Origin of the sequence: Bradyrhizobium acaciae (assembly GCF_020889785.1) — a bacterium.
Taxonomy (GTDB): Bacteria; Pseudomonadota; Alphaproteobacteria; order Rhizobiales; family Xanthobacteraceae; genus Bradyrhizobium; species Bradyrhizobium acaciae.
This window is the reverse complement of sequence record NZ_JACMYK010000027.1, coordinates 1-54702: the sequence shown is the minus strand read 5'-3', so window position 1 is coordinate 54702 and position 54702 is coordinate 1. Positions and strand designations below refer to the sequence as shown.

57 protein-coding genes, 1 tRNA gene, 1 pseudogene and 1 riboswitch (1 of these 60 only partly in view) are annotated in these 54702 nt (G+C 64.1%); of the genes and pseudogenes, 23 read left to right on the top strand and 36 right to left on the bottom strand.

Annotated features, from left to right (window positions below):
- Positions 1-1731, top strand: partial view of an alkaline phosphatase family protein gene (locus H8A92_RS14125; RefSeq protein ID WP_229196382.1) — the 3' portion only. The gene continues 111 nt to the left of window position 1, outside the view; 1731 of the gene's 1842 nt are visible here — the last part of the coding sequence; its start codon lies beyond the left edge, outside the window; its stop codon occupies positions 1729-1731.
- A 61-nt stretch (positions 1732-1792) separates the two neighbouring features.
- Here H8A92_RS14125 and H8A92_RS14120 read toward each other — a convergent pair whose 3' ends face one another.
- Positions 1793-2374 carry a hypothetical protein gene (locus tag H8A92_RS14120; RefSeq protein ID WP_163159924.1) on the bottom strand — a complete coding sequence of 194 codons (582 nt, stop codon included), beginning with the start codon at positions 2372-2374 and terminating at the stop codon, positions 1793-1795.
- Between the two features lie 388 nt (positions 2375-2762).
- On the opposite strand from H8A92_RS14120, the gene H8A92_RS14115 reads away from it, so the two are divergent.
- Positions 2763-3422, top strand: coding sequence for a peroxiredoxin (locus H8A92_RS14115; protein ID WP_163159923.1), 660 nt, complete (start codon positions 2763-2765; stop codon positions 3420-3422).
- Between the two features lie 21 nt (positions 3423-3443).
- A complete protein-coding gene (locus H8A92_RS14110) occupies positions 3444-4907 on the top strand; it encodes a cryptochrome/photolyase family protein (protein ID WP_229196381.1) in 1464 nt (487 codons plus the stop codon).
- Here H8A92_RS14110 and H8A92_RS14105 read toward each other — a convergent pair.
- From H8A92_RS14105 to H8A92_RS14090, 4 genes are all read right to left on the bottom strand, one after another.
- Complete coding sequence (locus H8A92_RS14105) at positions 4904-5776, bottom strand: DMT family transporter (RefSeq protein WP_229196380.1); 873 nt, start codon at positions 5774-5776, stop codon at positions 4904-4906. The genes H8A92_RS14110 and H8A92_RS14105 overlap by 4 nt on opposite strands.
- A 272-nt stretch (positions 5777-6048) precedes the next feature.
- On the bottom strand, positions 6049-6216 hold the full coding sequence (locus H8A92_RS14100; protein WP_229196379.1) for a hypothetical protein: 168 nt from the start codon (positions 6214-6216) through the stop codon (positions 6049-6051).
- A complete protein-coding gene (locus H8A92_RS14095) occupies positions 6213-6779 on the bottom strand; it encodes a cytochrome b (RefSeq protein WP_229196378.1) in 567 nt (188 codons plus the stop codon). Before H8A92_RS14095 ends, H8A92_RS14100 begins: the two co-directional genes overlap by 4 nt.
- A 211-nt stretch (positions 6780-6990) precedes the next feature.
- A complete protein-coding gene (locus H8A92_RS14090; protein ID WP_229196377.1) occupies positions 6991-8556 on the bottom strand; it encodes a winged helix-turn-helix domain-containing tetratricopeptide repeat protein in 1566 nt (521 codons plus the stop codon).
- A gap of 103 nt (positions 8557-8659) precedes the next feature.
- Between H8A92_RS14090 and H8A92_RS14085 the strand changes: the two genes are divergently transcribed.
- Positions 8660-9868: an acyl-CoA dehydrogenase family protein gene (locus H8A92_RS14085; protein WP_229196376.1), complete on the top strand. Its 1209-nt coding sequence runs from the start codon at positions 8660-8662 to the stop codon at positions 9866-9868.
- A 29-nt stretch (positions 9869-9897) separates the two neighbouring features.
- Positions 9898-10800 carry a GNAT family N-acetyltransferase gene (locus H8A92_RS14080; RefSeq protein WP_229196375.1) on the top strand — a complete coding sequence of 301 codons (903 nt, stop codon included), beginning with the start codon at positions 9898-9900 and terminating at the stop codon, positions 10798-10800.
- A gap of 36 nt (positions 10801-10836) precedes the next feature.
- On the opposite strand, the gene H8A92_RS14075 is transcribed toward H8A92_RS14080, so the two are convergent.
- Positions 10837-11211 carry a hypothetical protein gene (locus H8A92_RS14075; RefSeq protein WP_229196374.1) on the bottom strand — a complete coding sequence of 125 codons (375 nt, stop codon included), beginning with the start codon at positions 11209-11211 and terminating at the stop codon, positions 10837-10839.
- Positions 11212-11541: 330 nt separating this feature from the next.
- Between H8A92_RS14075 and H8A92_RS40815 the strand changes: the two genes are divergently transcribed.
- A complete protein-coding gene (locus H8A92_RS40815; RefSeq protein WP_274613372.1) occupies positions 11542-11673 on the top strand; it encodes a hypothetical protein in 132 nt (43 codons plus the stop codon).
- A 25-nt stretch (positions 11674-11698) separates the two neighbouring features.
- Here the strand turns inward: H8A92_RS40815 and H8A92_RS40810 are convergent, their stop codons facing one another.
- Positions 11699-11821 carry a hypothetical protein gene (locus H8A92_RS40810; protein WP_274613371.1) on the bottom strand — a complete coding sequence of 41 codons (123 nt, stop codon included), beginning with the start codon at positions 11819-11821 and terminating at the stop codon, positions 11699-11701.
- 233 nt (positions 11822-12054) lie between these two features.
- Here H8A92_RS40810 and H8A92_RS14070 point away from each other — a divergent pair, with 233 nt between their 5' ends.
- The gene (locus tag H8A92_RS14070) at positions 12055-14325 is read left to right on the top strand and encodes a cation:proton antiporter domain-containing protein (RefSeq protein ID WP_229196373.1); all 2271 of its coding nucleotides are present in this window, start codon (positions 12055-12057) and stop codon (positions 14323-14325) included.
- Positions 14326-14352: 27 nt separating this feature from the next.
- On the opposite strand, the gene H8A92_RS14065 is transcribed toward H8A92_RS14070, so the two are convergent.
- Positions 14353-14799 (bottom strand): hypothetical protein, encoded by a 447-nt coding sequence (locus tag H8A92_RS14065; RefSeq protein WP_163153405.1) that lies wholly within the window; start codon positions 14797-14799, stop codon positions 14353-14355.
- 222 nt (positions 14800-15021) lie between these two features.
- Here H8A92_RS14065 and H8A92_RS14060 point away from each other — a divergent pair, with 222 nt between their 5' ends.
- Together H8A92_RS14060 and H8A92_RS14055 are read left to right on the top strand one after the other, a co-directional pair.
- A complete protein-coding gene (locus H8A92_RS14060; protein ID WP_229196372.1) occupies positions 15022-15306 on the top strand; it encodes a hypothetical protein in 285 nt (94 codons plus the stop codon).
- Positions 15307-15383: 77 nt separating this feature from the next.
- Positions 15384-15460, top strand: a tRNA-Arg gene (locus H8A92_RS14055).
- A gap of 291 nt (positions 15461-15751) precedes the next feature.
- On the opposite strand, the gene H8A92_RS14050 is transcribed toward H8A92_RS14055, so the two are convergent.
- Positions 15752-16762: a helix-turn-helix domain-containing protein gene (locus H8A92_RS14050; protein WP_229196371.1), complete on the bottom strand. Its 1011-nt coding sequence runs from the start codon at positions 16760-16762 to the stop codon at positions 15752-15754.
- Positions 16763-16918: 156 nt separating this feature from the next.
- Here H8A92_RS14050 and H8A92_RS14045 point away from each other — a divergent pair, with 156 nt between their 5' ends.
- Positions 16919-18064 (top strand): alkane 1-monooxygenase, encoded by a 1146-nt coding sequence (locus H8A92_RS14045; RefSeq protein WP_229196370.1) that lies wholly within the window; start codon positions 16919-16921, stop codon positions 18062-18064.
- 81 nt (positions 18065-18145) lie between these two features.
- On the opposite strand, the gene H8A92_RS14040 is transcribed toward H8A92_RS14045, so the two are convergent.
- Together H8A92_RS14040 and H8A92_RS14035 are read right to left on the bottom strand one after the other, a co-directional pair.
- Positions 18146-18517 carry an SANT/Myb-like DNA-binding domain-containing protein gene (locus tag H8A92_RS14040; RefSeq protein WP_163153389.1) on the bottom strand — a complete coding sequence of 124 codons (372 nt, stop codon included), beginning with the start codon at positions 18515-18517 and terminating at the stop codon, positions 18146-18148.
- Positions 18518-18664: 147 nt separating this feature from the next.
- A complete protein-coding gene (locus tag H8A92_RS14035; protein WP_229196369.1) occupies positions 18665-18958 on the bottom strand; it encodes a hypothetical protein in 294 nt (97 codons plus the stop codon).
- Positions 18959-19123: 165 nt separating this feature from the next.
- On the opposite strand from H8A92_RS14035, the gene H8A92_RS40805 reads away from it, so the two are divergent.
- Entirely contained in the window at positions 19124-19249 is a 126-nt protein-coding gene (locus H8A92_RS40805; protein ID WP_274613369.1) for a hypothetical protein, read from the top strand.
- A 97-nt stretch (positions 19250-19346) separates the two neighbouring features.
- Here the strand turns inward: H8A92_RS40805 and H8A92_RS14030 are convergent, their stop codons facing one another.
- Together H8A92_RS14030 and H8A92_RS14025 are read right to left on the bottom strand one after the other, a co-directional pair.
- The gene (locus H8A92_RS14030; protein ID WP_229196368.1) at positions 19347-19697 is read right to left on the bottom strand and encodes a MaoC/PaaZ C-terminal domain-containing protein; all 351 of its coding nucleotides are present in this window, start codon (positions 19695-19697) and stop codon (positions 19347-19349) included.
- A 155-nt stretch (positions 19698-19852) separates the two neighbouring features.
- Entirely contained in the window at positions 19853-20716 is an 864-nt protein-coding gene (locus H8A92_RS14025) for a bifunctional 5,10-methylenetetrahydrofolate dehydrogenase/5,10-methenyltetrahydrofolate cyclohydrolase (RefSeq protein ID WP_229196367.1), read from the bottom strand.
- Positions 20717-20731: 15 nt separating this feature from the next.
- Positions 20732-20811: riboswitch (ZMP/ZTP riboswitch) on the bottom strand.
- Positions 20812-21014: 203 nt separating this feature from the next.
- Here H8A92_RS14025 and H8A92_RS14020 point away from each other — a divergent pair.
- Complete coding sequence (locus H8A92_RS14020) at positions 21015-21425, top strand: hypothetical protein (protein ID WP_229196366.1); 411 nt, start codon at positions 21015-21017, stop codon at positions 21423-21425.
- A gap of 104 nt (positions 21426-21529) precedes the next feature.
- Here H8A92_RS14020 and H8A92_RS14015 read toward each other — a convergent pair whose 3' ends face one another.
- Positions 21530-22060, bottom strand: coding sequence for a hypothetical protein (locus H8A92_RS14015; protein ID WP_229196365.1), 531 nt, complete (start codon positions 22058-22060; stop codon positions 21530-21532).
- Between the two features lie 217 nt (positions 22061-22277).
- Complete coding sequence (locus tag H8A92_RS14010; RefSeq protein WP_229196364.1) at positions 22278-22889, bottom strand: hypothetical protein; 612 nt, start codon at positions 22887-22889, stop codon at positions 22278-22280.
- A 264-nt stretch (positions 22890-23153) separates the two neighbouring features.
- Here H8A92_RS14010 and H8A92_RS14005 point away from each other — a divergent pair, with 264 nt between their 5' ends.
- Positions 23154-23537, top strand: coding sequence for a VOC family protein (locus H8A92_RS14005; protein WP_229196363.1), 384 nt, complete (start codon positions 23154-23156; stop codon positions 23535-23537).
- A 15-nt stretch (positions 23538-23552) separates the two neighbouring features.
- Here H8A92_RS14005 and H8A92_RS14000 read toward each other — a convergent pair whose 3' ends face one another.
- Positions 23553-23909 (bottom strand): hypothetical protein, encoded by a 357-nt coding sequence (locus H8A92_RS14000; RefSeq protein ID WP_194461358.1) that lies wholly within the window; start codon positions 23907-23909, stop codon positions 23553-23555.
- A 323-nt stretch (positions 23910-24232) separates the two neighbouring features.
- Between H8A92_RS14000 and H8A92_RS13995 the strand changes: the two genes are divergently transcribed.
- The gene (locus H8A92_RS13995; protein WP_026192881.1) at positions 24233-24583 is read left to right on the top strand and encodes a GrlR family regulatory protein; all 351 of its coding nucleotides are present in this window, start codon (positions 24233-24235) and stop codon (positions 24581-24583) included.
- A gap of 159 nt (positions 24584-24742) precedes the next feature.
- Here H8A92_RS13995 and H8A92_RS13990 read toward each other — a convergent pair.
- Together H8A92_RS13990 and H8A92_RS13985 are read right to left on the bottom strand one after the other, a co-directional pair.
- Positions 24743-25291, bottom strand: a pseudogene (locus H8A92_RS13990) (SMP-30/gluconolactonase/LRE family protein); the annotation flags it as partial.
- Between the two features lie 16 nt (positions 25292-25307).
- Positions 25308-25517, bottom strand: a complete 210-nt coding sequence (locus tag H8A92_RS13985) for a hypothetical protein (protein ID WP_163153373.1) — start codon at positions 25515-25517, stop codon at positions 25308-25310.
- 354 nt (positions 25518-25871) lie between these two features.
- Here H8A92_RS13985 and glsA point away from each other — a divergent pair, with 354 nt between their 5' ends.
- From glsA to H8A92_RS13965, 4 genes are all read left to right on the top strand, one after another.
- Positions 25872-26867: a glutaminase A gene (glsA, locus tag H8A92_RS13980; RefSeq protein ID WP_229196362.1), complete on the top strand. Its 996-nt coding sequence runs from the start codon at positions 25872-25874 to the stop codon at positions 26865-26867.
- A gap of 69 nt (positions 26868-26936) precedes the next feature.
- Positions 26937-28589: an MFS transporter gene (locus tag H8A92_RS13975; RefSeq protein ID WP_229196361.1), complete on the top strand. Its 1653-nt coding sequence runs from the start codon at positions 26937-26939 to the stop codon at positions 28587-28589.
- A gap of 24 nt (positions 28590-28613) precedes the next feature.
- Positions 28614-29177: an HdeD family acid-resistance protein gene (locus H8A92_RS13970; protein ID WP_229196360.1), complete on the top strand. Its 564-nt coding sequence runs from the start codon at positions 28614-28616 to the stop codon at positions 29175-29177.
- A 99-nt stretch (positions 29178-29276) separates the two neighbouring features.
- Complete coding sequence (locus H8A92_RS13965; protein WP_229196359.1) at positions 29277-30647, top strand: metal-dependent hydrolase family protein; 1371 nt, start codon at positions 29277-29279, stop codon at positions 30645-30647.
- 49 nt (positions 30648-30696) lie between these two features.
- Here the strand turns inward: H8A92_RS13965 and H8A92_RS13960 are convergent, their stop codons facing one another.
- From H8A92_RS13960 to H8A92_RS13920, 9 genes are all read right to left on the bottom strand, one after another.
- Positions 30697-33378: a PAS domain S-box protein gene (locus tag H8A92_RS13960; RefSeq protein ID WP_229196358.1), complete on the bottom strand. Its 2682-nt coding sequence runs from the start codon at positions 33376-33378 to the stop codon at positions 30697-30699.
- A gap of 290 nt (positions 33379-33668) precedes the next feature.
- Entirely contained in the window at positions 33669-34574 is a 906-nt protein-coding gene (locus H8A92_RS13955) for a DMT family transporter (RefSeq protein ID WP_229196357.1), read from the bottom strand.
- Positions 34575-34777: 203 nt separating this feature from the next.
- Entirely contained in the window at positions 34778-35578 is an 801-nt protein-coding gene (locus H8A92_RS13950; RefSeq protein WP_229196356.1) for an NUDIX hydrolase, read from the bottom strand.
- Between the two features lie 3 nt (positions 35579-35581).
- Positions 35582-36538 (bottom strand): dihydrodipicolinate synthase family protein, encoded by a 957-nt coding sequence (locus H8A92_RS13945; protein ID WP_229196355.1) that lies wholly within the window; start codon positions 36536-36538, stop codon positions 35582-35584.
- Between the two features lie 145 nt (positions 36539-36683).
- Positions 36684-37565, bottom strand: coding sequence for an SDR family oxidoreductase (locus H8A92_RS13940; RefSeq protein ID WP_229186831.1), 882 nt, complete (start codon positions 37563-37565; stop codon positions 36684-36686).
- A 78-nt stretch (positions 37566-37643) separates the two neighbouring features.
- On the bottom strand, positions 37644-38504 hold the full coding sequence (locus H8A92_RS13935; protein ID WP_229196354.1) for a MaoC family dehydratase: 861 nt from the start codon (positions 38502-38504) through the stop codon (positions 37644-37646).
- Between the two features lie 200 nt (positions 38505-38704).
- On the bottom strand, positions 38705-39094 hold the full coding sequence (locus H8A92_RS13930; RefSeq protein WP_229196353.1) for a Zn-ribbon domain-containing OB-fold protein: 390 nt from the start codon (positions 39092-39094) through the stop codon (positions 38705-38707).
- Positions 39094-40251, bottom strand: a complete 1158-nt coding sequence (locus H8A92_RS13925; protein ID WP_163153354.1) for a thiolase domain-containing protein — start codon at positions 40249-40251, stop codon at positions 39094-39096. The genes H8A92_RS13930 and H8A92_RS13925 overlap by 1 nt, the downstream gene beginning before the upstream one ends.
- A gap of 267 nt (positions 40252-40518) precedes the next feature.
- Positions 40519-44013 carry an indolepyruvate ferredoxin oxidoreductase family protein gene (locus H8A92_RS13920; RefSeq protein ID WP_229196352.1) on the bottom strand — a complete coding sequence of 1165 codons (3495 nt, stop codon included), beginning with the start codon at positions 44011-44013 and terminating at the stop codon, positions 40519-40521.
- Positions 44014-44256: 243 nt separating this feature from the next.
- On the opposite strand from H8A92_RS13920, the gene H8A92_RS13915 reads away from it, so the two are divergent.
- Complete coding sequence (locus H8A92_RS13915; protein WP_229196351.1) at positions 44257-45483, top strand: cytochrome c; 1227 nt, start codon at positions 44257-44259, stop codon at positions 45481-45483.
- Between the two features lie 44 nt (positions 45484-45527).
- Here H8A92_RS13915 and H8A92_RS13910 read toward each other — a convergent pair whose 3' ends face one another.
- Positions 45528-46169, bottom strand: a complete 642-nt coding sequence (locus H8A92_RS13910; protein WP_229196350.1) for a trimeric intracellular cation channel family protein — start codon at positions 46167-46169, stop codon at positions 45528-45530.
- A 147-nt stretch (positions 46170-46316) separates the two neighbouring features.
- Here H8A92_RS13910 and H8A92_RS13905 point away from each other — a divergent pair, with 147 nt between their 5' ends.
- Entirely contained in the window at positions 46317-46757 is a 441-nt protein-coding gene (locus tag H8A92_RS13905) for a hypothetical protein (RefSeq protein ID WP_229196349.1), read from the top strand.
- 66 nt (positions 46758-46823) lie between these two features.
- On the opposite strand, the gene H8A92_RS13900 is transcribed toward H8A92_RS13905, so the two are convergent.
- The 3 genes from H8A92_RS13900 to H8A92_RS13890 are packed head-to-tail and all read right to left on the bottom strand — an operon-like array spanning position 46824 to position 48388.
- A complete protein-coding gene (locus tag H8A92_RS13900; RefSeq protein WP_229196348.1) occupies positions 46824-47642 on the bottom strand; it encodes an isocitrate lyase/PEP mutase family protein in 819 nt (272 codons plus the stop codon).
- Between the two features lie 56 nt (positions 47643-47698).
- The gene (locus tag H8A92_RS13895) at positions 47699-48049 is read right to left on the bottom strand and encodes an antibiotic biosynthesis monooxygenase family protein (RefSeq protein WP_229196347.1); all 351 of its coding nucleotides are present in this window, start codon (positions 48047-48049) and stop codon (positions 47699-47701) included.
- A 30-nt stretch (positions 48050-48079) separates the two neighbouring features.
- On the bottom strand, positions 48080-48388 hold the full coding sequence (locus H8A92_RS13890) for an NIPSNAP family protein (protein ID WP_229196346.1): 309 nt from the start codon (positions 48386-48388) through the stop codon (positions 48080-48082).
- A gap of 158 nt (positions 48389-48546) precedes the next feature.
- On the opposite strand from H8A92_RS13890, the gene H8A92_RS13885 reads away from it, so the two are divergent.
- Complete coding sequence (locus tag H8A92_RS13885; RefSeq protein ID WP_229196345.1) at positions 48547-49242, top strand: ArsR/SmtB family transcription factor; 696 nt, start codon at positions 48547-48549, stop codon at positions 49240-49242.
- A 315-nt stretch (positions 49243-49557) separates the two neighbouring features.
- Entirely contained in the window at positions 49558-49827 is a 270-nt protein-coding gene (locus H8A92_RS13880) for a GCG_CRPN prefix-to-repeats domain-containing protein (RefSeq protein WP_229196344.1), read from the top strand.
- Between the two features lie 70 nt (positions 49828-49897).
- Here the strand turns inward: H8A92_RS13880 and H8A92_RS13875 are convergent, their stop codons facing one another.
- On the bottom strand, positions 49898-50230 hold the full coding sequence (locus tag H8A92_RS13875) for a twin-arginine translocation signal domain-containing protein (RefSeq protein WP_229196343.1): 333 nt from the start codon (positions 50228-50230) through the stop codon (positions 49898-49900).
- 255 nt (positions 50231-50485) lie between these two features.
- Here H8A92_RS13875 and H8A92_RS13870 point away from each other — a divergent pair, with 255 nt between their 5' ends.
- Positions 50486-50836, top strand: coding sequence for a cupin domain-containing protein (locus H8A92_RS13870; protein ID WP_229196342.1), 351 nt, complete (start codon positions 50486-50488; stop codon positions 50834-50836).
- Between the two features lie 723 nt (positions 50837-51559).
- Here the strand turns inward: H8A92_RS13870 and H8A92_RS13865 are convergent.
- The 4 genes from H8A92_RS13865 to H8A92_RS13850 all read right to left on the bottom strand — a co-directional run.
- On the bottom strand, positions 51560-51907 hold the full coding sequence (locus tag H8A92_RS13865) for a hypothetical protein (protein ID WP_229196341.1): 348 nt from the start codon (positions 51905-51907) through the stop codon (positions 51560-51562).
- Between the two features lie 42 nt (positions 51908-51949).
- Positions 51950-53125: an HD domain-containing protein gene (locus tag H8A92_RS13860; RefSeq protein WP_229196340.1), complete on the bottom strand. Its 1176-nt coding sequence runs from the start codon at positions 53123-53125 to the stop codon at positions 51950-51952.
- Between the two features lie 100 nt (positions 53126-53225).
- A complete protein-coding gene (locus H8A92_RS13855) occupies positions 53226-53744 on the bottom strand; it encodes a hypothetical protein (RefSeq protein WP_229196339.1) in 519 nt (172 codons plus the stop codon).
- Positions 53745-53848: 104 nt separating this feature from the next.
- On the bottom strand, positions 53849-54702 hold an 854-nt coding region (locus tag H8A92_RS13850), incomplete at its 5' end, for an acyl-CoA carboxylase subunit beta (RefSeq protein ID WP_274613365.1).

Here is a 54702-nt window from a genome sequence, read left to right as displayed (position 1 = left end):
CTGCGCGGCGGAATCGTGACGCCGGAGACCGCGCCTGCGATGGCCGACGTCCGCGACAAGGGCGTCCACTTCAAGAATTCGCATTCGTTGTTCCCGACCTTCACGATGGCCAACAGCTCGGCGCTGTCGACCGGCCATTATCTCGGCGACACCGGCACCTTCTCCAACACCATCTATACCGGCTACACCTCGGCGCCGGCCGGCGACACCGTGGTGCCGTTCATCGAGAACGACGCCGTGCTCGCCGATATCGACGATCATTTCAACGGCGATTACCTCAACGAGGAAACGCTGCTGAAGATGGCCCGCGGCCAGGGTTTCAGCACCGCCGCCATCGGCAAGGTCGGCCCGACCCTGCTGTTCGACCACACCGATCGCGGCAAGAACACGATCGTGATCGACGATTCCACCGGCGGCAAGACTGGCGTGCCGCTCTCCGACGAGATGAAAGACGCGCTGAACAAGGCCGGCTTGCCGCTCGCCACCCCGAGCCGCGGCGAGAATGCCAAGGCCGGCGACGCCAAGACGCCCGGCACCATTGTCGCCAACGTCGCGCAGCAGGCCTACATGGCTGACGTCGCGACGAAGGTGGTGCTGCCGATGTTCAAGGCGCGCAACAAGCCGTTCGTGCTGGTGTTCTGGTCGCGCGATCCGGACGGCAGCCAGCACAATACCGGCGACAGCCTCAACACCATCACGCCCGGCATCAACGGCCCGACCTCGCTGGCCGGCATCAAGAATGCCGACAACAACCTCGCCCAGCTCCGCAAGGCGCTCGACGAGCTCGGGCTGTCCGCCAACACCAACATCATGATCTCCTCCGACCACGGCTTCTCGACGATCTCGAAGGAGAGCAAGACCAGCCCCTCAGCCAAGATCGCCTACGACGACACGCCGAAGGATTTCCTGCCGATGGGCTTCCTGGCGATCGATCTGGCCAAGGCGCTGAACCTGCCGCTGTTCGATCCGAATGACAAGAACGCCAAGGTCGCCGACAACGCCCACCCGAAGGCCGGCAACGGCGTGCTCGGCCAGGACCCCACCAAGCCTGACGTCGTGATCGCGACCAATGGCGGCTCGGATCTGATCTATCTGCCGAACCGCGACAAGAAGCTCGCCGACCGCGTCATCAAGGCGCTGCTCGAGCAGGACTATGTCAGCGGCCTCTTTGTCGACGACAAGCTCGGCAACTTCCCCGGCACGCTGCCGATGTCGAACCTCAATCTGAAGGGCAAGGCGGTGACGCCGAACCCGTCGATCGTGGTCAACTTCCGCTCCTGGTCGAGCGGCTGCGCTATCCCGACCAACTGCTCGGTGCAGGTCGCCGACACCGTGCTGCGCCAGGGCCAAGGCATGCATGGCAGCTTCAGCCGCGGCGACACCTACAACTTCACCGCGGCGATCGGCCCCGACTTCAAGAGCGGCTATGTCGATCCGCTGCCGGTCAGCAACGCCGATGTCGGCATGACTGCGGCCCAGCTGCTCGGGCTGCGCGCGCCGAACAATGGCGGGTTGATCGGCCGGGTGATGTCGGAGGCGCTGCCGAACGGCATCGTGCCGAAGATGGCCGAGGGCACCATCATGTCGAAGAAGCCGTCGGCCAATGGCCTGCGCACCGTGCTGAAATTCCAGCGCGTGCTCTCGACCCGCTATTTCGACGTTGCCGGATTCCCGGGGCGGACGCTCGGGCTCGAGGAGACCGACGGCAAACAGAAAACGGCGGGGAAGTGATCCCCGCCGCTCTCGCTCGAAGCCGTTTCGTTCGGGACGACGCAGGCATCGTCCCGAATGGTCACATCATCCCGATGTCGAACACGTTCGGCAGCTGGGTCGCGAGCGGCAACGCGGCCGCGCCGACCAGCGTCGCCACCATCGCCGCCAGCGCACGCCCGGTGCGGCGCTGACCGCGCATCCGGCCCGCGATCCACTCCAGAACCTTGGTGTCGATCTTGGTTCCCTGCGTCGGTGCCCAGCGATCGATCTCGGTGTCCGCCGACAGCGCCACCGTGCGCGGCGGCACCGGCAGGCCGGACTCGGACGCGGCATGATGGGCGATCGCCTTGGCGAGCAGATCGTCGAACCGGCCGCCATCGCTGCGCTCGGCAGCAGCCTCGTTGATCGCGAACAGCGCCTCGATCTCGGCCCGACTGACCGGCTGATGCTCGACCGCGGCCGCCGTCAGGATGCGCGCGCACCAGGCAGCGTCGTCGGCATCGAGTGACCGGGAGAAATGGATACGGCCCTTGGTGGTCGGGCCTTCGCCGGTGATGACGCCGTCGCGCACGATGGTCAGCGCATGGGCGGCGGTCTTGCGGCAGGATGGATGCAACGCACCGCTGAGAGCCTCAGCGGTCTTGGTACTTGGGGTAGACATTGTGGGAGCTTTCAATTCCTATCTCAGGCCAGCTTTTCCATGCGGGCGTAAACGAGTGGTTAATGATTCGGAACTTGGGTTCCGAGATTTTTAGATGGTTGCTATTTGGTCGCTTTAGAAGCTGTCACGGTTCAGTCCTATAGCAGCCGGGGCGGGCGTCATGACGGCGATAAGCGGCTTTATCTGGGCATTTCCAAGCTTTTGTGCCGCAGCTGATATTTCGTCGCAGGGGGTTGGATCAAAACAAGTTGCTTGGAATTCCAGCCTCAAGGAGAAATGTTTCACCTTTTTTCAGAAGCCGTTCACTTAAGCCTTTTCGCGTCCTATACTGGAACAGACCACCTCAAATACAAATTTAGATGCAGCATCAATGAGATGAGGTAAGATCATGGCACTTCAGATTGGCGCAGTCGCCCCCGACTTCGAAGCCGAGACCACCGAAGGGAAGATCAAGTTCCACGATTGGATCGGCAGCAGCTGGGCGCTCTTGTTCTCCCATCCCAAGGACTTCACCCCGGTCTGCACCACCGAGCTCGGCACGCTCGCCCGCCTGAAGCCTGAATTCGACCAGCGCGGCGTCAAGCTGATGGGCCTGTCGGTCGACCCGGTCGACCGACACGCCAAATGGTCCGAGGACATCAAGGAGACCCAGGGCGCCGCACCGAACTATCCGATGATCGGCGACACCGACTACAACGTGTCGAAGCTCTACGACATGCTGCCGGCATCGACCTCGGGCGATCCCCTCACCCGTACGCCGGCCGACAACCAGACCGTCCGTAACGTCTTCATCATCGGCCCCGACAAGAAGATCAAGCTCGTGCTGGTCTACCCGATGACCACCGGCCGGAACTTCCAGGAGATCCTGCGCGTGATCGACTCGCTGCAACTCACCGCCAAGCATCGCGTCGCCACCCCCGCCGACTGGAAGCAGGGCGAGGACGTGATCATCGCGGGCTCGGTCAACAACGATGAGGCCAAGACGATCTATCCGCAGGGCTGGAAAGAGCCGAAGCCCTATATCCGCATCGTGCCGCAGCCGAAGTAACGGCCGAAACGCAGCGTCCGGGTGGCAAACGCACAGCCTGTTATCGTCTGGTTCCGCGACGATCTCCGGCTGTCGGATCACCCGGCCCTGCACGAAGCAGCCAGCCGTGGCGCGCCCGTGGTTGGCCTCTATGTCCGCGACGAACAAAGCCGTGCCCTGAAATCTCCAGCCGCGCGCCCCCTTGGGGGCGCGACGCGCTGGTGGTTGGCACAGTCACTGCGCGCGCTCAGCAATAGCTTTGAAGCGATTGGTGGAAGGCTAGTGCTGCGCACCGGACCAGCCGCGTCCGTGATCGCGGCGGTGGCGCGCGAAACCAATGCAGGCGCCGTGTTCTGGAACGACATCGCGCAGGCGCCGCATCAGGCAATTTCTGGAGACGTTGAATCCGCGCTCGCAAGTGACGGCGTGGACTCGGAAATTTTCCCCGGCGACCTGCTGGTCGAACCCAAGGCGATCCGCAACAAGGACAACCGGGGCCTCCGCGTCTTCACGCCATTCTGGCGGCGCGTGCAGGGCCTCGGCGATCCGCCGAAGCCGTTGCCGGCGCCGAAGAAGCTGACACCGATCCGCGCTATCGCGAGCGAGGCGCTCGACGATTGGCGGCTCGAGCCGATCCGGCCGGATTGGGCCGGCGGCCTGCGCGAGACCTGGACGCCTGGCGAAGCCGCAGCGCAGGCGCGGCTGAAGGCGTTCCTCGGCGATGGTGTCTACGCCTACACCGACGACCGCGACCGCCCCGACCGCGACGGCACCTCGCACCTGTCGCCGCATCTGCGCTTCGGCGAGATCAGCCCGCGCCAGCTCTGGCACGCCGCCCGCTTCGCGGCCGCCGCGCACCCGCGCCTTGCCGGCGACATCGACAAGTTTCTGAGCGAGCTCGGCTGGCGCGAGTTTTGCCGCCACCTGCTGTTCGACGTGCCTGATCTCGCCGAACGGAACTTGCAGGAGCATTTCGACGCCTTTCCGTGGAAACACGACGCACGCGCATTGAAGGCCTGGCAGCGCGGCCTTACCGGCTATCCGATCGTCGATGCCGGCATGCGCGAGCTCTGGCACACCGGCGTGATGCACAACCGGGTGCGGATGGTCGCCGCCTCGTTTCTGGTGAAGCATCTGCTGATCGACTGGCGCGCCGGCGAGCAATGGTTCTGGGACACGCTGGTCGATGCCGATGCCGGCTCCAATCCGGCGAACTGGCAGTGGGTCGCGGGCTCCGGCGCCGATGCCGCGCCCTATTTCCGCGTGTTCAATCCGATCCTCCAGGGCGAGAAGTTCGATCCCGACGGGGGCTATGTCCGGCGCTGGGTGCCTCAACTCGCGCAGCTCCCCAACGACCTGATCCATCAGCCCTGGACCGCGACGCCGATCGAGCTCGCCAGCGCCGGCGTCGAACTCGGCAAGACCTATCCGCAGCCGATCGTCGATCACAAGCAAGGCCGCGAACGCGCGCTTGCGGCCTACGCCAAGATTCGTCGCAGCAATTAAGCGCGGCGGTTGACCACCAGCACCGCGGCGGCGCAAGCCGCCATGCCGGCCATCGCGACGTAATCCAGCCGCTCGCCGAACAGGATGTAGGCCATCAGCGCGGTCACTGCCGGCACCAGGTAAAACAGGCTCGCGACCGAGGTCGCGGCATGGTGGCGGATCAGCCAATACAGCAGCCCGATCGAGCCGATCGACAGCGCGAACACCAACCAGGCGATCGCCAGCACGAACTCGCGGGTCCAATGCACGACGTTGGTCTCGAACAGCCAGGCGCCGATGCCGAAGAAGATCGTCACCGCGATGTACTGCACCAGATTGCCGGCGCGCCAGTCGATCGCATTGCAGTAGCGGCGCTGATAGAGCGTGCCGAGCGTGATCGAGATCAGCGAGACGCCGGAGGCAAGCCAACCCCACCCCGCCTCGCCGGTCATCGGCCGGTTGTGCAGGATCAGCACGACGCCGGCGAGCCCGAGCACGAGCCCGCCCCATTGCAGCGGCGTGACGCGCTCACCGAGCCAGCGGTTGGCAAGGGTCGAGGTCAGGATCGGCTGCAGGCCCGGGATCAACGCCGAGAGCCCGGCCGGAATCGAATGTGCGATCGCAATTGCGGTTCCGCCGAGATAGAAGCCGTGCACCAGGATGCCGGCCACCGCGCTGTGGAAGACGCCGGTCCGGTCCGGCCATTTCGGTCGCGCGACCGCGACGATCACCGCCATCACCACCACGACGAACGCCATCCGGATCGCCAGATAGGTCAGCGGCTCCGCATTGTTGATGACGTATTTGGTGCCGATGAAGCCCGTGCTCCACAGCACGACAAAGATCGCCGGCGCCAGACGAGCGGCAGTTTCCTCGAAGCTCTTGTTCATTGCAGGTCGTCATTGCCCGAAGATGAGGCAGTCGGCAATCGTGAATTTTGGCGGGGTTGGCGGGCGTTCGTCCCAGGCCGGACGACAATGAATTCGCGGCGCGCTTCAAACTCAAGAAATCTCCGACATGACTCCGCGATCTCGCGACAGGTTTGTCCGAGCTTTGCTCGTTCCGCCCTTCATGCAGAGGGCGCAAGGAGAGCCGGTGCCGATCGCACCCGTGGGCCCCGAGGCCTCGGCCTGGCTCAGCCCGGTTCGTGAAGCCTACGCGCTCACGCCTTGCGTCGTCGTGCCCAGAAGCTTGCGATGCCTGCCACGATGATCACGAGCACAATAGACACCCACGTCTGGATCAAGTCGAAGTGCAGGCTGTCACGCGCGACGAATAAGGCGACGATCGCTCCCGCAATGACGAAGAAGATGCGAAGGATGATACTCATTGCGCTCCGCGCTCCGTCCGCTTGCCAACGCCCGGCAGCATTCGCTTCAGGGTGTCGTCGCCAAACACCAGGTGATGCACAAGCGCAGCAGTCATGTGGATTGTTGCGAGGATCACCAGGAGATTGGCCAGGACCTCGTGAATTTCCTTGATGTTGTGAGCGAGCACCTTGTCAGCGTGCCAAGGTGAAGCTATTTCGCCGAACCCAAACAGCGGTAGCGGATGGCCCTTTGCAAACTGCAACACAATGCCGAAGACCGGTACGGCCAGCAGCAAACCGTAGAGCACGTAGTGCATCACGCGGGACACCGGGTCAGTCCACTCGATCAACCACCTGCCAAACTCGGTAGGAACGATCTTTGGCGGTGGATTGGCAACTCGCCACGGAATTCGCGCCACTGCCAGCACCAGAATGCTCAGTCCGACCCAGATATGGGTTAGCAGGCCCAGCGGCTGGGTCGCATCGTCGTTAAGAACACCCAAGGTCCAGGCGAGGACCACCAAGAGCACGGTTACCCAGTGCAGGCTCTTGGCCACCGGACCGTATTCGTCATGCGCTGGCATCATGGCTCTCCTCTCAAGAGTAAGCCTAGGCCGTTCGGGGCCCTCGAACTTGACGCGGATCAAACCAGCGCTGCGGGTTAAAACCTGTTCCCTCCCCGCCTTACCGACCGACGCTTATCCAGCTCTCGAAGGAAATCGGTGTGATACGCACGGCGTGAATCCGCCCGGAGCCAACTCGGGACGTCGAGCAGCAGGCGGCGGCTATGAGCCGTCAACCGGTGAGACCGGCCTTGCGCAATCCGTCGAGGAAATGGTCGCGGTCGGTGGGATCGCGATATCTTTCGGCACGGGCGCGAGCGAGTTGGAGCGTCTTCGCGGGTACGGCTTCGCCGTTCGCAGTCAATTCGCGACATCGTTGGCTGACGAACATGTCGGCCTCGGCCTGCGCCTCGCCGAGGCGTCCCATCTGCGCATAGCAGGCTGCAAGGAGGCCGTGCGACCACCTGTCGAACGACCGCGCCTCCAACACCGCCTTGACCGCCTGCTCGTACTCGCGTCCCGAATAGAGCGCTAGCGCATGATACCAATGGTACAGGTTGGGCGGAAACGGATTGAGCCGCTTGGCCGTCCCGATCCACATCAGCGCCTCGCGCCATCGTCCCCAGTAGACCAGGATATTGGCGAAGACGGCGGCGACATCGGCATCGTTTGGATTGAGCGCGAGCGCGCGGCTGAAGTGGATTTCGGCCTTGGCGTCATCTTTCAGCAGGAACAGCAGCTGAGCCATGACGCCATGGGACCAGGCGTCGCCGTCCTCAATATCCAGCGCGTACTCGATCTCGCGCCGCGCCTCGCCCAGGGTAGCGGTGGTGGGAGATTCGAGAAACACGTCACAGACGATGGTCCAGGCGATGTTGGCGCGGGCGCGAGCATAGTGCGGGTCTAGCGCAACGGCGTTTCGAAAATAGTCCCTGGCCTGCGCCATCGCCTTCACGGTCAGCTGGCGCCATCGCTCGTTTCCGAGCAGGACCAGGTCATAGGCGGTAATGCTCGAGGTCGGCTTGCGTCTGGCGATCTCGCGACCGGCATCCTCCAGCCTGCCCGGCAGGGCCGCAACGATCGCCCGGACAATCTCGTCCTGCAGGACGAAGATGTCGTCGATCTCGCGGTCGTAGCGCTCGGCCCAGAGATTGAAGCCGCTCGCAGCATCGAGCAGCTGGATGACCACCCGCACCCGGCTGCCGATCTTGCGCACACTTCCTTCGGCCACGTACCGGACGCCGAGCTCGCGGCCGACCTGTTTGATCTCGGGTGTCTTACCCTTATAGGCGAAGCTGGAGTGACGGGCGACGACGAATAGTGACCTGAACCGCGACAGTTCGGCGATGATGTCTCCCGTGATCCCGTCGGAAAAATAATCCTGCGCGGGATCGCCACTCAGATTCGACAGCGGGAGCACCGCGAGCGACGGCCTATCGGACAGCGTCGGCGCTGGTGATACGGGTGAGCTCGGTTCGGATACGGTCGCAACCGCGGGGCCAACATAGCGATAGCCGCGACGCGGCAGCGTCTCGATCCAGGTCGCGCCTCCCTCGATGCCGGCAAATACCCGCCGCAAGGCGGCGATCTGGACCGTCAGGTTGCTCTCCTCGACCGCAAGCCCCGGCCAGGTCGCCTCCATCAACGCATCCTTGGAAACCGGCGATCCGGCCCGCTCGACAAGCAGCCGGAGCAGCACGACCGCGCGCTGGCCGAGCGCGACCGGTTCGGACTCTCGCAACAGCATCTCGGCCCCGGCGTCGAGGCGGAAGGGACCGAATTCGTGGATCGTCGCCATGGCTGTGGAGACTACATTTTTTGCAACTTTTTCGGAACGGATTCAGGACCTGCGGGAAGCGCACGATCATCCTGCGGGGGTGCAGAATCTCGAGGAGAGCCCGATGCACGATCCAGGCTATGCGGCAAAAGCGGACGGTCCGATCGCCCGCCCTTATCCGGAAGTGAATGCAGGTGAGCCGGCCCACGTTTGCCGCCTGCTCGAGGTCGTCCAGACGCTGGCTCCGCGCATCGCTGCGCAACGCAATGAATTCGACAGCGGACGACGGTTACCGGACACGATTTTCGCCGCACTGGCCGATGCCGGCCTGTTCCGCCTGTGGCTGCCGCAAACACTTGGCGGGCCTGAACTGTCCTCCTTCGCGTTCATGCGCGTCGTCGAAGCCTGCTCGGCCCTCGATGGCTCCGTCGGCTGGCTGGTCGGCAATGGCGCCGGCATGAGCCGGATCGGCGGCTACCTCGATGAGGCCGTCGTGCGTGAGTGGTATGCCGACCCGCGTGCATTTGTCGCAAGCGCGACCGGTGCGGTCGGTACCGCGACCGCCGTCGCAGGCGGCTATCGCCTGTCCGGCCGCTGGCCGTTCGGCAGCGGCGCACATCACGCGACGCGCTTCATGGTGCTGGCCAGTACCAGGCCCGGCGACCCGGCTTCGCCGCTTCTCTGCTGCTATCCCGGGCGTGCGGATGTAACCATCCTCGACAACTGGCATGTGTCCGGACTGCGCGGCACCGGCAGTTGCGATTTCGAGGCGCAGAATGTTTTCGTGCCGGCTGCGCACGCCCATCCCTTTCTCGGGCTGCAACCGACCCAGCCCGGATTGCTCTATCGCATGCCGCCGTCATCGGTGTTCGCGTGGAGCATCTGCGGGGTGCCGCTCGGCATCGCGTCGGGCGCCATGACCTCGTTCACGGAACTGGCCAAGGGCCACTCCGGAAACCGCGCCGCGCTCCGCGATCGCGAGATCGTTCAGGCGACGATCGGGCGTACGAGAGCGATGCTTTGCGCCGCCCGCGCCTTTCTGATCGACGCCATGACCGAATTGATGGCCGCGACCGACATCGGCGGCCAACGGCTGGTGGAGGCACGCGCGGACGTCCGGCTCGCCAACGCGCACGCGGCGGAGACTGCGACGTCCGTCACCGAGATGCTGGCTGCCGGCGCGGGCGCCGTCGCCATCTTCGAGACCTGCGCCCTGGAGCGTGCGGTCGGCGATGTACGCGCCGCGGCAAAGCATATCGCGATGAGTCCGAGCAATTACATCACCGCCGGCCGGCTGGCGCTTGGGCTCGATCCCGGCACCGCGAGGTTTTGAGGATTGTCCGGCGAGCAACGGAGTTGCCCATGTCAGTGATTTGCCGGCCGGCACGCGCGCAGGATCTGGAATTCGCCGACGCGCTTGTGGTCTCCAGCATCAACGATCTCACGGAACGGCACGGCTTCGGCCCGATGGCGGTCTCGTCTCCGCCCAGGTTCCAGCTGTTTTCGCTGAAGGACGATCCCCACGGTCTCTGGGTGGCGGAGGAGGACGAGCGGATCCTCGGCTTTGCCTGGAGTTGGGCCTGCGGCGACATGTGGTTTCTGGCACAGCTGTTCGTGTCGCCGGATCAGCAGGGTCGGAGCATCGGCAACGAACTGATCAAGCGGACCATCGCGCACGCCGAGACATCGGGCGCGTCCAACAGGGTGCTCATCACCTTCAGCTTCAACACGGTGTCGCAGGGGCTCTACATCCGTCACGGCCTGCTTCCACGATTTCCGATCTACAATGTCAGTGCATCGCGCGAGCAGGTGATCGGCCGTTTGCACGGTCCACGCTACGACGTCACGCCGCTCAGGCCGGAGGCCTCGACCCTGCGCCGCCTTGCGCAAGCGGACGAGCGGATCCTTGGCATCTCACGCGAAAAGCATCATCGCTATCTGATCAATGACGGCGCCGCGACCGGGTTCAATCTTCTCGATGGAAACGACTGGATCGGCTACGCCTACGTGGACGCCGGTGGTCATATCGGGCCGCTCGCAGTCACGGAGCCGCGCGCGGTCGCTCCCGCTTTGAGAACAGCGCTCTACCTGGCGGCCGAGAGCGGCGCCTCACGGATATCGGCATTCCTGCCCGGTGCGAGCAAGGCGGCGCTTGATACTGCGATGGCGCTGGGAATGCGGATCAAGTGTCCGATGCTGCTGATGTCGTCGCGAGAATTCGGCAACTGGGCCCAGTATCTGCCGCGCAACCCGGGCTTCATGTGACCGACGCGGGTCTAGGTTCGACCACGGCGCTGACCGTCACTTGAGGTGATATTTCCGGCCGTTCGTGTTCGGGTTGGTGTTGTCGCTCGTCGAGAGCAGCAACACCGGGCCGAAAAAGCTCTTGCTGTCCCGGAAGAGCTGGAATCGGCCGCCGCCTTTGGTGGCGATCTCCTCCCGGTCGCTATTTGCCGGGCCAAGCAGCTTGTCATCTTCATACAATCGAGCAGCGTTGAGCTCGCCGTTCAGATACTTGACGGGAATTTGGTACGCATATCCCTGCAACCAGTAGAAGCTGCCGCGGAGCAGGTCACTGTCGATCGGGCTCGGAGGAAGCGCATAAAGGAATGCACTCGACGCCAACGCAAAGAGCGTCGTTCCGATCACGATGCGGGTATTGGCAGATATGCTCAACGACACTCCCCCGGGCTGTTGCCTTGCCAAGCCAGCCTTCTGTAACCCGCGTCCCCGTCGCATACAACCGACGGGCAGATCGCCGTCGCGCGTCCGGCGAAGTTGCCAAGGCCCGCTATCAGCGCTGCCGCACCGGTACAACATGCCGGCGCAACCTCTCAGCCCCCGGTCGCACCATGGGCAAATCCGGCGAGCGCAATACCGGACGCCTGAGGCGCTGCCTCGCGAATGCGTGATCAGGCACCACCATTGGTTGCCTTCATTTGGGCACTGATCGGGAACAGGCTGCCGGCCGGAAGCAAAGGCGGCCGCCGCAGGGGGTGCCTGCAATTGACCTATCGATCCCACAGCAACTGGCAGGACGTGGATCTGCGCAATCTGGTCCGGGTCATCTCGGCCTGTACCCTCGGGCTTTGGGCATTCGCGGCCGGCCTCCTGATCGGGACCTTCCTGCTTTCATGACTGGCCGGCGGACACACCGTCCGCCCTACCCGCCGCTCAGATGATGTGCGGCGACGAACAAGGCGAGCGCGCTCAGCACCAACGCCGACGTGGCGCCCGCAACGCTACGCGCGAGTTCAGCCTTCGAAAGATTGGATCTGGTTGCCATCGCAGTCTCCCGTGCGCGCGAGCCTAGGGGGAGCTATGACGTAGCCGCTCCGGCGATCAGACTCGCTCATGGAGACAATCGCATCATGAGGATGAACGCCTCATGAGCGAAACGAACGGCCCCTGCCATCGGTTCCAAATCTGTCCGCTTGTGGATCGCTTTCGGAACCCCGGCGTTGACCGCATGCGGCAAGCGGGACGGGCCACACTGGAATTTTCGCAATCGGAGAGGCAATGACGATCCGCTGGGCGCGGCTTCAACCGACGATCCGGGCGGTCATCATCCTGCTTGCGACCGTCACGGCCGCCGGTGCCGAGGGCCACGGGGCAAGCAAGCCGTCCGAATTCATCCTGCTTGTCCAGATCGCGCTCCTGATCGCGGTCGGGCGCGGCCTCGGCGAACTGATGCAGCGGATCGGCCAGCCCTCCGTGATCGGCGAGCTGCTCGGCGGCCTGCTGCTTGGCCCGTCGCTGTTCGGCTGGCTATGGCCGTCGGCCCATGACGTGATCTTTCCACCGTCTGGCGAGCAGAAAGCGCTGATCGACGGTATCGCGCAGTTCGGCATCCTGCTGCTGCTCCTGCTGACCGGCATGGACACCGACCTCAAGCTGGTACGCAAGGTCGGCCGCGCGGCGATGACGATCTCGGCCGCGGGCATCGCGGTGCCGTTCGCCTCCGGCTTTGCGCTCGGCGAATTCTTGCCGCAGAGCCTGTTGCCGCATCCGGAAGCGCGGGTGATCGCCGCGCTGTTCCTCGGCACCGCGCTGTCGATCTCGTCGGTGAAGATCGTCGCTGTCGTGGTGCGCGAGATGAACTTCATGCGCCACAATGTCGGCCAGATCATCGTCGCCTCTGCGATCATCGATGACGCCATCGGCTGGATCATCATCGCCGTCATCTTCAGCCTCGCCTCGCGCGGCACGCTTGATGTCCTCTCGGTCGCGCAGGCGCTGTTCGGCACCCTCGCCTTCCTCGCCGTCAGCTTCACGATCGGCCGCCGGCTGGTGTTCCGGCTGATCCGCTGGGCCAACGACAATCTGGTCTCTTCGGCTGCGGTGATCACCGTGATTCTGCTCCTGATGAGCGCGATGGCGATGATCACGCACCTGATCGGCGTCCACACCGTGCTCGGCGCCTTTATCGCCGGCGTGCTGGTCGGGGAATCCCCGATCCTGACCAGGCAGATCGACGAGCGGCTGCGCGGGCTGATCTCCAGCCTGTTCATGCCGGTGTTCTTCGGGCTCGCCGGTCTTAGCGCCGACCTCACCGTACTGAAGGATCCGTCGGTACTGGGACTCACCGCCGCGCTGATCCTGATCGCCAGCATCGGCAAGTTCGCCGGCGCCTTTGCCGGCGGCGCGCTGGGCGGGCTGACGCGGCAGGAATCCTATGCGCTGGCGAGCGGCATGAATGCGCGCGGCTCGACCGAGGTCATCATCGCCACCATCGGCCTGTCGATGGGCGTGCTGAGCCAGACCATGTTCTCGATGATCGTCACCATGGCGATCCTGACCACGATGGCGATGCCGCCGATGCTGCGCAGCGCGCTGGCCCGGCTCCCGCTCGGCAAGGAGGAAAAAGAGCGGCTGGAGCGCGAGGAATATGAGGAGCGCGGCTTCGTTGCCAATCTCGAGCGGCTGCTGCTCGCGGTCGACGAAAGCAGCAACGCGAAATTCGCTGCGCATCTCGCGGGGCTCGTCGCCGGAGGACGCGGCCTGCCGATCACCGTGCTCCATGTCGGGGCGAACGCAAAACTGCAGGAGAAGAACCGTGCCGACGAGGCGAGCCCGGAGGCGGCGGTCATCGATGCGGCCAAGGAGAGCGCCAAGGCGAGCGCCGATCCCGAGGGCGGCGGCAATCTCGACGTCATCAGTCGCGCCCGCGAGGAGACCGCGGCGGGGGCGATCGCTGAGGAGGCCAAGAAGGGCTTTGACCTGCTCGTGGTCGGCATCGGCGCTGTCGCGGGCCCGGATGGCGGCTTCGACCGGCGCATCGACCAGTTGACCTCCGGCTTTGACGGCCCGCTGGCGATTGCCGCCGCCAAGGGCGTGCACGCGAGCGAGCCGACAGCAAATGCACGCAAGATCCTGGTGCCGGTGTCGGGCAGCAACGTATCGCGTCGCGGCGCCGAGGTCGCGATCGCGCTGGCGCGTCTGGCCAGCGAGCCGCTGCAGGTCGTCTATGTCTCGACCACGCGCGACAAAGGCGCCCGCCGCTCCAACCCCAGCATGTCGCTGGCACCGGAGGAAGCGATCCTGAAGGACATCGCGGCGACCGCGGCACGCTATGACATCAATGTGGTGACGCGGCTACGCGCCAACACCGCGCCGGAAGTGGCGATCCTGCAGGAGATCGCGGCAAGCGGGGCCGACCTAGTCGTGATCGGCGTCGACCGCATCCAGGGTGACAGCCTGAATTTCGGCAGCGTCGCAACCGCCGTGCTCGGCAAGTCGAAGGCATCGGTGCTGCTGGTGTCGGACGGCGACGTCAGGCCCGGGACCTGATGCTGAAGACGCGAGCGGCGGTGCGCCCTACCACTCTTCCGGACAGGGATCGACGATCTTCCAGAGATCGATCCCGTTCTTGATCTTCTTCATCTCGGTGGTGAGCCCGCCATTGCGGCGGATCCAGTCCTTCACCGTGTCGGGATAGTAGGACATCAGGTCGGAGGTGCCCTCGAGGCTGGTGACCTTGATGCCGAAGGTGAAGGCCTTGTCGTAATAGGCCTGGTGGAAGCCGATGCTGGCCTTCGGCGTCACGCAGATCTTGTTCAACGGCACGATGCCGAACACCAGCGTGCAGGCCGAGTTGCAGATGCCGTCGATTACGACGCGCTCGCGGCGGTCGCGGATCTGCTTGTACTTGGCCTTGTACTCCTCGACATAACCGCCATGGTCGCGCGTGATGTGCAGCACGGCTCGTGCCGGCGTGACCGCCAGAACCGAGAGCAGCAAGGCGACAAGGGGCGTGATGCGCATGAAATGTTCTAAACCGAGGGAAAGGCGGCCCGGGCGGACCTGACCCCAAGACTCTGGCCGGACTGTGTTGGCAATCCGTTAAGCATCCTCAAAAAGGCAAAATTTGGCGCGCTGTGGCCGATTTCCCGCAGCTATCGGCCCGATTCCGGGTTAAATGAACTGCTAAAGGACTTTGGATCGGCTGGACGGGCCGATTCCAGCGCGAATGCCCGGAGGCCGCCAATGACCAAGACCAAGCTTTTCGCCGCCCTCGCCGTGACTGTTTCCCTGGCCGTTCCGGCCCTCTCCCCGGCGGCCGCGGCCGATCTCTCGGCCGCTCCGCGCCACCACCGGTATCACCGCCACGCCCATTGGGGCCTGCCCTACCACATCAGCTACCTGCACAATTATGGCCCGGGCCCGGCCGCCGGCAGCTTCGCCTATTACGACGGCCCCTCCTCCAACAAATGCTACCAGAGCGCGGCCGCCTATATCGGCCAGGACCACCGCCGGCACCCCTGCTTCTGAGGTCAGCGGAAGCCCGGCAGGACACCGCGCCGTCTGTGCTGGCCCCGGTCGGCCAAGTCTGATAATCGACCCGCAACGCGCTCGTAGCTCAGCTGGATAGAGCATCGGATTTCGATTCCGAGGGTCGGGAGTTCGAATCTCTCCGAGCGCGCCATCGTTCCGACGGCCCCGCGGCAGCTTGGCGGCAGCCACGAAACCATTTTCAGCAGCCGACGAAACCGGGCGGAAACATTTGGCCAGTATCCTCCCCAAAACAATCAAAGAAATTATGGGGAAGTGTCATGATGGAAGCGACCATTGTCGCGCTGCTGCTGCTCAGCGCTGCTGTGTTTTGTGCCCACGCATACGACGCCCTGCACACGCACTGACAGGATCGGCGTAGTTCAATCAGTGTGCCGTCCGCGAGCCTTTAGGATCGCGCGAGCCGCTAACCGAGCCGGCTAAATTAGTTCCGCGCGTCCCTCTCCCGGAACCACCGCCGGCATGCCCGGCTGAAGCTCGTTGCATCGGTATAGCCGAGCGCGGCCGCCATCTCGTCGCGCGACTGGCTGCCCGCCGCGAGCATGGTGCGGGCGCGCTCGCGCAGCACGCCGTCGAGCAGCGGACGGAAGGCGCTGCCGGCTTCCGCGAGCCGCCTCACCAGGGTCCGCCGCGAGGTGCCGACGAGACGCGCTGCTTCCTCCTCGCCGAGGCGCTGCGGCAGCCGCGCCGCAATCAGGCTCTCGAGCATGCGCGCCAGCGCCGCGGTGTCCGAGCGCGGCTTCTCGATCGCCTCCAGCGCCTCGATCGCCTTGGCATGCAATTCCGGATCGGCAAACGGCGACGGCCGCGCGCACAGCGCCTTCGGCACCTCGAAGATGAAGGCGGCGGCGTTGAATTTGACGGCGCAGGAATAGTGCTGTGCCAGCCGCTCCGCGCCGGCGGGCGGCGGCCAGGGAAATTGCAGCGTCGCCTGGCCGATCGCATCCTCGAGCAACTGCACATACACCGCGTGCACGTTGAGGCTCACCGCCAGCGCCACGGCGCGCCACAGCGTGCCTTCCATGGCCACCGCAGGAGCGATCTCAATCTGGATCGCGCGCGCGGTTCGGCGCAGCCGGTTGCGAACGAACGGCGCGCGGGTCGACCCGAAGCGGGCGCCGGTGCTCAACGCATCTTCGATGGTCGGCGCCGTCCGGGTCGCAACGTCGAGCGCACCTTGCAGCGATGTCGACCAGACCGCCGCAGCCGACAACGGCCACAGCTCGCCGTGTCGACGGGTGATGTTGGCGGCCAGCACCACCAGCGACGACACCGGCATGTGCGCGCCGGGCTGGTCGACGGTGTCCTGCTGGATTCCGGTGCCCATCAGCAGTTCGTCGCGCTCACTCCGCGTCTTGCCGAATGCGCGCAACAGCGCCCGTGCGTAGGCCGCAGACACCGGCGTGCGAAGCGCATCTGCCTCCGATCCCGGCATTGCGTCGGTGTCCCTCCCGCGCGAGCGTCCAGCTGAACCACTTGGCGCAAAATGCCACAAAATTGGCCTGATGGGAACTGGCGGAGCACGGTCCCTGGCGGCATGCTTGGCCAAATGACGGCGAACGCCGCTTCGAGGAGACGCTGGAGGAATACGATGATCTTCACGGGCACCAATGCTGCGGGCGAGACGATCACCTACCGGGACGGCAAACGCTATCTGTGGATGCTTTCGTTCATCCCGCCGCTGATTCCGCTGTTGTCCTATTGGCTGTTCCTGCAGACGCACAATCCGCTGGTGACGCTGATCCCCTTCGTTTTCATCTTCATCCTGATCCCGCTGCTCGATGTCCTCTTCGGCGAGGACACGCACAATCCGCCGGCGGAAGTGGTCGCGGCGATGGAGGCCGACCCGTACTACCTGCGGCTCGCGCGCATCACCGTGGTGTTTCCCTGGATCAACTACGTCGCGCTGATCGCCTTCTTCGGCACGCAGGAGCTGCCGTGGTGGTCCTATGTCGCCCTGCTGCTCGGCGTCGGCACCATCAACGGCGGCGCGCTGCTGATCGGGCACGAGCTCGGCCACAAGGCGGACAGGCTCAACATCTTCTTCGGCATGCTCGCCAATTGTGCGGTCGGTTACGCCCATTTCCGCGTCGAGCACAATCGCGGCCATCACACCTGGGTCGCGACACCCGAAGACCCCGCCAGCGCGCGGTTCGGTGAATCGATCTATACGTTCGCCACGCGCGAACTGCCGGGCGCGTTCAAACGCGGCTGGCGCAACGAGGCCGAACGGCTGACCCGGCGCGGCGAGCCGGTCTGGTCGATCAACAACGAGATCCTGCAGGGCTTCGCACTCACGCTCGTCGTCGCCGCCATCCTGATTGCGCTGTTCGGCTGGAAGGTCGCGCCGTTCATCGTCGCGCATCATTTCCTCGGCTGGTACGCGCTGACCCAGGCCAATTATGTCGAGCACTACGGGCTGCTCCGCGAAAAACTGCCGAACGGCCGCTACCAGGCGGTCGAGCCGCGGCACTCCTGGAACACCAACCACATCGTCTCGAACCTGATGACGTTCCATCTGCAACGTCATTCCGACCACCACGCCAACCCGATGCGCCCCTATCAGTCGCTGCGCGATTTCGACGATATCCCGCGGCTGCCGAACGGCTACACCGGCATGTTCGGGTTGGCTGCGATCCCGCCGCTCTGGTTCCGGGTAATGGACCCGAAGACCTTGGCGTGGGCGGGTGGCGACAAGAGCAAGTTGAACCTGGGCGATCGGCCAGCGGCTTCGTGATCGCTGCGATCGCCCGGCTTCACGCCAACCCGGGCGATCGTCAATTGCCGTCAAAGCCGGACGAGCCGTCACGTAGCGCCGTCAGCCGCTCGGGATCTTCCGCCGTACCGCCTCCACCCCGGCATCGGTAACGCGATATCTGCGCCCCAACTCCGGGACGATCCAGCCCTTCTCGATCATTCCGGCAATGGTGCTCGGGCCGACGCCTGCGGGAAACGAGCGGCGGGTCCGGATCGCGTCGATCGCGACCCTTTCCAGATGGGTGGCGACATGCGACGGGCGCGCGCGAAATGCCTTCGCCATGATCAGGACCGACAGGACCTCGGCGCGACGGCGCACAGCCGAGGCGCTGCGGGTCAGTTCGTTGCTGATCTCGAGAGCATTCTTGCCGGCCCTGGCGAGTTCTCTGAGCTTCTCGTCCTCGTCAGGGCTCCAGCGCCGCACGATCCCCATCTGCCCCTCACCGCCTGGATACCCACCTCAATCCGATGCATACGCAGGCGGCGCTGATTTGCCATGTGACTTTCGGCACCTCTTGACGTGACGTATGGGGGCTATCGCCATCAAGCGAGCCGATCGTCATGCCGGGCGAAGCGGCAATTAGTGCTTGCTGGGTTCAAGCGCGATAAGCACGCCGGTCGGCTCGGGCTCGTGCGGCCGAAGCGACGTCAGCTCCGGATCGCTCCACTCGGCGAGGCTCACCACCTCGCCTGTCTGCCCCGGCATGTCGGAGCTCTGCGCAGGTTCGAGGACCTTCAGTCCGCTGGTGTCGACGAAGAAAGTATGTTCGCCGAAGACGCTGTTCAGTTGCGCCACCGCCGGGTGATCGTCCGGAAGCACCTGCGCGTTCAATTGCGTCATGGTCTGTTTGACTTGCGTCGAGTTAAGTTTCATCCGCTGCTCCTTCGTTGGTTCCGGCCTTGATCGTGTCCCTGGCTGGCTCCTCCCCGCCCGCGCCCCTCGCCGGGGGCTTCGAAGTCTCGAACCGATCAGGCAACGAAACGTTCCGCGCGCGCGACGCATTGACCGCCTGTGCGCGGGTTCCGTGTGCACCAATGCGTGAAGTTGGAGCGGAACGACCGCATCAAGGACGACGTCACCAATACGCTGCTGTTCCGCCGCAGGCTTGCCACAGTGGCCGCAGCGTTGTGCGACAACGAGATCGAGGCTCGCGCGCGAACCTAGCTTCACCTCTGCTCCACCGGCCGCATGTGGATGAGTGCATCGAGCACGAGGACAAGAACCGGGCGCTGCTCGTCGTTGACGAGCTCCGTCTTGAAGATCACGACGGCGTCGTGCCGCTCCGGCCGATGGTAATCTTCTCGATCCGGGAGTGCCCGGTCAGCGTCGCTCCGGGCCGAACCGGGCTCGGCAGGCGAATCTCGAAGCTTCGTCCGACGATGCCGGCCACCCTGGTCCAGATCGCCTCCACGACGAGGCGCTGATAGATCGCAATGGTATTGAAGCCGCTTGCGATCAAGCCGCCGAACGGGCCGGCAGCAGCCGCGACGGGATCGGTATGGATCGGCACCGGATCATACTTGCCGGCGAATTCCAGAATTTCCGCCTCGCCGATCGTGTAGCTGCCGAGTCTGAAGGTCTGGCCCTCGGTGAGATCTTCCGCATACAGCATCGCACGCCTCCCGTCTGTGGTGCGACGATAGACCAACGCTGCTGGCTTTCCATTACCTCCGGGGTCGTGAAGTTCGCGCACGGAACGCCCAAGCGCGAACGAGATGCGCGCGAACGGCACCTACCGCTCGCGCACATCGCCGAAGGCGTCCCGCGTTACTGCAGCCGGGCCGCCCTCGCCTTTGCGGCCTTCACGGTGTTCTCCATCAGGCAGGCGATCGTCATCGGGCCGACGCCGCGGGGCACGGGCGTGATCGCGCCGGCAACCTGCACCGCCTCGTCGAAGGAGACATCGCCGCACACGGCGTAGCCGCCCTCCGGCTTCTCGACGCGCGTGGTGCCGACGTCGATCACGATGGCCTGCGGCTTGATCCAGTCGCCGCGCACGAGGCCGGCCTTGCCCACCGCGCTTACCAGGATATCGGCCTGACGACAGATCTTGCTGATGCCGCGGGTATGGATGTGGGTCTGCGTCACGGTCGCGTGCTCCTGCAGCAGCAGCGCAGCCATCGGCTTGCCGACGATGTTGGAGCTGCCGATCACCACGGCATGGGCGCCGGTGAGATCTGGCCGGATCGACTTGATCAGCCGGAGACAGCCGAGCGGCGTGCACGGCACCAGCGCTTCGTCGCCGTGAAACAGCCGGCCGGCGTTCAGCGCGTGCAGACCGTCGACATCCTTTGCGGGATCGACCGCCGCCATCACACGCAAACTGTCGATATGCGCCGGCAGCGGCAACTGGATAAGGATGCCGTCGATATCGTCGCGCGCATTGAGCGCCTTGATCCTGGCAAGCAGATCGGCCTCGCTGCAATCATCCGGCAGCCGTTCGACCTCGCCGCGCAGGCCGAGCCGTTCGGCCATCCGGACCTTGCTCTGCACATAGATTTGACTCGCCGGGTCGTCGCCGACCAGCACGACCGCAAGCCCCGGTGCGCGGGGCAGCCGGTCCAGTTCGTGAGCAACCTTGTCGATGACAATTTGGGCATGTGCGTGCCCATCAAGAATGTTCGCCGTCATGGCACCTCCGTTTCGAAGCGGTGCCCAGGCGCGCGGCGTTTGGTCTCTGCGCTCCCCGATGGTGGTCCATCCAAGCGCCAGTCGCGCAGATGGCGCCGTCATAGCCGCCGGCCGGGCAAAGGCAAATCACGCTCCCCCGGCCACGAATTGCGCCGGTTTTTGCCGGTGGATCGGGCCGTGCGGACCACGCCTGGGGGTAGGATTCGGGCAGAACTTGCGATAAGCCTCGGCGCTTGCCGGGCTTTTCCGATCCCCGGCGCCATCCTTCCGGTCATCACGCCATTTCGGACATTTCAACATGAGACATATCATCCTCGCGCTGGCGCTCCTGTGCCCGGCTGCCGCGCTTGCCCAAGGCACCGCTCCAGCCGCCGCTCCCCCACCCGCCGCCGACAAGCCGGCCGCCTCACAGCCCATGGTCGGCGACAAGCCGCTGGTCCAGGTCGGCAAGAAGTCGGCGGCCAAGAAGGGCGAGAAGCCTGCCCCGGGCAAGCCGCCCTCGGTCGCGCAGAAGCTCCAGGCCTGTGGCGACATCGACGACGCCACCAAGGAGCGGCTGATGTGCTACGACGAGATCTTCAAGCCGCAGCCCAAGCCGAAGGCCGCCCCCGCCAAGGGCGTCAACGAATGCCGTTTCGTGAAGGAAGAGGACGAGCGGCTGACCTGTTACAACGGCTTCGCCGACAAGATTCCGCGCCTGCCGCGTTAATCACGCCAGGCCGGGCGGCACGCTGCCCCCTGGAATCGCGGACATGAAAAAGCCGCCGCAAGTGCTTGCGGCGGCGTATCGATTGCCGGCTGTGGCGGCCCCGCTTACCAGGTGCCGAAGCCGCCGAAGAAGCCCATCCGCGGCTGCTGCTGGGCGACGCGGTAGGGTTGATACATACCGGGCTGCGCGAAGCGCATCGGCTGCTGGTAATGGTTATGGTTGTGCGCGACCTTGCGCTTCTTCGGCGCCTGCGGCTGGGCCGGCGCGGCCTGCTCAGCCGGCTTTGCCTCGGCAACGACCTTGTTCGTGTCAGCCTTCTCCGGCGGAATGAACTGGGCGAATGTGTTGCGGACGCGGGCCTCAGCCGAGGCCTCGCGATCAGTCGCGGGAGCTGCCGCGGCAACCGCGTTGACCTGCGACGGAACGATGGTCGGCAGGCTGGTGTCGTATACCACCCGCTCCGGCAGTTTCTGGACCGACTTGATCCGCACCACGGTCTTGTTGTCGACGGCGGGCGACGACAGGCTCTGGTTCTGGCTGGCGACCACGGCCTCCTGCGGCACGATGGCATTCACGACGAAAAGCAGCGCGAGCAGCACGCCACCAACGAACAGGAAATAACGCGCCACAGGCATCTTGGTAGCTCCCCCCGCGCGATGGGCGCGGTTCATCTCGGCGCGACGACATCAGCCATCGCGCGACGAATTCATCGTCTGCGCATGATCACCCGGACAGACGCCATCCCGCGCTTCCGGGTCGTTCTCTAACGGTCGGCTTATTAGTTAGTTCCTGCCTGGCCGTTACGGTTCACCCGGCAAGTCAATTCCCGGTCACTTTTTCGGGATGCAGAGTTTAGACGCGGCTCGCCGTCACGAGCGAACATTTCGCCTTGTTTGCGTTAACATTGACGAAGCCGATCAACATCCGCGAGTAGGTCTTGCGGCTCTTCATGGCGATGGTGTCCGAAATCAGCCGCTTGCGCTCGGTCAGGGGGCTGCCGTCGCGCCTAATGAAGGCGCAGGCGATCTCGATATCCTTGACCGCGAAATCGTTGGCATTACGCAGCGTCAGGGTGACCAGCACCTTCGAACCCAGCCCGCCGCGCTCCCAGGATTGCGAGGCGATCCGCAGCCGGCCCAGCGGCGACCTTTCGGCGGGCTCGGACGGCTTGGCCTCCTCTGCGGCCGGCGGGGTGGTGGCTACCCCGACCGTGGCCGGCTCATCTCCCGGCACGTCCTTTGCGGACTGTGGCTGCGTCCCGGTCGATGCATTCTGCGCGGTGCGGATGATGGCGGACGACAGCGGCCAGATATCCTGATCTCCGGCGTCGCTGGGCTCGGGGAGCATGAACCATGCGCCGATCCCGGCCATCGCGATCAGCGGCAGCAGCAGGCCGGCGTAGAGGCCGCGTTCACCGAGACGTCCGGCGGCCAGCCTTCCAAACGACGCCAAACCGATCCGCATCGTCGTGCCCTCACCCCGGCAGCCCGGTCAGGCCGCCACACACCCACAAGCCACGCAAACACCGCACCTTGCGGCTTCCGGGACGGCCGCAGGTCGAGCGGCCACGCGAGAACAATCGCTGACCGCCGGAATGGTTTCATTCCGGGCGGCAATCTTGCGACAGGGATGGAGGGATGGCATCACGGCCGGCCGCTCGCTAAGTTCGCGCCGCCCGAGAGCAAGTGCCGCGCACCTGAGCGGCGCGAGAACAACAAGGAGATCGCAATGCCTGTCGTCACCTGGGACCACGTTCATCTGCGCAGTCCCGATCCCGAGGCCACCGCGACCTGGCTGCGCGACATCCTCGGCGGCGAGATCATCCGCGGCCCAGGCCGCATCGACGTCCAGCTCGGCGGCGCCAAGGTGTTCATCGCGGAGGTGACGCAGGGCGACGGCGTCAACACGCCGCCGGTGACGCCATATCAGGGGCTCGATCATTTCGGGCTGGCGGTGAAGGACATCGACGCGGTTGCGGCCGAGATCAAGGCCAGGGGCGTCGAGTTCACCAAGGAGCCGACCACGATCCGCCCCGGCGTGCGGATCTGCTTCATCCGCGGCCCGCAGGGCATCTCGATCGAACTGCTCGAGCGCGACAAGAAGTACGTCTGAGCGGACGACCGTCCGCTACGTCATGCTGCCCGGCATGAAGCAGCGGATCGTCACGCCCATGTAGCTCTTGATCGGCCAGACCATGGCGCGGCCGACCCGGTTGGGCTCGGTGACCACGGCTTCATCGGGCACATCGATCCAGGCTCCGTCGAGGCGCACGCGGTAGTGCCCGTCCTTCGATTCCCAATCGACATCGCTGACCGCGCTGCCGTCGGCGTCCGAGCAGCACGGCCCCTTGCCGCTGCGCAGACCGTCGAACCATTCCTTGAGCGGCGAATTGGCGTAGCGGCCGTCGGGATCGCGTGCCTGCGCAAGCTGCGCAGCGGCGACCGACAGCAGCGCGACCAGACCAAGCGGCAGGGATACGCGCATCCAGCCGCGGCGGCGGCCAACCAAGGTTCCGGGATCGTCATACCGGTCCGCAAAGCGGCCGCCGGCTTCCATCCTGTCTGTCATGTATGTTGCTCCAGCACTCACCGGCCAGTGCAACCAGAGCCATGCATTTCGCGGGCCAGTTCGATTCGCGCGCACGGTCCGCTGTCATCGCGCCGTCACACCGGCTGGCAGGAACCGAGGGTCCACGGTCACTCCGGACACCCCCGGAATCAACCTGCCGCATTGCACGAGGTTGCTCGCTTTGGCATAAAAAACCAATCCGGATTGCTGCGGGCGTAGCAACCGGTCGATGGGACGTTATGAAGAACGGGCTGTACTCAATCCACGTCACCCTGCTGGATGGACGCGTCGGCAAGGGCAGCGGAGTGATTCTTTTCCGCGACGGGCAAATCCTCGGCGGCGATGCCTATCTGTATTACACCGGCAGCTACACGGTGAAGGGCGACGCATTCAAGGGCGAGGTCCTGGTCCAACGCCACACCACGCCACGCGACACCGACAACCCGCTGTTCGGCGGACCCGCGCCGGTCGGCATCGGCGTCTCCGGCACCTTCACCGATACCCGCGGCACCATGAGTGGAACTGCGCTGGTCGGCAAGGCAAGCCTGATCTTCGGTGCAACGCTGCACAAGCTCGCAGATATCAATTAGCGGTTCGAGACTCGCTGCTTGACCCGTTACCCCCGCGCCAAGGCTTCGCCTTTGCGCGGGGATGACGGGGATACTGCATCGGCCGATCCACGTCATTGGGAGCGAAGCGAAGCAATCCATACTGCGACAAGCGGAGCCATGGACTGCTTCGTCGCTATTGACGCCGTCGAGATCTTCGGGTCTGCCCTTGAGCTGATAGACTTTACGGTCGCCCACGTCGGCCGGCTCAGACTGCAGCGCACCGTTGCTGCCCCAGCCGCACCACAGACTGCCGTCGCTGTCGACGCGGAAGCCGTCAAGCGATCCCTGATCGGCGGCGTCGATCAGCCTGGATTTGTTGCCCCCCGTGCCGGCCGCATTGACGTCGTAGCTCCAGATACCGCGGCTCGGCGTGCCCTTCCACTCGACCACGTAGAGCTTCTTCTCGTCCGGCGAGAAGGCAAGCCCGTTCGGATTGACCAGATCGGTGATGACGGCGGTCAGCTTTCCATCGGTGCCGATGCGGAGCACGTTGGTGTTGTCTTGCTCGCGCTTGGCCTTGAAGCCCTCCCACTCGCCGGCGATGCCGAACACCGGATCGGTGAACCAGATCGTGTCGTCGGACTCCACCACGATGTCGTTCGGCGCATTGAGGCGCTTGCCCTCGAAGTTGTCGGCAAGCACGGTGATCTTGCCGTTCTTCTCGGTACGCGTGATCCGCCGCGGAATACGCTGATGCCCCCGACTAGCCGGGCGAGCTCTCCTGATTTCGTCTCATGATCTTGAGCACCAGCAGGACGGCACCAAGCATCAGAAACAGGACACCGATCACGATCGTATCGGTGGATTCGAATGTCACGCCAACAGCGGTCAGCAGGCATCCGATAATGACTGAGATCAGGCCGCCAAGCTTCTTGACCAGGAACAAATGTCCGTCACTTGTTTGCGCCGCCATGGTACGCCTCGCTCCTTCAGATGATGCCCCATATTCTTCTCGTTTAGTCTCGGTCCGCGTACGCGCGCACGATGCTACTCCCGGACGGAAAAGTTGCAATCTGTCGTTGATCGCGTGTCGCGCGGACATCGGCGGTTTGATTCAAACTGAAACCGATTATGTCAGCCTCACTCACTCAATCCGGCACCCGACGTCGTTCCAACCGCAAGCCTCGCACATAATTGATGGTCGGGTCGCAGCACCGAGCCTTGGTTGTACATTGACTCGATTGAAACTTGGGCGCTGACTGCGGAGAACGTGTCGTGTTCTAGAACGGAGCCGATCGGCATTCGGTCCGTTCGACGGAGTGATGCGATGGCGTCGCATTCGCTCGATCAACCAGAGCAAGCCTATGTCTCGACCGGCCACTTGCCCGGCCCGGAGATGGTGCAGTCGCTTGTGGACGACGCCCATCGACGGTTCAAGTCCAACACCGATGGAACCAGATCGCAGGTCTATCCGGCCCTCGCCCGGGTTCCGAGCGAGCTGTTCGGCATCTGTGTCGTTGGCACCAGCGGGCGTGTCTATGGCGCGGGAGACGTCGACCACGAATTCTCCATCATGAGCGTCTCGAAGCCGTTCCTGTTCGCGCTGATCTGCGAGACGATCGGACCTGAGGCGGCACGCGAAAAGCTCGGCGCCAACGCCACCGGACTGGCATTCAACTCGCTCGCGGCAATCGAGCAGGGAAACGGGCGGACCAATCCGATGGTGAACGCCGGCGCGATCGCGACCACGAGCCTCGCGCCGGGAAAGTCCATCGAGGAGCGCTGGAAATTCATCCACGACGGGCTGTCGCGCTTCGCCGGCCGCAACCTCCCGCTCAACGAGGAGGTCTACGCATCCGCGTCCGAGACCAATTTCCGCAATCGAAGCATCGCTCGCTTGCTGGAAAGCTATGAGCGGATCTACAGCGACGCCAAACAGGCGACCGACCTTTACACACGGCAGTGTTCGCTGAATGTCAGCGCCAGGGATCTGGCCGTGATGGGCGCGACGCTGGCTGACGGCGGCGTGAACCCGGTGACCAGGCAGCGCGTGGTCGACGCTGATGTGTGCCACTACGTCCTGGCCGTGATGGTCACCGCCGGATTGTACGAGACATCGGGCGACTGGCTCTACGACATCGGCCTGCCGGGAAAGAGCGGCATTGGCGGCGGCATCGTCGCGGTGTCCCCCGGCAAAGGTGGTTTCGGCACGTTCGCGCCACCGCTGGATGCGGCCGGCAACAGCGTGAGGGGCCAGCTCGCTGCAAAATTCCTGTCGCAGCGGCTGGGCATGGATCTGTTCGTATCGCAACCGGAACGATGAACGAATGCGCGCAAGATCGGCGGAGCCGCGGCCCGACCGATCGCTACCTCAATCAGATCGGAGGATGCGATGGCAACACAGGCAATGTCGTTCGACGGCGTCCACCGTGAAGAGCGGGCATCATGGGTTCCAATGATCGCGATCGCGCTTGGTCAGATGATCATGTCGTACAACGTTGCATCGTTGCCTGTCGCCTTGGGGGGAATGGTGGCGAGCTTCGGCGTGCCCCCAACCACGGTGGCGACCGGGATCGTGGCCTACTCCATGCTTGTGGCGGGGTTCGTCATGCTTGGCGCGAAGCTCGCCCAAAGGTTCGGGGCTGTGCAGGTATTCCGTATCGCGGTGGTGCTCTTCCTCGTATCGCAGCTCGCGATGACGTTCAGCCCGACGGCGGCCGTCATGATTTCCGCGCAGGCACTTTGCGGGGCCGCGGGCGCGGTGATCGTGCCGTCGCTGGTCGCCCTGATCGCCGAGAACTACGCCGGACGCCAACAGGCGACCGCCCTTGGTGCGCTGGGCTCGGCGCGCGCGGCGGCGGGCGTGCTCGCATTCGTTATCGGCGGCGTGTTCGGAACCTATATCGGGTGGCGCCCGGCGTTCGGGATCCTGATCGCGGCTTCGGCGATCGTCCTCGTCCTCAGCTTCCGCCTGAGGGCCGACCGGGGCCGCCCGGACGTCCAGATCGATCTCGTCGGCGTCGCCCTTGCCGCAAGTGCGATCATTCTCATCAGCTTCGGATTCAACAATCTCAATCGTTGGGGGTTGGCGCTCGCCACGCCGAACGCGCCGTTCGATCTGTTGGGCGTTTCGCCGGCACCGATCATGATCGTGCTCGGTGTCGTGCTCGGGCAGGCCTTCCTGAGCTGGACGCACCGGCAGCAGGCCGCGGGGAAGACGCCGCTGCTGGCGCTGGAGGTGATTGAATCGCCCGAAGAGCGCTGTGCAGTCTATGCGCTGTTCGCAGTGGTCGCGCTGGAGGCGGCGCTGAACTTCACGGTACCGCTTTACATCCAGATCGTGCAGGGACGTTCGCCGATCGCGACGGCGATCGCGATGATGCCGTTCAACCTCACGGTCTTCTTCTCGGCGATGCTCATCGTCAATGTCTACGACAGGCTGACACCGCGCCAGATCGGCCGCTTCGGCTTCGCGCTCTGCACCGTTGCGCTGCTCTGGCTCGCATTCGTCGTGCGCAACGACTGGAGCGAGGTTCCCGTACTGTTTGGCCTCATCCTGTTCGGGATCGGCCAGGGCTCCCTGGTGACGCTGCTGTTCAACGTCCTGGTGACGGCATCGCCCAAGGCATTGGCGGGAGATGTCGGGTCATTGCGCGGAACCACGCAGAACCTGGCGGCCGCCGTCGGCACCGCGGTCGCCGGCGCACTTCTCGTGGGTCTCCTGAGCACGATCGCCCTCGGCAAGATCACGGCAAGTCCGGTGCTGACCAAGGAGCTGCAGAGCCAGGTTGATCTCAACAATATCACCTTCGTCAGCAATGACCGGCTGCGCAGCGTGCTGGAAGGCACAAGCGGCACGCCGCAGCAGGTCGAGGAAGCCGTTCGGGTCAACACCGAAGCCCGGCTGCGGGCCCTGAAGATCGGGCTGTTGATCATGGCCGGCCTGGCCCTGCTGGCAGTCATTCCGGCCGGACATCTGCCGAACTATCGGCCGGGAGAGATTCCGGACGACGACGCGGCAGAGAAGCGCGAGCGAGCGGCCTGACCGGAGGTCCGCAAGGAGGACGACATGACGACCTATGACAACAGTTCGACGGCGGGCCTGACGGGCCTGCCGACACCGCCTCTGTGGGCGCGTATTCTGCTCGGGATCGCGATGATCGCCGCGGGCCTGCTGGTGCTCGGGGACGTCGTGTTCTTCACCGTCATCAGTGCCATCTTCATCGGCTGGACAGCGATCTTCGCCGGCGGCTTCGAGATCGTGCACGCCTTCTGGACCAAGGGATGGGGAGGTTTCGTGTGGCAGTTGCTGCTCGGAGCCCTTTATGTTGCGGCCGGCGTCGTCCTCCTGAGCCAACCGGTGACCGGCGCGTTGATCCTGACCTATGTGCTCGGCCTGATGCTGCTTGTCTCTGGCTTCGTCCGCGTGCTGATCGGCATCGGCCATCGGCAACAGGCCGGCTGGATCATGATGGCGTCAGGGGCGTTCGGCATCCTGGCCGGCCTGATCATCCTGACGGGATTTCCGGCAACGGGGCTGTGGGTGCTCGGAATGCTGCTGGGCATCGATCTTCTCTCCCACGGCATCGGATGGTTGACCTACGCCTGGCAGCCTGCCGCCAAGCCCGCGTAGCGGCCCGCCAACTCATCGATGCGCGATAGCGCCGGCCTCCCTCCTTCACGGAAGGATTGGGAATCCGGCGCCGGATACCGACTGTGGCGGAGATCGGATATGTCAGGTTTGAGAACACCGGGTGGACTCGTCGGAGTTTTCGCGCTGCTCGCCGCGATCGGAACCAGTCTCGGCGTCGGGCCTGCCGCGCTGGCGCAACAGGACACCGCGATCCTGTTCCGGAACGTTCGCATTTTCGACGGAAAGAACAGCGCGCTCTCCGCGCCGTCCAACGTTCTCGTCAGGAACAACAAGATCGAGAAGATTTCGGCTGCGGCGATCACAGTCGATGCTCGGGTGATCGAAGGTGGCGAACGCGTCCTGATGCCCGGACTTATCGACGCACATTGGCATGCGATGCTGGTGCGCCCAACGCCGGCGTCTGCGATCGCCGGGGACGTCGGCTACAACAATCTGCTGGCGGCCGCCGAAGCGACCGACACGCTGATGCGGGGCTTCACCACCGTTCGCGACATGGGCGGACCGACCTTTGGGCTCAAGCGAGCCATCGACGAGGATCTCGTGGCCGGTCCACGTATCTATCCATCCGGCGCGGTGATCTCGATCACCGGCGGCCATGGCGATTTCCGGCAATTGTCTGATCTGCCACGCACGATCGGCGGCATGCTCAGCCGCATGGAAAAAATCGGCGGCAGCATGATTGCGGACAGTCCGGATGAGGTTCGCGTGCGGGCACGAGAGCAACTCATGCAAGGGGCCTCACAGGTCAAGCTCACCGCCGGCGGCGGCGTGGCGTCGCCGTTCAGTCCAATCGACGTGTCCACGTTCACCGAGCCCGAGCTGCGCGCCGCTGTCGAAGCGGCCACGAACTGGGGCACCTATGTCGCCACGCATGCCTACACGTCGGTTGCGATCCAGCGGTCGATCGCGGCCGGTGTCAGGTGCATCGAGCATGGGCACCTGATGGACGACGCGACGGCCCGACTGATGGCCGAGAAAGGAATCTGGTTGAGCACGCAACCCTTTCTCGATCTGACCGGCGCAAGCGGCCTCGGGCCCGCGGAGCAGGAGAAGCTGCGGCAAGTGGTTGCGGGAACCGACCGGGTCTATGCGCTCGCCAAGAAATATGGACTCAAGACCGCGTTCGGCACCGACATCCTGTTCTCGAAGGCGCTGGCGGACCGGCAAGGCGCGATGCTGGCCAGCCTCACTCGCTGGTATACGCCGGCCGAGGCATTGATCATGGCAACATCGACGAATGCCGAGCTTCTGACTCTATCCGGCCTGCGAAATCCATATCCCGGCAAGCTCGGCGTCGTGGAGGAAGGGGCGCTGGCCGACCTGCTGCTCGTCGACGGCAATCCGATCGACAACATCAAGCTGGTCGAAGATCCCGCGAAGAGCTTTGTGGTCATCATGAAGGGCGGGAAAGTCTACAAGAACCTGCTTGCCAGCGAGACAAAGCGATAGACCGCAGCTTGGATGATGGAGATTGGGCTCGGACGGACGCCCGGCCCGCCTACTCCGCGGCCTGCTCCAGCGGCGCGACCCGCGGCAGGATCATCTGGATCCGCGTGCCGTGGCCCGGCGCGGAATCGAGCGAGAGCCGCCCGCCGAGGCGGTTGGTGACGATGCTATAGACGATGTGCAGGCCGAGCCCGGTGCCGCCCTGATCGCGCCGCGTCGTGAAGAACGGGTCGAAGGCGCGGCGGCGGACATCGATGCTCATGCCGCAGCCATTATCGGCGAAGATCACCTCGACATTGTCGCCGCCGGACGCGTGAACCTGGATCTCGACCTCGCCGGCCTTGCCGTCCGGAAACGCATGCGCGACTGCGTTGAGGAACAGATTGGTCAGCACCTGGCCGTACGGTCCCGGATAGGAATTCATGATCAGGTTCGGCTCGCAGTCGACGTTGAGCGTCAGATTGTGCTTGCGCAGGCCGGGCCGCAGACTCATCACCACCTGCTCGGTGAGATCGCCGAGATCGAAGGTGCGCTGGTCTGAATAGTTGCGGTCGGCGGCAACCTGCTTGAACGACTGGATCAGTTCTGCGGCACGGTTGAGATTGGCGACCAGCTGCGACGAGGCATCGCGCGCGGTGTTGAGGAAGTCGTTGAGGCTCGAGCGCCTGAGGTCGCCGCGTTCGACCTGAGCGCCGAAAATCGCGGTCTTGCGCTCCAGCGCGGACGCTACCGTCAGGCTGATGCCGACGGGGTTGTTGACCTCGTGGGCGACTCCGGCCACCAGGCGGCCGAGGGCGGCGAGCTTCTCGGCCTCGATCAGCGAATTCTGGGTTTCCCGGAGATTGCGCAGCGCGGCTTCCGCGGAATCCCTCGCCTTGCGCATCTCCTGCTCGGATCGCTTGCGATCGCCGATATCGAGCGCGACCGTGACGATGTTCTCAATGTCGCCATGCGCATCGAGGATCGGCAGCTTGTTGACCAGCCATTGCCGCATGTTGCCGGCGGCGTCCTTGTACTCTTCTTCGTAGAAGCCAAGTTCGCGGCGCGCCGACAGCACGCGCTTGTCGTTCTCGTCGGTCTTGGCGGCGCCGTAGCGCGCCATCAGCTCGGCGGTGGTCTGGCCGATCGCGTCCTGCGGCTCGATACCGAAGATCCCCGCCATGTAGCGGTTCATCAGCACGTAGCGCAGGTCGTGGTCCTTGACGTTGATGACGGCGGGCACCGTGTCGATGACCATCTGCAACAGCCGCCGGCCTTCGGCGATCGCGTCTTCGGCGCGCTTCTGGTCGGTGATATCGCGCACCGTGCCTTCGTAGCGGATCACCTCGCCCTCGTCGTTGCGCACGACGGTTGCGGAATCCGACAACCACAGCACGGTGCCGTCGCGCGAACGGACCTGATACTCGTAGTCGCGCACCGTGCCGTCGCGCTGCATCAACTGCATGTATTGCTCGCGTGCCGCCGGATCGACATAGACGGTAGTTGCGATGTCGTCGATGCCGTTGATCAGGTCCTGCGGCGTGGCATAGCCCATCATCCGCGCCAGCGCCGGATTGGCGTTGAGCAGCGTGCCGCCCGGCGTGGTGACATAGATGCCGTCGACCGACGCCTCAAACAGCTTGTGGTAGCTCTCTTCTGCGAGCCGCTGCTCGGCGAGCGCGCGTAACGCCGCCTCGCGCGCGCTGTCGGCGTCGACCAGGGTCTGGCGGAACACCTCGGCGGCGCGCGCGATGTCGCCGATCTCGTTGTCGAGGTCGGCTCCGGGAATGAAGGCGCTCTTCTCGCCGCCCGCGACCTTGCGGATCGAGCCGGCGATCCTGGCGAGCGGCCGGACGGTGCGTCGAACCACCAGCACCGAGGCGAACAGGCCGATCAGCACGCCCGCCGTGCCGAGCACGATGCTCTGCCATTTTGCTTCAGCCAGCGTCCGCGCAAAATCGCGCGACAGCACATGGCCGCGACGGGAGCTGAGTTCGCGCAACAGCTCGGTCACCTTCTGGATCAGCCGGCCCTCGGCGCCGAGCACTTCGCGGTCGATGTCGGCGATCTGGCCCTCGCGCACCGAAATCGCGCTGATCGCCTCGGCATAATTGTCGACCGCGCTGCGCAGGGTCGGATCGGCGATGGTCATCGCCCGCATGCTTTGCGCGGCATGCTCGGCCGCGGACGTGTTGTGCGCCAGCAGCGCGGTGGCAATGCCGCTCTGTATCCGCGACAGCGTGTTCGCCAGCGCCGCATCGTTGCTCTCGGCGAGCGCCTTGTCGAAGGCGTCGCGCAGCGGCGGCAGCCCGGCGACAATCTCCGCGCGGCGGCTGAGCAGCGCCGAGATGCGCTCGATCCCGCTGCGATAGGTCGCCAGCCGCTGGGTGACGCCGTCGATCATGTCCTGTTGCTCGGGCGCCAGCTCGATGCGGGTCTTCTTCAGGATCTCGCTCAGCGACTGGGCCGCCTGAGCGACCTGGGCGGACTGGTTGCCGGGCTCCGTGACGAAGTCCCGCGCCGCCAACCTCAGCTCGTTGGTGCGACGGTCGATATCCTCGGCAATGTCGCCGACGCTTTGCAGCCGCTGCAGCTCGGCGAAGGTCGTATCGATGTGGCGAATCGCGATCACGCTGGCCGTAGATGTGACGATGATCACAGCCAGCACCAGCAGGAAGCTGCCGAACGTGAGCTGGCCAATAGAGAGGGAGAACGCGCGCGGCGCTTGCGAATTCGGCGGCAATTCAGCGGTCATGTCATCGAGGCCGGGGTCCAATGCGCCCCAATATACGGGAAATTACGGGCGTTGGGGAAACATGCTGAAGGGCCCGGCCGGCGGTGTGACCGGTGTCACCCGGAGGGGCCGCCGGTGACCGATTCCGGTACAGGCCTTCGGCCTCGGTCCGGCGGGACGCCGGCGTCCTGATGCTGTTCGGCGGACGAAACTTCGGGCCGCGGCGACCCTACGCGCCGGAATCGCCGTCGCGGCGACGACCTCAGGCGGTAGCGACCCGTCGCGCAGGAATCGTCATCGCGGCGATGGCCTCAGGCGGCGGCAACCCTTCGCGCAGGAATCGTCATCGCGGCGACGCCGATCACGACACAGGCCAGCCCGATCCACGCGGTCGGGCTCAGCCGCTCGCCCAGAAGAGCGACGCTGAGCGCAACCCCGATCGGCACCCGCAGATAGGCCTGTGCGGTGGTGCCGACCGAACCCAGGGTCTGGATCAGACGGAAGTAGATCACGAAGGCGATCGCGGTCGAGAACACCGCAAGCGCCAGCAATGCAGCGAGCGAGCTCGCCGACGGCGCTAGCGTCCAGGGCCGTTCGACGGCAAGGCTGAGGGGAATCAGCATCGCAGCGCCCGCGATCAGCGAGCCGGCTGCCGGCGCCATCGGATCGAGCCCCTTGAAGCCGCGGCTGAAGATCGCGGCGCAGGCGTAACAGATGGTGGCGGCAACGATCGCGACCTCGGCCACGATCCCCTCCCCGAGATCGCGGAATGCCTCGACGCCCACGATCAGACAGATCCCAGTCATACCGGCGATCACCCCGAACAGCTTCCGCGGGCTCGCGGCCTCGTGGCGGGTGATCGCGACGGTGAACAGGAAGGTGAAGATCGGCGAGGCCGAATTGAGGATGGTGGCGAGCCCGGCATCGACGAAGCGCTCGCCCCAGGCGATCAGCGTCCACGGGATCACGCTGTTGAGACAGGCCTGGAAGATGAAGCGCCGCCAGGTCGCACCATCGGTCGGCATCGTCACGCCGCGCATCCGCATGATGACGAGCAGCAAGACCCCCGCGATCGCGGTGCGCGCCGCGATCAGCGTGATCGGCGGGATGGTCGCGACGCCGAGCTTGATGAACGTGTAGGAGCCGCCCCAGAGCGTGGCGAGCGCGAGCAGCAGCGCCAGCTCGAAGGCCATGTTGGGCTGGCGGGGCGTGGTCATGGGCTGCGCTTCCGTCTCGGTGATTGAGACGGAAGCTACCAAGATGGTAGCCGATGATGTTTCAGTGTTGACCGAAGTGTGAAGGGAGTGATCCGTCACCCTGAGGTGCGAGCGGAGCGAGCCTCGAAGGGTCGACGGCCACCAGCCGGGCCGTACATCCTTCGAGGCGCGCAAGAGCGCGCACCTCAGGATGACGGATAACGCTAGCCCATCGCACCGACGTCGAACACCTCGCCGTCGTAGCCGGCTTCCTTGGGAATGCGAAGCTGACGGCCGGAGGCGGTCTTGGTCATCACCGGCATCACGGCGACGATCGATTTGCCCTTGCTGTCGGCGAGCGCGGCGCCGACGCTCGGCTGCTTGCCGAGCTTGATCAGGTTGCGCGTGGTCGGGAATGGCAGCTTGAAGCGGCCGGTCTCGCCGCCTTCCAGCGCTTCGCGCGTCGACACCCAGATCGAATCGGTCGATTCCTTGCCGTCATGGGCGCCGAGCTGCTCGGGGGGCGCTGCGGCCAGGAAGAACCAGGTGTCGAAGCGCTTCGGCATGCCCTCCGGCGTGATCCAGTGTGCATAGGGCACGAGCTCGTCGAGCGCGAGCACGATGCCGTTGTCGGTCAGCACCTTGAGGAAGGTGATCTTGCCTTCGTTCAACGCCGCACGATGCGCGGTGGCGATCTCGTTCGCACGCCCGGCGTCGACCAGATCCTTCGAGCCCTGCGGCCGCGCCAGCAGGATGCCGCTCTCTTCGAAGGTTTCGCGGATCGCCGCGATGCGGAAACCGAGCGCGTCGCCGTCGAGCCCTTCGCCGCCCGAATAGAGCGCGGGATCGGCGGCGATCTCTTTGTCGTTCTTGTCGACGCTGCCGCCCGGAAATACCAGCGCCCCCGAATTGAACTCGATCTGGTGATGGCGAACCATCATGAAGACTTCGATCTCGCGTGACGAGGCGCCGTCGCGCAGCAAGAGCACAGTTGAGGCAAGGCGCGGAGCAACGATCTCGGTCATTATTTAGCCTGCGGCGCTGGATTGTGGTTGCAGATTGGCACGGCGGTCAACGCGCGCCACGCGGGAGAGCAGATAGTCGACCTCGGCCTTCGCCTGCGGCGTGATCACAGCACCGGGCTTGCGCTGGGCGCTGGAGGAAATGATGCCGCGCTTCTGCAGCACGTATTTGCGCACGGTGAGGCCAACGCCGGGCTGCTGCTCGTAGCGGATCAGCGGCAGATGCGCGTCGAACAGATCGTGCGCGGCATCACGCTTGCCGGCCTTGGAGAGATTGACGACGTCGATCAGGAGCTCAGGGAAGGCATAGCCCGTCATCGCGCCGTCGGCGCCGCGCTCCATCTCGAAATCGAGGAACAGGCCGCCATTGCCGACCAGGATCGACAGCGGCCGCAGCGAGCCGTCCTTCTGGAAATTGCGCAGGGTCGAGATCTTCTCCAGCCCCGGCCAGTCCTCGTGCTTGAGCATCACGCAGGACGGCGAATCCATCACGATCTTGCGGATCACGGCGGGCGTGAACACGACGGTCAGCGTCAGTGGGTAGTCCTGCAGCACCCAGGGAATATCGTCGCCGATCGCTTCCTGCGCCTGCTTGAAATAGCCAATGATCTGGTCGTCGGTGCGCAGATGCGGCGGCGGCGCGATCATGACGCCGGCGGCGCCCGCATCCATCGACTTCTTCGCCAGCGAGCGCATCGTGGCATAGCCCGGCGCCGAGACGCCGACGATCACCTGCAGCTTCTTGGCGCGCTTGACGAAGCGCAGCGCGACCTGCTCGGCCTCCGCGGCATCGAGCTTCGGCGCCTCGCCCAGGATGCCCAGCACCGTGACGCCGTCGCAGCCGACCTCGGTGTAGAAATCGGTCAGCCGATCGATCGACGCCTCGTCGATGCGGCCGTCGTCGTGGAACGGGGTCGGCGCGATCGCGAAGGTTCCTGCGGCCTGGGCGGTGAGTTTGGTCATGGGTGCCTCGTCTGTTTCCGCCCTCTATACAGCCTCATTTCCGGCTGCGCCATTGCGCATCCGGAAGCCCCTCCCTACCCCCGGTCGCGGGTCATCCATTCCGGCCCGATGCCGCGCATCGCGCCGGAATGGCATCTGTCTGTCCTTACTTGAACCGCCGCGCCGACTTCTTGATCTCGTCCTCCGAGAAGAAGATTTCGTTGGCGTGGGTGACGATATCCTCAGCCTTCCACCCGGTGAATGGCGGCGTCCAGCCTTCCATTTCCATCATCCGCATCTCGCGGACGCCGCGCGGACCCGAGACGCCGAGCACCTTGCCGGTCTGGTCACCCGACAGGTCGCTGACCATGTAGAGCACGGCCGGCGCGATGCCGTCAGGTCCGAGCGCCGCACCCGGGTTCTCCTTGTAGCGCGGCAGGTCCGCGGTCATGCGGGTCAGCGCGCCCGGCGCCAGCGTCCAGATCCGGATGTTGTACTTGCGGCCCTCGATCGCCAGCACGTTGGAGAGGCCCCAGATGCCACCCTTGGCCGCGCCGTAATTGGTCTGGCCGAAATTGCCGATCAGGCCCGACGTCGACGACGTGTTGACGATGACGCCGCCCCCGTTGTCGCGCATCCATTTGAACACCGGCTGGGTGCAGCAGAAGGTGCCTTTGAGATGCACCTTCATCACTCTGTCCCAGTTGGCTTCCTTGGCCTTGTGGAAGGTCTCGTCGAGCAGGATGCCGGCGTTGTTGACCAGGATGTCGGCGCGGCCGAAATGCTTGATCGCATCGTCGAACACCGACTGGCCGCCGGCCAAGGTCGAGATATCGGCGCCGTTGGCGACCGCACGGCCGCCCTCGGCCTTGATTGCGTCGACCACCTTGTCGGCCATCGACTTGTCGGAGCCCGAGCCGTCGCGCGGGCCGCCGAGATCGTTGACCACCACGGCCGCGCCCTCGCGCGCAAACAGTTTTGCGTAGGCTTCACCGAGTCCGCCGCCGGCGCCCGTGATCAGCGCCACCTTGCCGTCGAGTAATCCCATGGTTGTTTCTCCGTTTATTGTTTCTTCTTCACCTCTCCCCGCTTGCGGGGCGAGGGAGATAACGGCTGTCGCGCGCGACTACGCCAGCACCGTCTTGCCGCTCTTGATCACGGTGACGCCGCGCGATTTCACCTTGGCCTCGAACGACACCACATTGCCGTCCTTCCACAGCTCCATGGTCACGGTCTCGCCGGGAAACACCGGCGAGGAGAACCGCGCCGCGTGCTGCTTGAAGGCTGACGGATCGTAGTCGGCATAGGTCTGCAGCACGCCGCGGCAGGTGATGCCGTAGGTGCACATGCCGTGCAGGATCGGCCGCGGGAAGCCGGCCTTTTTCGCAAACTCCGGATCTGAGTGCAGCGGATTGCGGTCGCCGCAGAGACGGTAGATCAGCGCCTGGTCGGGCCGCGTCGTGATGTCGACCACCTTGTCCGGCGCCCGTTCCGGCACCTTGTGCGGCTCGGGCTGGCCGTCCGACGGGCCGCCGAAGCCGCCGTCGCCGCGGGCGAAGCGCGAGGCCACGAGCGTTGCGAGTTTCTCGCCCTTCTCGTCCCTGAGCACGGTCTGGTGACGGATCACGGCGCCCTTGTCCTTGCCCTTGTCGAACACGTCGAGAACGGTCGAGTCGGCCGTGATGTGGGCCGCGGTCGCGAACGGCTTGTGGAAGGTGATGTCGCGCTCGCCGTCGACCACCATCACGCGGTTCAGGTTCATCTCGCCGGGGCCTGCGCCCCAGGCCGCAACCGACGCAAAGGTCGGCACCACCTTCAGTGGACGGGGCGTCAGCACGCCCTCATTGACGAAGGCGAGTTCCTTCTCGTCCATCGGATCGGCGCCGAGGCCGATACCATAGGCGTAGAGCATGACGTCGCGGTCGGCGTAGCTGTATTTCTGGCCGAGATTCTTCAGGGCCATCAGCTGTTCGTACACAATCGGCATTGTCGTTTTCTCCCCGAATTGTTCTTGCTTCAGCGCTGCCCGTTATTGCGCCCTTTCCCCTTGCGGGAGAGGGCTACACCGGCATCAAACGCAAACTCGTTTGGGAGAGGGGTTGCCACCGCAAACACATCTCTCGCGGAGAGATACCCCTCTTCCGGCAGCCTTCGGCTGCCACCTTCCCCCGCAAGGGGGAAGGTACTTCAGGCCGGCGTGAAGAATGGCAGCGGGGCGCCGTCGGTCGGCTTCCACACCACCTTGACCTTCTGGCCGATCTTCACCGTCTCCAGATCGCAATCGACGATGTTGGTCTGCAGCGACGGACCTTCCTTCAGCGTCACATAGGCGATCGCATAGGGACCGGTCGGCGACTTCCGCATCAGGCTGTAGGTGTAGACCGTGGCCTCGCCGCTCGATTCCTCCCACACCGTCTTGTCGGAGAAGCAGAACGGGCAGATCGCGCGCGGAAAGTAGTGCGCTTCGCCGCAGGTGGTGCAGCGCTTGATCATGAACTCGCCCGCCTTCGCCGCTTCCCAGAACGGCGCGCTCTCCGGATTGGTCACCGGGGCATTGTACTTCTTGGCTTCAGACATCACGCACGCTCCAGAATACAGGTTGAGGCGGCGTGGCGAACGCCGAGCAGACCGCCGGTGCCGTGGGCGATCGCGAGGTCGCAGTTCTTCACCTGCACCTTCGGATGCGCCTCGCCGCGCAACTGGCGCACAGCCTCGAGGATCTTGGTCATGCCGCCGCGATTGACCGGATGGTTGCTGCACAGGCCGCCGCCATCGGTGTTGAACGGCAGCTTGCCGACACCCGAGATCAGATTGCCGTCGGCGACGAACTTGCCGCCCTCGCCCTTCTTACAGAAGCCGAGGTCTTCGAGCTGCATCAGCACCGTGATGGTGAAGCTGTCATAGATCGAGGCGTACTTGATGTCCTTCGGCGTCACGCCCGCTTCCTCGAAGGCGCGCGGGCCGGACCACACGCCGGCGGAATAAGTCAGATCGAGATCCTTGCCGCCGCGCGGGCCTTTTGCCGCCTCGCCGTGGCCGATCAGCCGCACCAGCGGCTTCTTCAGGCTCTTCGCAATCTCCGGCGTGGTGACGATCATTGCGCCGCCGCCATCGGTGACGACGCAGCAATCCATCCGGTGCAGCGGGTCAGAGATCATCGGCGAGTTCAGCACGTCCTCGACGGTGACGACCTCCTTGAGCATCGCATGCGGATTGTATTGCGCGTGATGCGAGGCCGCGACCTTGATCCAGGCGAGCTGCTCGGAGGTGGTGCCGTAGTCGTGCATATGGCGCATGGCACACATGCCATAGGCATTGTGCGTGGTAGCCCCGTAGGCCAATTCGAAATCGGCCTCGGCACCGGACGCGCGCGGCGGCATCGGGCCGGTGCGCGGCTTGCCCGCCAGCGTGACCAGCGCGACCGAGCACTTGCCCGCGGCGATCGCCTCGGCAGCGTGGCCGAGATGGATCAGATACGAACAGCCACCGGTCTCGGTGGAGTCGATGTGGCGCAGCTTCTTGGTGTTGAGGCCGAGGTAATCGACCATCGGCCACAGCCCACCCGGCGCATCGCCGGCGCAGAAATAGCCGTCGATGTCGTCCTTGGTGAGCCCGGCATCCTCGATCGCACCCTTGGCGACCTCGGCATGAAGCTGTGCAGTTGATTTATCGGGTGCATGCCGGGTGGGATGTTCGTAGATCCCGGCAATGTAGGCCTTGCCCTTGATGGTCAAATCGCTCTCCGCTGGCGTTTTTCATCTCCAGCTTTTTTCTGAACCGACGACGCGACCTTGGCAAGCGCGGAAATATTCCGTCAGGCGAGACTGCGATGAGCGTGCACTATGCGCGCCTCAAAACCGATGTCGTCCCGGCGAAGGCCGGAACCCATAACCACAGGGTTGTGTGGTTAGAACGCGCTGTGGCCCCAGCGTCGCACAACAACGAACTTCGGTGGCTATGGGTCCCGGCCTTCGCCGGGACGACACCGAATGTGTGGCTACCTACTCCGCCGCCATCTGTCGCGGTGCGGGCGGCGGGTTGGCGAGGTCGGCGGCGAGTTGCGCGTAGCGAACCTTTGCCTCCTTGATCGCCTTCTCCTTCACCGGCCCGTAGCCGCGGATACGATCGGGCAACGACAGCAGCTCGACCGCGATGTCGTGATTGAGCGGCGACAGCAAATTGAGCACCGTCCCGACATCCTTCTCATAGCCCGCGATCAAATCGCGCTCGAGCTTGCGATCGGCGTTGTAGCCGAAGATGTCGAGCGGCGTACCGCGCAGGACGCGGAATCGCGCCAGCACCCGGAAGGCCGACATCATCCACGGCCCGAAGGCGCGCTTCTTCGGACGACCCTGCGCATCGAGCCCGCCGCCGAGGATCGGCGGCGCCAGATTGAAGTTGAACTTGAACTCGCCCTCGAACTGATCGCGCAGCTGCTTCTCGAAGCGGCCATCGGTGAACAGCCGCGCCACCTCATACTCGTCCTTGTAGGCCAGCAGCTTGGCGTAGTTGATCGCGACCGCGCGCGGCAGCGCCTCGCCGTAGCCGCCCTTGGTGGCGGCGTCGCGCACCTGGTCGACCAGCTTGCGGTAGCGCTTTGCCAAACGCGCATTCTGGTAGCCGGTCAGAAGCGTCATACGATGAGTGATGATCTCGTCGAGCGACATCGCATCCAGCGACTTGCCCGGAGCTGCGTCGCCATCCTGTCCCTTCATCATCGCGGCGAGCCGCGCCGGATCCGCGGCAGCGAGGCGCCCGAGCTGGAACGCCTGGGTGTTCATCTTGATCGAGACGCCGTTGACCTCGATCGCCTGCTGGATCGATTCCGCCGACAGCGGCAGCAGCCCGCGCTGATAGGCATAGCCCATCATCATGATGTTGGTGGCGATGCTGTCGCCGAGCAGCGCTTCGGCCGGCTTGGTGAAGTCGAAGAAGGCGGAGTCCTTGCGCAGCTCGGTCTCCAGCACGCTGTTGACCTTGCGGCTCTGGAAGTTGAAGTCGCGGTTGAGGATGAAATCCGCGGTCGGGATGATATGGCTGTTGATGATGCCGACGGTGCGGCTCGGCTCGCACAGGGTGATGGTGTCCTTCGACACCGCCACGACTTCGTCGGCCGCGAGGACGAGATCGGCGGTGCCGGTCACGATGCGCGAGCAGGTTACGTCTGCGGTGTGCTCGGAGAGCCGGACGTGGCTGAGCACCGCGCCGCCCTTCTGCGCGAGGCCGGACATGTCGAGGATCATCGAGGCCTTGCCCTCGATATGCGCGGCCATGCCGAGCAGCGCGCCGATCGTCAAGACGCCGGTGCCGCCGACGCCGCCGACCGCGATATTGTAGGGCCGGTCGAGCGCCGGCTTCGAGGCCGGCTCCGGCAAGGCGCCGATATCGCCGAGTTCAGTCGGCGCGCGACGCTTGAGCGTGCCGCCGTCGACCGTGACGAAGGACGGGCAAAAACCCTTCACGCAGGAATAGTCCTTGTTGCAGGTCGACTGGTTGATGGTGCGCTTGCGCCCCAATTCGGTCTCCAGCGGCTCGACCGAGATGCAGTTCGACTGCACCGAGCAGTCACCGCAGCCTTCGCAGACGGCGGGATTGATCAGCACGCGGCGCGCCGGATCCTCCATCAGGCCGCGTTTGCGGCGGCGGCGCTTTTCGGCGGCGCAGGTCTGCACGAATACAATCGCCGAGGTGCCCTTGGTGTCGCGACACATCTTCTGGACGTTCTCGAGCTCGTCACGATGGAACAGCTTGACGCCAGGCGCGATAGTGTCGGCCGGATAGGCGCCGGGATTTTCCGAGACCAAATAGATCTCGCGAATGCCTTCGGCGTGGAGCTGGAAGGTGATCTGCTGCGGCGACAGGTCGCCGTCATGGCGCTGGCCGCCGGTCATGGCGACGGCGTCGTTGTAGAGGATCTTGTAGGTAATGTTGGCCTTGGAGGCGATCGACTGGCGGATCGCGAGAATGCCGGAGTGGAAATAGGTGCCGTCGCCGAGATTGGCGAAGATGTGGTTCTCGTTGGTGAACGGCGCGATGCCGACCCACGGCACGCCCTCGCCGCCCATATGGGTGAAGGTTTCGGTCGAGCGGTTCATCCACAGCGCCATGAAATGGCAGCCGATGCCGCCGAGCGCGCGGCTGCCTTCCGGCACCTTGGTCGAGGTGTTGTGCGGGCAGCCCGAGCAGAAATACGGCGTGCGGCTGACCGGCGCGGTCGCCTGCATCTGGCTCGACTGGCGGCCGTTGAACCAGTCCGCCTTGGCACGCAGCATCTCGGCGATTTCAGGATTGAGATTAAGCCGAAGCAGCCGTTCGGTGAGCGAGCTCGCCAGCGAGGCGACGCTGAGCTCGGCGGCGAAGGTCAGGAAGCGCTTGTCGTGATCGTCCATCTTGCCGACGATGCGCGGACGCACGTCGTCGCGCCAGTTGAACAGCTCCTGCTTGACCTGGTTCTCGACGATCTCGCGGCGCTCCTCCACGATGAAGATCTCCTCGAGGCCGACGGCGAAGTTGCGGACGCCTTCGGGCTCCAGCGGCCAGGGCATGCCGATCTTGTAGAGGCGGATGCCGATCTTGGCGGCGATCTCGGGCGTGATGCCGAGTTCGCGCAGCGCCTGGCGGATGTCCTCGTAGCTCTTGCCCGAGGCCATGATGCCGTAGCGCGCGTTCGGCGAATCCATCGTGATGCGATTGACCCTGTTGGCGCGGGCAAAGGCGATCGCGGCAAAGCCCTTGTAGTCCTGCAGCCGGCGGTCCTGCTCGAAGCGGTCGTCGGGCCAGCGGATGTTCAATCCGCCCGGCGGCAGCTCGAAATCGGTCGGGATGATGAACGGCGTCATCTCGTCGGTGAGGTCGATCTCGGCCGTGGTCTCGACCGTCTCCGTGATCACCTTCATGCCGACCCAGCAGCCCGAGTAGCGCGACATCGCGATACCCAGCAGGCCCATCTCGATCATTTCATGGATGCTGGAGGGATAGAGGTAGGGCATCAGCGCGGAGATGAAGGCGTGGTCGGACTGATGCGGGACGGTGGAGGACTTTGCGCCGTGGTCGTCGCCGGCAAGGCAGAGCACGCCGCCATGCTTGGCGGAGCCCGCCGCATTGCCGTGGCGGAACACATCGCCGCAGCGGTCGACGCCGGGGCCCTTGCCGTACCAGATGCCGACCGCGCCATCATACTTGGCGCCGGCGGACAGCCCGAGCTGCTGCGAGCCCCAGATCGCGGTGGCCGCAAGATCCTCGTTCACGCCGGGCTGGAATTTGATGTTGTACTGCTCGAGATGCTTGCGGGCGGCGAACAGCTGCTGGTCGTAGCCGCCAAGGGGGGAACCGCGATAGCCGGAGATGAAGCCCGCCGTGTTGAGGCCTGCGGCGCGGTCGCGTCTGATCTGCGCCATCGGCAGGCGGACCAGCGCCTGGATGCCGGTCATGAAGACGTGGCCGGTGCCCTGGGTGTATTTCTGGTCGAGGCTGATAGGCCCTTGGTTGATTCCCATTTAGCCCTCTTTGCGCTGGTCGCGACGGCTGCTTTTTAGCTAGTCATCCGAGCTTGTTAGAACCAGTCTATGTCGGATTTTCCGGCCTGCGCGACACAATTCTGGGCGACCAGGCCGGTTGCTCAAAAATCGCAATTTCGTGCCGGGAATATCGGAGCGCCGTTTCGGTTTCTGTCGCAAGACGGGCCTGCGGCGAAATGGCGTGACGCGTCCTGTGGACCGGAAGGTGCGGAAGGTGAATGGATGCGGCGACGACCTCGAACGGCCGGTGCGATTCTGGTCACAGCGCTGTTGTGCAGTGCGTTCGCGGCCAGCGAATGCGCCGCTGCGACGACCGACGACATCGTCGCCCGCGGCAAGGCACTCACGATCGCCGGCGACTGCGCGAGCTGCCACACCGCCGACCCGGCAAAACCCTTCGCCGGGGGCAAGCGGATCGACACGCCGTTCGGTGCGGTGTTTTCGCCGAACCTGACGCCCGACCGCGATACCGGCATCGGCGGCTGGAGCGACGACGATTTCCTCCGCGCGCTGCGGAGCGGCGTCTCGCCGAACGGGAAGCATTATTACCCCGCCTTCCCCTACCCTTACTTCACGAAGCTGATCCGCGACGACATCCTGGCGATCCGCGCCTACCTCGCGACGCTTGCGCCGGTCAGCAACAGGGCGCCGCCGCCGCAGCTGCGCTGGCCGCTATGCTACCGCGTGCTGATGCGGGGCTGGAATGCGCTGTTCTTCACGCCGGGCATCATCCAGCCGGACCAGAGCAAGGGTGCCGAATGGAATCGCGGCCGCTATCTGGTCGAGGCCCTCGCCTATTGCGGCGCCTGCCATACGCCGAAGAACGCATTCGGCGCCGACAAGCGCGACCAGGCGCTCAATGGCAGCATGGTCCAGGGCATGTTCGCGCCACGGCTCGACGGCGCCGCGCGCAGCGGGCTGAAGTCCTGGAGCGCGGACGACATCGCCGAATATCTGCAGAGCGGCCGCAACGGGCACAGCCATGCCGGCCCCCTGATGTCCGAGGTGGTGGTCAACTCGACCTCGAAGATGAGTGACGCCGATGTGCGCGCGATCGCAGTCTATCTGAAGAGCCTGCCCCGCGGCACGCCGGAGCCTGCGGTCACGCCGCCTTCGCCGGCTCAGATGAGCAACGGCGAGCGTATCTATCGCGGCGCCTGCGTCGCCTGCCATGAGCTCGACGGCTCCGGAGCGCCGCGAATCTATCCGCCGCTGCCCGACAACGCCAATCTGCAATCGGCCAACCCGGCGAGCACGCTGCGCATCATCCTCGACGGCGCACAGACCATCACCACGCCGCGCGCGCCGAACGCAGGCTCGATGCCGGCCTATCCAAAACTCACCGACCAGGAGGTCGCCGACGTCGCGACCTATATCCGCAATTCCTGGGGCAATGCGGCACCGGCCGTGACGGCCGATGAGGTCGCCAAAGCGCGCGCAGCAAAGTGAAGGCGCGGACAGCGAGATGAAGGCGCGCAGGGCGAAATCGCCGCTCACCGCTCCTCGCCGCTGAACACGAATTTCGGCATTTCCCATTTGTAGCGGATCGCGAGCAACCGGAAGCTCAGGCCGAGCGCGAAGGTCAGCAAGGTCCAGGCCGGCGGGTTGAGGTTCAGTCCGAACGCGGTGGCGTAGAACAGCCCCGTCACCACGGAGACGCTGGCGTAGAGTTCGCTGCGAAACAGCAGCGGCACTTCGTTGCAGAGGATGTCGCGCAGCACGCCGCCGGCGCAGCCGGTGATCATGCCGGCAACGATGACGATCGGCAGCGAGGCATCGACCTGCCAGGCCACGTCGCAGCCGGCCATGGTGAACACCACGAGCCCGATCGCGTCGAGCACCAGGAATGCGAGGTTCAGCCGGTGCACCAGCCGCGCCAGCAGGATGGTGGCGAAGGCGCCGGCCGCCGCGATTGCGAGGTAGATCGGGTGTTTGACCCAGAGCAACGGATAATGCCCGAGCAGCACGTCGCGGATGGTGCCGCCGCCGAGTGCGGTGATCGCCCCGAGCATGCAGACGCCGGCCCAATCCATGCTGCGCCTACCCGCCGCCAGCGCCGCCGTCATCGACTGCGCGGCAACGGCGATGAACGAGAGCATCTGCAGTACCGAATCGGTCGGCGGCATGGTCCACATTTGAAAACGCCTCATGGAACAGGTTCGGAACCCAGGGGAATCGGCAGTTCCTGCATGAACGGGTTGCAACATTGGCGCGGAACATCCTCACGCGCCAGCCATTGTCCCCTGCGTTTAGCTTTGGGGTGCTAACGGAGGAACTTAGCAATGGCTTACAACCCTGACGATCCGTATCGCGCCAACCTGACCGATGACGAAATCCGCCGTCAGGCGCGCTTCAACAGCCTGGACAACGAGCTGCAGCCGGATCCGGAACTGCAGGAGGGACCGGCCAGCGGCACCAAGATCGCGATGTTCGCAGTTGCGGTGGCCGTGGTGCTCGGCGCGCTGTTCTACGGCTTGAACAATACGTCGGTGCACGAGGCGGGCACCGCGCCGTCGACGCAGACCGCGCAGCAGGCGCAACCGGTCAATCCGGCCGCGCCGCCTCCCGGCATGCGCGACGTGACGCCGAAGCCGAACAGCCAGCCCGGCATGACCACCGGCGCGGCGCCGGCCCAGCCGGCGTCCCCGTCGGCGACCAAGCCGACCGGACAAGAGATCGACCGCTCGGCGGCACCGACCGACTCGACGGGCGACAAGAAGTAACTCGCTCGCTTAGCGTGAGCGGAGAGGCGGCGGGCCCAGATGGCCCGCCGCCTTTTTGCGTGCGATCTACTTGAACATCTTGTTGAGTTCGCCGCCGGGATATCCATTGGCGAACTCGGTGAAGGTGCCCCTCTCGGCCATCTCCGTCGCCGCCTTCATGACGCCGCTCCAGGCCATCCGCGCCAGCGCCCCACCGACGCTGATCCGGCGTACGCCGAGGTCGGCAACCGCCTGCAGCGTCAGATCGGACGCACCGCCGATCAGCAGATTGACCGGCTTCGGCGCCACCGCCTTCACAACCGCGGTGATTTCCTCTGTGGTCGAGATGCCCGGCGCATACAAGACGTCGGCCCCGGCGTCCGAATAGGCCTGCAGCCGCTCGATCACCAGGTTGAGATCCTTCTTGCCCCACAGGAACGCCTCGCAGCGGCCGGTGAGCAGCACGCCGCTGTTGTCGGCATCGATCGCCCTGCGCGCCGCCCTGATGCGCTCGACCGCGAGCTTGTGCTCGTACAACACGTTGGCCGTATCGCCGGTGGAGTCCTCGATCGAGAGCCCGGCGACGCCGGTCTTGACGCCGCGCGCGACGTTGACTGCGACTTTCTCAGGCTCGACGGCAAAGCCGCCCTCGAAATCCGCATTCACCGGAATATCGACCGCCGCGCAGATCGCGGTCAGGTGGTCGCAGACGTCGTCGACCGTGACGCGGTTGTCGGCCTTGCCGATGGTCCAGGCAAATCCCGCGCTGGTCGAGGCCAGCGCCTTGAAGCCGAGATGTTGCAAGGCGCGGGCGCTGCCGACATCGAACGGGTTCGGGATGATGAAGCACCCGCTCTCATGCAGCTTCTTGAAGGCGGCTCGTTTGTCAGCAGTTGGCAGTGGCATAGGTCGCTCCCTGGTGTCGTTGGCCGCGCACAGATAGGCACGTCCGGATCGCGCTGCTAGTGCGGCTCATGCACCGCGCGGCTGTCTTTCGGTGCCTGATCGCGTTCGTTCAGTCCGTAGTCGCGGATCACGCTGGCAACGCGCAGCCGATAGTCGTCAAAAATCCGCGCGCGGCCCTTGGCCTGGGTGCGGCGATGCTCGATGGTATTGCGCCAGGCTTGCACCGCGGCCTCGTCGCGGAAGAATGACAGCGACACGAACTTGCCCTGCTCGGTGATGCTCTCGAACCGCTCGACCGAGATGAAGCCGTCAATCTCCTGCAGGATCGGCTTCAGCTCGGCGGCAAGGTCGAAATATTGCTGCCGGTACTCCGGCTTCGGCCAGACTTCGAAGATCACGGCGATCATGGGCGCCTCCGCATTTCTGATGTGGAGCGACTATAGCTCGACCTTGCGCAGAAATGTCCGCTCTTCGGCGAGGATGAAGCGGTTTTCTTCCGCGAAGTGGAAGTTCGCCATACCCTCTTTGTCCTGGCGCAGCCGCGCGCGATAGGCCTCATAGGCGGCCAGGCTTTCAAACGAGATCAGCGCGAAGCCGATGTTGTTGGTGCCCTCGTGCGGCATCCAGTAGCCGAGCAGATCGCCGCCGCAGCGCGGGATGATCGAGAGCCAGTTCCTCGAATACTCCTCGAACATCGCGCGCTTGAACGGATCGAGCTGGTAGCGGATGAAGACGGTGACGGTCATTGATGGCCTCCGATGAATGTATTCCGTCATTGCGGGCGTCAGCGAAGCAATCCACGCCTCGGCAAGTGGCACGATGGATTGCGTCGCTTCGCTCGCAATGACTGCAAGGTGGACACTACCCGCTTGCCCGGCCACGATGCTTCGGCTATCATCGAACTATGAAAGCAGGACCCGACATCTCCCGGATCGCCGCTTTGGTCGGTGATCCCGCACGCTGCAACATGCTGACCGCGCTGATGACCGGCCGCGCGCTGACTGCGAGCGAGCTGGCGCAGGAGGCCGGCATCACGCCGCAGACGGCGAGCTCGCATCTCGCCAAGCTCGAGGCGGGCGGGCTGATCGAGCCCGAGAAGCAGGGCCGTCACCGCTACTATCGCCTCTCTGACCCCGACGTCGCCGACGTGCTCGAAGGCCTGCAGGGCATTGCCGCCCGCGCCGGCCACATGCGCGTGCGTACCGGACCGAAGGATCCGGCGCTGCGCCATGCCCGCATCTGCTACGACCATCTCGCCGGCGATCTCGGCGTGCAGATGCTCGACAGCATGAGACGGCAGAAGCTGGTGCGCCAGAGCAAGCAGGCGATCGAGCTCACCGGCGAAGGCAAGCGCTTCATGGCCGAGGAGTTGCAGATCGACGCCGACGCGCTGACGCATCCGCGCCGTCCGGTGTGCAAGGCCTGTCTCGACTGGAGCGAGCGGCGGCACCATCTCGCCGGCACGCTCGGCGCTGCCATGATGGACTGCTTCACGGAATTGAAATGGGCCGCGCGCGACGCGACGCCGGGCAGCCGTGTGGTCAATTTCTCGCGAACCGGCGAGAAGCGGTTCGCAGCGCTGTTCGGCGCGGGCGAGTAAGATCGCGCGCTCAAGTCAACTTCGGCTCGGTCATTCGCGAAGCCTTGGATCTCGCTTATCTCGCACTCCCACACATCTCGGGCGCTCATCACCGTGCGCTTCGTCCTGCTCGCGCCCGCGAAATATTTTGAAATGATATTGAGCTTGCTTGCGGCGCACTGACGCAGGTGTGACCTGCAACATTCATGTCGCATTCAGCCCGCACCATTATGGTCGACGACATCGGGTACGGCTTCTGCAATGATCCGGCCGGGCGAATCGGTAATCTCAAGTTTGTTGCGGTGCCGCAGCGCGGCCCACTAAAAAGGAGAAGTCATGAAGTATCTTTTTGCAGCAGCAGTTTTGCTGACGACCGCTTTCGCCGGCATCAGCGCTGCTGATGCTGCCGGTGGCTGCGGCCCTGGCTGGCACCGCGGCCCGTATGGTGGCTGCGTCAGAAATCGTGGTGCCGTTGTCGTCGCGCCGGGCGCCGTCGTCGTCGAGCGTCCCGTCGTCGTCGCACCCGGCCCGGTCGTGGTGGCGCCGCGCGTCCGCGCCTGCCCCTATGGATTCATGTGGCGCTACGGCCGTTGCCGCCCGATCTGATCGCTGCGCATTGCGAACAAACAAAACCCCGCGACGCGCGGGGTTTTTCTTTTTCGACGTGGAGCCGATATCACCAGCGGCGCCAGTGATGATGATGCCAATGATGATGGCGCCAGCCCCAATGCCTGTGGTGCCAATGCCTGTGGTGCCAGCCCCAATGGCGGTGGTGCCAGTGCCGATGATGCCAGCCCCAGTGGCGGTGATGCCAGTGCACCTGTTCGGGCTTCAGGCGACCAACCTCGTCGCCCGTGGTGACAGCCGGATGCGGATCGCGATCGGCGGGCGAGTGTGCCTCGCGGCTGAGGGGAAGCGGAGCGAGCGGCGCTGCCTGGACGGTTGCCGTGAAGGTGGCCGCACAGGTAGCGACGGCAAAGGCCATCTTGAGAAGATTCCGGCGTTCCATGAGCGTTTCCCTTTGTTGCTGAGTGGGATCAACTGCGCAGCAAGTTTTTTCCCCGTGACCTGAATGCTCGCTGAACCGCTCATTCATGTTTTCATGGAACTCGGCGCTTTGCGCAGCGCAACGTTGTGACGTCACGCAACCATCGCGCCACGACGGCCTCCTTCGCGCGCATGGGTCATGTTCGCTCCGACCGTTTCATGAACTGCCGAACGGGACTAGCATGGCGCATCATAAGAACATCTCCGGGAGGCCGCCGTGAAGTCAGGACAACCGGTCAAGGATGCCAGCCACCTCTATGAGGTCGAGCGCCGCGCCCAGCACGCCGCCCGCCCCGGCTTCCGCATCATGGAGCTACAACTCTCACCGACCCAGAAAGTGCCGTGGCACACCCACAGCAACATCTCCGACACGTTCTATGTGCTTGAGGGCCGGATGCGGCTGTTCCTGCAGGAGCCGAAGGAGGAAGTGAACCTGAAGCCAGGCGAAGTCTACGCGGTTCGCCCGACCCGCCCTCACCTCGTCACCAACGCCGGCACGACGTCGCTGACCTTCCTGATCCTGCAAGGCGTCGGCGAATACGACTACGTGCCGCTGGCGTCCAAGTAAGGAGCGCGACAATCCCTCCGCCGTCGTCCCTGCGAAAGCAGGGACCCATAACCACAGGATTGGGTTGTCGAAGCGTGCTGTGGCCACAGCGTTGTCAGGCAACTTGTCATTTGTGGTTATGGGTCCCCGGTCGCGCTTACGCTTGCCCGCGACGACGCGCGGTGAGATTCCGATTCACATCTCAAACAGCGATGACGATGAGCGTCTGCATTCTCGCGGCGCAAATCGCCCGAGCTTTGCGTTTGGTTTCGCCACTCTGGAAATAGAGGGCGCAGGGAAAGCCGGGTGCCGATCGCACCCATGGGCCCCGTGCAAATGGGTAGAAAGCACGGGGGTAGGACCACAGGTGTAACCGGAGCAATCCGGCTTTCCCTGCGCGATGGCTTACGGCTTACTTCGTGCTCTCCCCGGCGAGACTGGGCTTGGTTGTCACCGTCTTCACAACGCGCATCGCGCAATGCGAAAAGACACCGGCCGCTAGGGCGTCAGGACCACACGACTTCACCGTCCGCTTCATGCGCATTCGTCGACTGCGCATTCGGCGTCCACCGCATCCCACGCCGCGTTCGTGACGATCGCGGAGCGCCCCTCGATCGGGTGAGACGGACGCATTAAACAGCTGAGTTGGGTCCGGCGTCAAGTTAAATTCTGAAAATCGGAACCAATTTAATTGTCGGCTCGTAGGATGGAGTTGCTGCGCTCATTCGGGCTACAAATGTTGCCTCACATCAGCTTCAGCGGCGCCTCGTGAACGAGCCGCAAGTCGATATTGCCGATCAGCCGCGCGCGGCGTGCCTCGGCGGTGCTGATGGCGGCCTCGGTCTGCCGCAAGGTGCTGACATTCGATCCGAGCGACACGATGCCGCCGAGCACCAGAGCGATCGATCCGAGCGCCGCGGTCTCTCCGGAGCCCAGCAGGCCAAGCAGCGTGACGAGCAGCAGCCCGAACCCGCCGGCAATCGCCACCTTCGAGCCGAGAATGATCCTGCGCGATCGTTCGGCGCTCTCGGCAAGCTCCTCGATCTGCGCCTCGATCTCGGAAATCTCGTCGATCGGCTCGTCTTTGGTCATCGGATCACTGCTTAGGTAGCCGTCCCAAAACCGCGCTGAGGCCTAAAGCTCATGGAATATTCTCTGAGCCCGTTCGCAATCTTCACGTGTCCGGAAGTAAAATCGCGCAACTCTCGTGACCGGCGTTTTGAGAAGCGAACTGACGCTCCCTAAAGACTCGTGCTCACCGTTTATCTTGATGAGAATGTTCTTGAGGAAACTCTCATCTGTAACCGCGTGTTGTTTGTAGTTGCGATGAGCGAGCTTATCCTCCACAAAATAGATACTGTCGTTATGCAGCGCATCGCGAAATCGCAATAACTTGTTCCGCCCGATGTTTCCAGTCGCGGTACCGGGCAATTCGAAGCACTTATAGGTGTCACGATTCAGGAATCTTCGAGCAAGCTCCGACGCTAACCCCAAATCGACCTCAGCTACTACGTGAGCAATCGCGAGAACCGAGCCATCGTCAAGCCGGGCATAACGATCTAAACTTTGGTCCTCTTTGAAAAATTTGACCAATGGTAGCGACCGCAACTCGGCCCGTTCCGAGTGCTGATTAATCACTTCGACGAGCATGTCGCGAACGAGGTGCTGAACGCCTCGAGTGGTCTTGTGAAAGTAAACTGAGTTATACATCTTGATATAGGCAAGAACGAACTCTTCAGCGACAGCCTGCCCCTTTGCCGAAAAAACAAATGAATATTCAAAAGCCCCATCGTCATCGATAGCCACCTTCTCAATGTTAAGACTATCAAACAACCAGGCTAGATCGATGTTTGCCGCTCGGATTCCTGTGTGGTGACGGTCACGGACCAAAAAATCTAGGCGATCGCAATCAAGCTGGCTTGAAATAATCGAGTTAAAAACGGCTTGCCCTGGCTCCTCGGTGAAAAAGCGACGAGTTTCAGCGAAGATGCCTCCCCTCTCGAGCAAGGGCCGAATTTGTTCAGAGTCGATGAATTCTAGAGTATAGGCTTCGTGCTTCTTCTCAATGCCAAGTGTCTCGCACACTTCTTCGAATACGTGCGAATATGGACCGTGCCCGACATCGTGGAGCAGCGCTGCCGCCAAAGTAGCGGATCGCTGAATTTCAAAGTCTGGCACCTCGCCAAACGCATTGTTCTTTTGAAGAACATCCAACATTCGCCGAGCCATTTGCATGGCGCCGAGGACGTGAGACAAACGAGTGTGAGTTGCTCCAGGATAGACGAACTCGGAGAATCCGAGCTGCTTCACGCGTCTCAGCCGCTGAATAGCGGGGGTCTGCAAAAGACCCCACAAGACAACGTCCTCGGAGCGCTGTCTCTTAAAGCTGATTAGATCATGAACGGGGCATCTAATTCGCTCTTCCGCCTTCATCCAACCCTACCTTGGAAAGCGCGTCTTGCGCGCGCTTGACTATGCCCGGCTGCGCCTTACTGGGCTTGAGCTTCTTCGTAGCCTCGATTGCTCTGGCGGAATCTAGGCTTTCGGCAGACATGAAGTAGAAAATTGTCGAGGCAATCTCGAGCTCAATCGTCGTAAATTCGTCGAGCAGCTTGATCGCAGAAGCAACCTCACTTGGAAGATGCTCAGGGACATTGCTCGGATCATTCAAACGATAGAGCTTGGAATATATCCGGCTCCGCCCAAGCTGAATCTCCTCTTCTTCGATGTCTCCGAGGAAGGCAAGCAAATCCGTTGCGCTAGCAATGTCCGCGCTGAACGGCCCAAAGTCATGCAAAAAAAATCTTACATTTGCATCAGCTCCTTTTTGCAACGCAAAATAGGACATCTTTTGGAGCCGCTTTCTCCCTTGGATTTTTTTGCCCGGAACGGCATCCAGCACAGCAAGAATTAGAGTCTCGGCGTCCATGGCGTCTCCTCGCGAAAGCTAACTATCCGCCTCAGCGCGATTCGTGAATTTAGAACAAAACATGAACACTGTAAATATCCCGTTAATTCACAATCGAATACCCCTCACAACGGCAAATTGTCGTGCTTCTTCGCCGGAATCTCCACCTTCTTGTCCTTCAACATCGCCAGCGCGCGCGCAATCCGACGCCGTGTCGAATGCGGCATGATGACGTCGTCGATGTAGCCGCGTTCGGCGGCGATGAAAGGCGACAGGAAGCGGTCTTCGTATTCCTTGGTGCGCGCCGCGATCTTGTCGGGGTCGCCGATGTCGCTGCGGAAGATGATCTCCACCGCGCCCTTGGCGCCCATCACGGCGATCTGGGCGGTCGGCCAGGCGTAGTTCATGTCGGCGCCGATCTCCTTCGAGGCCATGACGTCGAACGCGCCGCCATAGGCCTTGCGGGTGATGATGGTGACGAGCGGCACTGTGCACTGCGAATAGGCGAACAAGAGCTTGGCACCGTGCTTGATCAGCCCGCCATATTCTTGGCTCGTGCCCGGCAGGAAGCCCGGCACGTCGACGAAGGTCACGATCGGGATGTTGAAGGCATCACAAAAACGGACGAAGCGCGCGGCCTTGCGCGAGGCATCGCTGTCCAGCACGCCCGCCAGCACCATCGGCTGGTTGGCGACGAAGCCCACCGTGCGGCCGGCGATGCGACCGAAGCCGGTGACGATGTTCTTGGCGAAGGTCTCCGATATCTCGAAGAAGTCGCCCTCGTCGACCACCTTGAGGATCAGCTCCTTCATGTCGTAGGGCTTGTTCGGATTGTCGGGGATCAGCGTGTCCAAGGACATGTCGACCCGGCCGATATCGTCGAAGCTCGGCCATTCCGGCACGCCGTCGCTGTTGTTCGACGGCAGGAAGTCGATCAGGCGGCGCATCTGCAACAGCGCGTCGACGTCGTTCTCGAACG

Bases quoted from the DNA above. Each gene is read 5' to 3' on its own strand.
- H8A92_RS13930 (WP_229196353.1), bottom strand. From the start codon at position 39,094: ATGTCTGAAGCCAAGAAGTACAATGCCCCGGTGACCAATCCGGAGAGC.
- H8A92_RS13945 (WP_229196355.1), bottom strand. From the start codon at position 36,538: ATGACCAAACTCACCGCCCAGGCCGCAGGAACCTTCGCGATCGCGCCG.
- H8A92_RS13895 (WP_229196347.1), bottom strand. From the start codon at position 48,049: ATGATCGCCGTGATCTTCGAAGTCTGGCCGAAGCCGGAGTACCGGCAG.
- H8A92_RS13900 (WP_229196348.1), bottom strand. From the start codon at position 47,642: ATGCCACTGCCAACTGCTGACAAACGAGCCGCCTTCAAGAAGCTGCAT.
- H8A92_RS13985 (WP_163153373.1), bottom strand. From the start codon at position 25,517: ATGGCGGCGCAAACAAGTGACGGACATTTGTTCCTGGTCAAGAAGCTT.
- H8A92_RS14080 (WP_229196375.1), top strand. From the start codon at position 9,898: ATGTCAGTGATTTGCCGGCCGGCACGCGCGCAGGATCTGGAATTCGCC.
- H8A92_RS13920 (WP_229196352.1), bottom strand. From the start codon at position 44,013: ATGGGAATCAACCAAGGGCCTATCAGCCTCGACCAGAAATACACCCAG.
- H8A92_RS13880 (WP_229196344.1), top strand. From the start codon at position 49,558: ATGAAGTATCTTTTTGCAGCAGCAGTTTTGCTGACGACCGCTTTCGCC.
- H8A92_RS13955 (WP_229196357.1), bottom strand. From the start codon at position 34,574: ATGACCACGCCCCGCCAGCCCAACATGGCCTTCGAGCTGGCGCTGCTG.
- H8A92_RS14070 (WP_229196373.1), top strand. From the start codon at position 12,055: ATGACGATCCGCTGGGCGCGGCTTCAACCGACGATCCGGGCGGTCATC.
- H8A92_RS14120 (WP_163159924.1), bottom strand. From the start codon at position 2,374: ATGTCTACCCCAAGTACCAAGACCGCTGAGGCTCTCAGCGGTGCGTTG.
- H8A92_RS14015 (WP_229196365.1), bottom strand. From the start codon at position 22,060: ATGCCTGTGGCGCGTTATTTCCTGTTCGTTGGTGGCGTGCTGCTCGCG.
- H8A92_RS14105 (WP_229196380.1), bottom strand. From the start codon at position 5,776: ATGAACAAGAGCTTCGAGGAAACTGCCGCTCGTCTGGCGCCGGCGATC.
- H8A92_RS14115 (WP_163159923.1), top strand. From the start codon at position 2,763: ATGGCACTTCAGATTGGCGCAGTCGCCCCCGACTTCGAAGCCGAGACC.
- H8A92_RS13995 (WP_026192881.1), top strand. From the start codon at position 24,233: ATGAAGAACGGGCTGTACTCAATCCACGTCACCCTGCTGGATGGACGC.
- H8A92_RS13970 (WP_229196360.1), top strand. From the start codon at position 28,614: ATGACGACCTATGACAACAGTTCGACGGCGGGCCTGACGGGCCTGCCG.
- H8A92_RS14035 (WP_229196369.1), bottom strand. From the start codon at position 18,958: ATGAAACTTAACTCGACGCAAGTCAAACAGACCATGACGCAATTGAAC.
- H8A92_RS14040 (WP_163153389.1), bottom strand. From the start codon at position 18,517: ATGGGGATCGTGCGGCGCTGGAGCCCTGACGAGGACGAGAAGCTCAGA.
- glsA (WP_229196362.1), top strand. From the start codon at position 25,872: ATGGCGTCGCATTCGCTCGATCAACCAGAGCAAGCCTATGTCTCGACC.
- H8A92_RS13910 (WP_229196350.1), bottom strand. From the start codon at position 46,169: ATGTGGACCATGCCGCCGACCGATTCGGTACTGCAGATGCTCTCGTTC.
- H8A92_RS14000 (WP_194461358.1), bottom strand. From the start codon at position 23,909: ATGCGCGTATCCCTGCCGCTTGGTCTGGTCGCGCTGCTGTCGGTCGCC.
- H8A92_RS13960 (WP_229196358.1), bottom strand. From the start codon at position 33,378: ATGACCGCTGAATTGCCGCCGAATTCGCAAGCGCCGCGCGCGTTCTCC.
- H8A92_RS14010 (WP_229196364.1), bottom strand. From the start codon at position 22,889: ATGCGGATCGGTTTGGCGTCGTTTGGAAGGCTGGCCGCCGGACGTCTC.
- H8A92_RS13940 (WP_229186831.1), bottom strand. From the start codon at position 37,565: ATGGGATTACTCGACGGCAAGGTGGCGCTGATCACGGGCGCCGGCGGC.
- H8A92_RS13905 (WP_229196349.1), top strand. From the start codon at position 46,317: ATGGCTTACAACCCTGACGATCCGTATCGCGCCAACCTGACCGATGAC.
- H8A92_RS13865 (WP_229196341.1), bottom strand. From the start codon at position 51,907: ATGACCAAAGACGAGCCGATCGACGAGATTTCCGAGATCGAGGCGCAG.
- H8A92_RS13875 (WP_229196343.1), bottom strand. From the start codon at position 50,230: ATGGAACGCCGGAATCTTCTCAAGATGGCCTTTGCCGTCGCTACCTGT.
- H8A92_RS14020 (WP_229196366.1), top strand. From the start codon at position 21,015: ATGAGACATATCATCCTCGCGCTGGCGCTCCTGTGCCCGGCTGCCGCG.
- H8A92_RS13975 (WP_229196361.1), top strand. From the start codon at position 26,937: ATGGCAACACAGGCAATGTCGTTCGACGGCGTCCACCGTGAAGAGCGG.
- H8A92_RS13855 (WP_229196339.1), bottom strand. From the start codon at position 53,744: ATGGACGCCGAGACTCTAATTCTTGCTGTGCTGGATGCCGTTCCGGGC.
- H8A92_RS14065 (WP_163153405.1), bottom strand. From the start codon at position 14,799: ATGCGCATCACGCCCCTTGTCGCCTTGCTGCTCTCGGTTCTGGCGGTC.
- H8A92_RS14090 (WP_229196377.1), bottom strand. From the start codon at position 8,556: ATGGCGACGATCCACGAATTCGGTCCCTTCCGCCTCGACGCCGGGGCC.
- H8A92_RS14095 (WP_229196378.1), bottom strand. From the start codon at position 6,779: ATGCCAGCGCATGACGAATACGGTCCGGTGGCCAAGAGCCTGCACTGG.
- H8A92_RS13965 (WP_229196359.1), top strand. From the start codon at position 29,277: ATGTCAGGTTTGAGAACACCGGGTGGACTCGTCGGAGTTTTCGCGCTG.
- H8A92_RS40810 (WP_274613371.1), bottom strand. From the start codon at position 11,821: ATGGCAACCAGATCCAATCTTTCGAAGGCTGAACTCGCGCGTAGCGTT.
- H8A92_RS14045 (WP_229196370.1), top strand. From the start codon at position 16,919: ATGATCTTCACGGGCACCAATGCTGCGGGCGAGACGATCACCTACCGG.
- H8A92_RS14100 (WP_229196379.1), bottom strand. From the start codon at position 6,216: ATGAGTATCATCCTTCGCATCTTCTTCGTCATTGCGGGAGCGATCGTC.
- H8A92_RS14005 (WP_229196363.1), top strand. From the start codon at position 23,154: ATGCCTGTCGTCACCTGGGACCACGTTCATCTGCGCAGTCCCGATCCC.
- H8A92_RS13890 (WP_229196346.1), bottom strand. From the start codon at position 48,388: ATGACCGTCACCGTCTTCATCCGCTACCAGCTCGATCCGTTCAAGCGC.
- H8A92_RS14060 (WP_229196372.1), top strand. From the start codon at position 15,022: ATGACCAAGACCAAGCTTTTCGCCGCCCTCGCCGTGACTGTTTCCCTG.
- H8A92_RS13915 (WP_229196351.1), top strand. From the start codon at position 44,257: ATGCGGCGACGACCTCGAACGGCCGGTGCGATTCTGGTCACAGCGCTG.
- H8A92_RS14085 (WP_229196376.1), top strand. From the start codon at position 8,660: ATGCACGATCCAGGCTATGCGGCAAAAGCGGACGGTCCGATCGCCCGC.
- H8A92_RS13950 (WP_229196356.1), bottom strand. From the start codon at position 35,578: ATGACCGAGATCGTTGCTCCGCGCCTTGCCTCAACTGTGCTCTTGCTG.
- H8A92_RS14030 (WP_229196368.1), bottom strand. From the start codon at position 19,697: ATGCTGTATGCGGAAGATCTCACCGAGGGCCAGACCTTCAGACTCGGC.
- H8A92_RS13885 (WP_229196345.1), top strand. From the start codon at position 48,547: ATGAAAGCAGGACCCGACATCTCCCGGATCGCCGCTTTGGTCGGTGAT.
- H8A92_RS14025 (WP_229196367.1), bottom strand. From the start codon at position 20,716: ATGACGGCGAACATTCTTGATGGGCACGCACATGCCCAAATTGTCATC.
- H8A92_RS14050 (WP_229196371.1), bottom strand. From the start codon at position 16,762: ATGCCGGGATCGGAGGCAGATGCGCTTCGCACGCCGGTGTCTGCGGCC.
- H8A92_RS13935 (WP_229196354.1), bottom strand. From the start codon at position 38,504: ATGCCGATTGTGTACGAACAGCTGATGGCCCTGAAGAATCTCGGCCAG.